At 70.0% G+C, this 56414-nt stretch carries 51 protein-coding genes and 2 tRNA genes (2 of these 53 running past the window's edge); 15 read left to right on the top strand and 38 right to left on the bottom strand.

Annotation, left to right across the window (positions count from 1 at the left end):
* Positions 1-1187 carry the start of an Rne/Rng family ribonuclease gene (locus EER34_RS11110; protein WP_127474813.1) on the bottom strand. 1204 nt of this gene lie to the left of the window's left edge, so only the first 1187 of its 2391 coding nucleotides appear in the window; the start codon lies at positions 1185-1187; the stop codon falls past the left edge of the window.
* Positions 1188-1493: 306 nt separating this feature from the next.
* Between EER34_RS11110 and EER34_RS11105 the strand changes: the two genes are divergently transcribed.
* Positions 1494-2102, top strand: a complete 609-nt coding sequence (locus EER34_RS11105) for a vitamin K epoxide reductase family protein (protein ID WP_127474811.1) — start codon at positions 1494-1496, stop codon at positions 2100-2102.
* Positions 2103-2192: 90 nt separating this feature from the next.
* Here EER34_RS11105 and ndk read toward each other — a convergent pair whose 3' ends face one another.
* From ndk to EER34_RS11065, 8 genes are all read right to left on the bottom strand, one after another.
* Positions 2193-2609 (bottom strand): nucleoside-diphosphate kinase, encoded by a 417-nt coding sequence (gene ndk / locus EER34_RS11100; protein ID WP_127474809.1) that lies wholly within the window; start codon positions 2607-2609, stop codon positions 2193-2195.
* A 1-nt stretch (position 2610) separates the two neighbouring features.
* Positions 2611-3036 (bottom strand): DUF4233 domain-containing protein, encoded by a 426-nt coding sequence (locus tag EER34_RS11095; RefSeq protein ID WP_127474807.1) that lies wholly within the window; start codon positions 3034-3036, stop codon positions 2611-2613.
* Entirely contained in the window at positions 3033-4391 is a 1359-nt protein-coding gene (locus EER34_RS11090; protein ID WP_127474805.1) for a bifunctional folylpolyglutamate synthase/dihydrofolate synthase, read from the bottom strand. Before EER34_RS11090 ends, EER34_RS11095 begins: the two co-directional genes overlap by 4 nt.
* Positions 4388-7753 (bottom strand): isoleucine--tRNA ligase, encoded by a 3366-nt coding sequence (ileS, locus tag EER34_RS11085; RefSeq protein WP_127474803.1) that lies wholly within the window; start codon positions 7751-7753, stop codon positions 4388-4390. Before ileS ends, EER34_RS11090 begins: the two co-directional genes overlap by 4 nt.
* 202 nt (positions 7754-7955) lie before the next feature.
* Positions 7956-9503: a dipeptide ABC transporter ATP-binding protein gene (locus tag EER34_RS11080; protein WP_127474801.1), complete on the bottom strand. Its 1548-nt coding sequence runs from the start codon at positions 9501-9503 to the stop codon at positions 7956-7958.
* Positions 9500-10312, bottom strand: a complete 813-nt coding sequence (locus EER34_RS11075) for an ABC transporter permease (RefSeq protein ID WP_127474799.1) — start codon at positions 10310-10312, stop codon at positions 9500-9502. The genes EER34_RS11080 and EER34_RS11075 overlap by 4 nt, the downstream gene beginning before the upstream one ends.
* Positions 10309-11286 carry an ABC transporter permease gene (locus EER34_RS11070; protein WP_127474797.1) on the bottom strand — a complete coding sequence of 326 codons (978 nt, stop codon included), beginning with the start codon at positions 11284-11286 and terminating at the stop codon, positions 10309-10311. The genes EER34_RS11075 and EER34_RS11070 overlap by 4 nt, the downstream gene beginning before the upstream one ends.
* A 31-nt stretch (positions 11287-11317) precedes the next feature.
* Positions 11318-12925, bottom strand: coding sequence for an ABC transporter substrate-binding protein (locus EER34_RS11065; protein ID WP_127474795.1), 1608 nt, complete (start codon positions 12923-12925; stop codon positions 11318-11320).
* Positions 12926-13072: 147 nt separating this feature from the next.
* On the opposite strand from EER34_RS11065, the gene EER34_RS11060 reads away from it, so the two are divergent.
* The 3 genes from EER34_RS11060 (at position 13073) to EER34_RS11050 (ending at position 16658) form a co-directional block, all read left to right on the top strand.
* Positions 13073-13732: a pentapeptide repeat-containing protein gene (locus tag EER34_RS11060; RefSeq protein WP_127474793.1), complete on the top strand. Its 660-nt coding sequence runs from the start codon at positions 13073-13075 to the stop codon at positions 13730-13732.
* A gap of 96 nt (positions 13733-13828) precedes the next feature.
* The gene (gene valS / locus EER34_RS11055) at positions 13829-16408 is read left to right on the top strand and encodes a valine--tRNA ligase (RefSeq protein WP_127474791.1); all 2580 of its coding nucleotides are present in this window, start codon (positions 13829-13831) and stop codon (positions 16406-16408) included.
* A 1-nt stretch (position 16409) separates the two neighbouring features.
* Complete coding sequence (locus tag EER34_RS11050; RefSeq protein WP_127474789.1) at positions 16410-16658, top strand: hypothetical protein; 249 nt, start codon at positions 16410-16412, stop codon at positions 16656-16658.
* 9 nt (positions 16659-16667) lie between these two features.
* Here EER34_RS11050 and EER34_RS11045 read toward each other — a convergent pair whose 3' ends face one another.
* The 3 genes from EER34_RS11045 to EER34_RS11035 are packed head-to-tail and all read right to left on the bottom strand — an operon-like array spanning position 16668 to position 18885.
* Positions 16668-18044 (bottom strand): MFS transporter, encoded by a 1377-nt coding sequence (locus EER34_RS11045; RefSeq protein WP_127474787.1) that lies wholly within the window; start codon positions 18042-18044, stop codon positions 16668-16670.
* Positions 18041-18250 carry a hypothetical protein gene (locus EER34_RS11040; RefSeq protein ID WP_127474785.1) on the bottom strand — a complete coding sequence of 70 codons (210 nt, stop codon included), beginning with the start codon at positions 18248-18250 and terminating at the stop codon, positions 18041-18043. Before EER34_RS11040 ends, EER34_RS11045 begins: the two co-directional genes overlap by 4 nt.
* Positions 18247-18885 (bottom strand): ArsR/SmtB family transcription factor, encoded by a 639-nt coding sequence (locus EER34_RS11035; protein ID WP_127474783.1) that lies wholly within the window; start codon positions 18883-18885, stop codon positions 18247-18249. Before EER34_RS11035 ends, EER34_RS11040 begins: the two co-directional genes overlap by 4 nt.
* A gap of 119 nt (positions 18886-19004) precedes the next feature.
* On the opposite strand from EER34_RS11035, the gene EER34_RS11030 reads away from it, so the two are divergent.
* Entirely contained in the window at positions 19005-21056 is a 2052-nt protein-coding gene (locus EER34_RS11030; RefSeq protein WP_127474781.1) for a M3 family metallopeptidase, read from the top strand.
* Between the two features lie 7 nt (positions 21057-21063).
* On the opposite strand, the gene EER34_RS11025 is transcribed toward EER34_RS11030, so the two are convergent.
* The 9 genes from EER34_RS11025 to EER34_RS10985 all read right to left on the bottom strand — a co-directional run bounded on the left by EER34_RS11025 (position 21064) and on the right by EER34_RS10985 (position 28433).
* Positions 21064-21813 (bottom strand): alpha/beta hydrolase, encoded by a 750-nt coding sequence (locus EER34_RS11025; RefSeq protein ID WP_240642287.1) that lies wholly within the window; start codon positions 21811-21813, stop codon positions 21064-21066.
* Positions 21810-22925, bottom strand: coding sequence for an epoxide hydrolase family protein (locus tag EER34_RS11020; protein ID WP_127474779.1), 1116 nt, complete (start codon positions 22923-22925; stop codon positions 21810-21812). The genes EER34_RS11025 and EER34_RS11020 overlap by 4 nt, the downstream gene beginning before the upstream one ends.
* 39 nt (positions 22926-22964) lie before the next feature.
* Entirely contained in the window at positions 22965-24233 is a 1269-nt protein-coding gene (gene clpX / locus EER34_RS11015; protein WP_127474777.1) for an ATP-dependent Clp protease ATP-binding subunit ClpX, read from the bottom strand.
* 166 nt (positions 24234-24399) lie between these two features.
* Positions 24400-25116, bottom strand: coding sequence for an ATP-dependent Clp protease proteolytic subunit (locus EER34_RS11010; protein WP_240642286.1), 717 nt, complete (start codon positions 25114-25116; stop codon positions 24400-24402).
* 32 nt (positions 25117-25148) lie between these two features.
* Positions 25149-25733 (bottom strand): ATP-dependent Clp protease proteolytic subunit, encoded by a 585-nt coding sequence (locus EER34_RS11005; RefSeq protein WP_127474775.1) that lies wholly within the window; start codon positions 25731-25733, stop codon positions 25149-25151.
* An 81-nt stretch (positions 25734-25814) separates the two neighbouring features.
* Complete coding sequence (locus tag EER34_RS11000; RefSeq protein WP_127474773.1) at positions 25815-26306, bottom strand: tetratricopeptide repeat protein; 492 nt, start codon at positions 26304-26306, stop codon at positions 25815-25817.
* A 70-nt stretch (positions 26307-26376) separates the two neighbouring features.
* On the bottom strand, positions 26377-27798 hold the full coding sequence (gene tig, locus EER34_RS10995) for a trigger factor (protein WP_127474771.1): 1422 nt from the start codon (positions 27796-27798) through the stop codon (positions 26377-26379).
* Between the two features lie 81 nt (positions 27799-27879).
* A tRNA-Pro gene (locus tag EER34_RS10990) sits at positions 27880-27953 on the bottom strand.
* 102 nt (positions 27954-28055) lie between these two features.
* The gene (locus EER34_RS10985; RefSeq protein ID WP_127474769.1) at positions 28056-28433 is read right to left on the bottom strand and encodes a nuclear transport factor 2 family protein; all 378 of its coding nucleotides are present in this window, start codon (positions 28431-28433) and stop codon (positions 28056-28058) included.
* Positions 28434-28532: 99 nt separating this feature from the next.
* Between EER34_RS10985 and EER34_RS10980 the strand changes: the two genes are divergently transcribed.
* Positions 28533-28606: transfer RNA gene (locus tag EER34_RS10980), tRNA-Gly, on the top strand.
* Between the two features lie 139 nt (positions 28607-28745).
* Positions 28746-30176 carry an LCP family protein gene (locus tag EER34_RS10975; protein WP_420845974.1) on the top strand — a complete coding sequence of 477 codons (1431 nt, stop codon included), beginning with the start codon at positions 28746-28748 and terminating at the stop codon, positions 30174-30176.
* Positions 30177-30249: 73 nt separating this feature from the next.
* On the opposite strand, the gene EER34_RS10970 is transcribed toward EER34_RS10975, so the two are convergent.
* Positions 30250-31296: a DMT family transporter gene (locus EER34_RS10970; RefSeq protein ID WP_240642284.1), complete on the bottom strand. Its 1047-nt coding sequence runs from the start codon at positions 31294-31296 to the stop codon at positions 30250-30252.
* Between the two features lie 125 nt (positions 31297-31421).
* Between EER34_RS10970 and EER34_RS10965 the strand changes: the two genes are divergently transcribed.
* Positions 31422-32339 (top strand): alpha/beta fold hydrolase, encoded by a 918-nt coding sequence (locus tag EER34_RS10965; protein WP_127474765.1) that lies wholly within the window; start codon positions 31422-31424, stop codon positions 32337-32339.
* A gap of 30 nt (positions 32340-32369) precedes the next feature.
* Here the strand turns inward: EER34_RS10965 and EER34_RS10960 are convergent, their stop codons facing one another.
* Together EER34_RS10960 and EER34_RS10955 are read right to left on the bottom strand one after the other, a co-directional pair.
* Positions 32370-32906 carry a gamma carbonic anhydrase family protein gene (locus tag EER34_RS10960; protein WP_127474763.1) on the bottom strand — a complete coding sequence of 179 codons (537 nt, stop codon included), beginning with the start codon at positions 32904-32906 and terminating at the stop codon, positions 32370-32372.
* Between the two features lie 22 nt (positions 32907-32928).
* Positions 32929-35073, bottom strand: coding sequence for an acyltransferase family protein (locus EER34_RS10955; RefSeq protein WP_127474761.1), 2145 nt, complete (start codon positions 35071-35073; stop codon positions 32929-32931).
* A gap of 173 nt (positions 35074-35246) precedes the next feature.
* Between EER34_RS10955 and EER34_RS10950 the strand changes: the two genes are divergently transcribed.
* Positions 35247-35732, top strand: coding sequence for a Dps family protein (locus EER34_RS10950; RefSeq protein ID WP_127474760.1), 486 nt, complete (start codon positions 35247-35249; stop codon positions 35730-35732).
* A 53-nt stretch (positions 35733-35785) separates the two neighbouring features.
* Here the strand turns inward: EER34_RS10950 and EER34_RS10945 are convergent, their stop codons facing one another.
* From EER34_RS10945 to EER34_RS10910, 8 genes are all read right to left on the bottom strand, one after another.
* Positions 35786-36454, bottom strand: a complete 669-nt coding sequence (locus EER34_RS10945) for a response regulator transcription factor (RefSeq protein ID WP_127474758.1) — start codon at positions 36452-36454, stop codon at positions 35786-35788.
* 20 nt (positions 36455-36474) lie between these two features.
* Positions 36475-37854 (bottom strand): sensor histidine kinase, encoded by a 1380-nt coding sequence (locus EER34_RS10940; protein WP_127474756.1) that lies wholly within the window; start codon positions 37852-37854, stop codon positions 36475-36477.
* Positions 37835-39400 carry a multicopper oxidase family protein gene (locus tag EER34_RS10935; RefSeq protein WP_127474754.1) on the bottom strand — a complete coding sequence of 522 codons (1566 nt, stop codon included), beginning with the start codon at positions 39398-39400 and terminating at the stop codon, positions 37835-37837. The genes EER34_RS10940 and EER34_RS10935 overlap by 20 nt, the downstream gene beginning before the upstream one ends.
* A gap of 93 nt (positions 39401-39493) precedes the next feature.
* Entirely contained in the window at positions 39494-40999 is a 1506-nt protein-coding gene (locus tag EER34_RS10930; RefSeq protein ID WP_127474752.1) for an amidohydrolase, read from the bottom strand.
* Positions 40996-41637: an FMN-binding negative transcriptional regulator gene (locus EER34_RS10925; RefSeq protein WP_127474750.1), complete on the bottom strand. Its 642-nt coding sequence runs from the start codon at positions 41635-41637 to the stop codon at positions 40996-40998. Before EER34_RS10925 ends, EER34_RS10930 begins: the two co-directional genes overlap by 4 nt.
* Positions 41638-41657: 20 nt before the next feature.
* Positions 41658-42659 carry an Fpg/Nei family DNA glycosylase gene (locus EER34_RS10920; RefSeq protein ID WP_127474748.1) on the bottom strand — a complete coding sequence of 334 codons (1002 nt, stop codon included), beginning with the start codon at positions 42657-42659 and terminating at the stop codon, positions 41658-41660.
* A gap of 7 nt (positions 42660-42666) precedes the next feature.
* The gene (locus tag EER34_RS10915; protein WP_127474746.1) at positions 42667-43212 is read right to left on the bottom strand and encodes a ribose-5-phosphate isomerase; all 546 of its coding nucleotides are present in this window, start codon (positions 43210-43212) and stop codon (positions 42667-42669) included.
* A gap of 54 nt (positions 43213-43266) precedes the next feature.
* A complete protein-coding gene (locus EER34_RS10910; protein ID WP_127474744.1) occupies positions 43267-44493 on the bottom strand; it encodes a ferrochelatase in 1227 nt (408 codons plus the stop codon).
* Between the two features lie 155 nt (positions 44494-44648).
* On the opposite strand from EER34_RS10910, the gene pepN reads away from it, so the two are divergent.
* From pepN to EER34_RS10890, 4 genes are all read left to right on the top strand, one after another.
* Entirely contained in the window at positions 44649-47195 is a 2547-nt protein-coding gene (gene pepN, locus EER34_RS10905) for an aminopeptidase N (RefSeq protein ID WP_127474742.1), read from the top strand.
* A 66-nt stretch (positions 47196-47261) separates the two neighbouring features.
* A complete protein-coding gene (locus EER34_RS10900) occupies positions 47262-48356 on the top strand; it encodes a mechanosensitive ion channel family protein (protein WP_127474740.1) in 1095 nt (364 codons plus the stop codon).
* Between the two features lie 29 nt (positions 48357-48385).
* Positions 48386-48871, top strand: coding sequence for a globin (locus EER34_RS10895; RefSeq protein ID WP_127475634.1), 486 nt, complete (start codon positions 48386-48388; stop codon positions 48869-48871).
* Between the two features lie 34 nt (positions 48872-48905).
* On the top strand, positions 48906-50576 hold the full coding sequence (locus tag EER34_RS10890) for an FAD-binding dehydrogenase (protein WP_127474738.1): 1671 nt from the start codon (positions 48906-48908) through the stop codon (positions 50574-50576).
* A gap of 45 nt (positions 50577-50621) precedes the next feature.
* Here the strand turns inward: EER34_RS10890 and EER34_RS10885 are convergent, their stop codons facing one another.
* Positions 50622-51299: a DUF8185 domain-containing protein gene (locus EER34_RS10885; protein ID WP_127474736.1), complete on the bottom strand. Its 678-nt coding sequence runs from the start codon at positions 51297-51299 to the stop codon at positions 50622-50624.
* A 102-nt stretch (positions 51300-51401) separates the two neighbouring features.
* On the opposite strand from EER34_RS10885, the gene EER34_RS10880 reads away from it, so the two are divergent.
* The gene (locus EER34_RS10880) at positions 51402-52262 is read left to right on the top strand and encodes an acyl-CoA thioesterase (protein ID WP_127475633.1); all 861 of its coding nucleotides are present in this window, start codon (positions 51402-51404) and stop codon (positions 52260-52262) included.
* Between the two features lie 6 nt (positions 52263-52268).
* Here the strand turns inward: EER34_RS10880 and EER34_RS10875 are convergent, their stop codons facing one another.
* The 4 genes from EER34_RS10875 to EER34_RS10860 form a co-directional block, all read right to left on the bottom strand.
* Positions 52269-52784 (bottom strand): acyl-CoA thioesterase, encoded by a 516-nt coding sequence (locus EER34_RS10875; protein ID WP_240642283.1) that lies wholly within the window; start codon positions 52782-52784, stop codon positions 52269-52271.
* On the bottom strand, positions 52777-54456 hold the full coding sequence (gene ettA, locus EER34_RS10870; RefSeq protein WP_127474732.1) for an energy-dependent translational throttle protein EttA: 1680 nt from the start codon (positions 54454-54456) through the stop codon (positions 52777-52779). Before ettA ends, EER34_RS10875 begins: the two co-directional genes overlap by 8 nt.
* Positions 54457-54581: 125 nt before the next feature.
* A complete protein-coding gene (locus EER34_RS17650) occupies positions 54582-55136 on the bottom strand; it encodes a DUF6993 domain-containing protein (RefSeq protein WP_240642282.1) in 555 nt (184 codons plus the stop codon).
* 43 nt (positions 55137-55179) lie between these two features.
* Positions 55180-55725, bottom strand: a complete 546-nt coding sequence (locus EER34_RS10860) for a single-stranded DNA-binding protein (RefSeq protein ID WP_127474730.1) — start codon at positions 55723-55725, stop codon at positions 55180-55182.
* A 229-nt stretch (positions 55726-55954) separates the two neighbouring features.
* On the opposite strand from EER34_RS10860, the gene EER34_RS10855 reads away from it, so the two are divergent.
* Positions 55955-56218, top strand: a complete 264-nt coding sequence (locus EER34_RS10855) for a hypothetical protein (RefSeq protein WP_127474728.1) — start codon at positions 55955-55957, stop codon at positions 56216-56218.
* A gap of 2 nt (positions 56219-56220) precedes the next feature.
* Here the strand turns inward: EER34_RS10855 and yczR are convergent, their stop codons facing one another.
* Positions 56221-56414, bottom strand: partial view of a MocR-like transcription factor YczR gene (gene yczR, locus EER34_RS10850; protein WP_127474726.1) — the 3' portion only. It continues 1231 nt past the right edge of the window; 194 of the gene's 1425 nt are visible here — the last part of the coding sequence; its start codon lies off the right edge, out of view; its stop codon occupies positions 56221-56223.

Below are 56414 nucleotides of genomic sequence, written 5' to 3'. Positions count from 1 at the left end.
TCCTTGAGGATCTTCTTGAGCCGCGCACGCTCGGTGTCGGGGAGCTTGCGGGAGATGCCGTTCATGGCGCCGCCCGGCACGTAGACCAGGTAGCGGCCCGGGAGCGAGATCTGGCTCGTGAGCCGGGCGCCCTTGTGGCCGACCGGATCCTTGGTGACCTGCACGAGGACCTTGTCGCCGGACTTCAGCGCGAGCTCGATGCGGCGCGGCTGGTTGCCCGTCTCGACGGCGTCCCAGTCGACCTCGCCGGAGTACAGCACGGCATTGCGGCCGCGGCCGATGTCGACGAAGGCGGCCTCCATGCTCGGAAGGACGTTCTGCACACGGCCGAGGTAGACGTTGCCGATGAGCGAGGCGTCCTGGTTGCGGGCGACATAGTGCTCGACGAGCACGTTGTCCTCGAGCACGGCGATCTGGATGCGGCCGTTCTTCGAGCGGACGATCATGACGCGGTCGACGGCCTCGCGGCGGGCGAGGAACTCGGCCTCGGTGACCACGGCACGGCGGCGCCCGGCCTCGCGGCCGTCGCGACGACGCTGCTTCTTGGCCTCGAGACGCGTCGAGCCCTTGATGCGCTGAGGCTCGGTGATGAGCTCGACGGCGCGCTGCCGCGGCTGCGACGGCTCCGCCGGAGCGGATGCCTCGTCGCGGCCCTCTCCCCCGCGGCGCCGGCTGCGGCGACGCGAGGAGCCGGACCCGGATGCCTGCTCGGGCTCGGCCTCGCGCTCGTCCTCGACGGGCGCCGGCAGCACGATGACCTCGGGCGCGTAGAAGTGGAGCTCCGTCGACACGGCGGAGACGAAGACCTCGGGCAGCAGCCCGAGAGCGACGGCGGTGACCGGCTTGTCGGGCTCGGGCTCGGACGGCGTCACCGGCTCGGGAGTCGTGGAGACATCGTCGGATCCGTCGACCGACACGGGGTCGACCGCGTCGACCGGCTCCGCGACGGGTGTGTCCTCACCGGGTCCCGACTGCTCGTCGTCGGTGGGCTGCGAGGGCTGCTCCGGCTCCACCGCGTCGGGAGCTGCTCCCTCTTCGGTCGCCTCGACGGACTCGAGCACGGCGTCGGTCTCGACCTCGGCAGGGGTCGGCACCTCCACCGCGGCGTCGTCCGCCACAGTGTCGTCCGCTAGCGGGGCATCCGATTCGTCGCGGGGGTTGAATTCTGAATCTGTTCCATCGGCCATCACTGGCTTACTCCCTGCGGGTCGGCACCGCGCGCCGCCCGGCGTAATCTCTTGCGGTGCCGCACCTGCGGTGCCGCGAACTCACTCGGTCTGCAGCGGGATCCCGGCTCATGCGGCGGGAGCTCGCGCTGCCAAGGGCATTCGTCGCCCTGAAGTCTTCTGGTGATGCGCGTCGCGGCGCGGCCGCAGCACATCGACAGCCATTATCGCACTTTCCCCCGCCGATTGCTCGCCGGCGCCACGCCGGGCATTTGCCACGGCCCGCTCCCAGGCATCCTCGGCCCCGCCGATGTCATAATCCGAGGCATGCCGCTGCAGCAGACGCACACCCGCCCGAAGGCTCTGGCCGTCTGGCTCATCATCGCCGGCGTGATCGGCTGGTGGGCGGCCTTCCAGCTCACGGTCGAGAAGTTCCACCTGCTCGCCGATCCCGATGCCATCGCGTCGTGCGACCTCAGTCCGCTGGTGCAGTGCACCGAGAACCTCGACTCGTGGCAGGGCAGCGTGTTCGGCTTCCCGAACCCCATCCTCGGCCTCACCGGGTGGGTCGCACCGATCGTCGTCGGCGTCGCCATCCTCGCTGGTGCTCGGTTCGCCCGCTGGTTCTGGTGGCTCTTCGAGGTCGGGATGCTGTTCGCGTTCTGCTTCGTGATCTGGCTGATCAGCCAGAGCATCTTCGAGCTCGGCACACTGTGCCCGTGGTGCATGGTGACGTGGGTCGTGACCATCCCGACGTTCTACGCGGTGACCCTGCACCTCCTGCGCTCGGGCATCGTCCCCGTGCCCTCGGGCGTCCGGAAGGCGGCCGAGACGCTCATGGGATGGGTGCCGCTCCTCGCCGTGGTCAGCTACGCCATCGTCGCGATCATCGCCCAGGTCCAGCTGGACGCGCTCCAGCGGATCTTCCAGGGCTGACCGCGCGGCGCCGAGAACCAGGAAGGACGGATGCCGCGGCATCCGTCCTTCTCGGCTCCTCGCCGTGCTCGGGGCCGGCGAGATCGCGAATCAGCCGAACCAGATGCCGAGCTCGCGCGCGGCGGACTCGGGGCTGTCGGAACCATGGACGAGGTTCTGCTGCACCTTGAGGCCCCAATCGCGCCCGAAGTCGCCGCGGATCGTGCCCGGCGCCGCAGTGGTGGGGTCGGTCGTGCCGGCGAGCGAGCGGAAGCCCTCGATCACGCGGTTGCCGGCGAGGCGGATCGCCACCGACGGACCGGACATCATGAACTCGAGGAGCGGCTCGTAGAACGGCTTGCCCTCGTGCTCGGCGTAGTGCTTCTCGAGCGTGCCGCGGTCGGGCTCGACCAGGCGGATGTCGACGAGCGAGTAGCCCTTCGCCTCGACGCGGGCGAGGATCGCGCCCGTCAGGCCGCGGGCCACGCCGTCGGGCTTGACGAGGATGAGCGTCTCTTCGGTGGCCATGTCAGTCTCCGTTCGCCGTACCGGCTTGTTCAGGGGGGTTCGCCGCGAGCTGGGCATTGCGCCGATCGAGCTGGGCTCCCTTGATCGTCGCATATCCGTACATGCCGCCGAAAATGAGAGCGACGATGAGGAGTGCAGGCACGAAGATCGCGCCCAGCGCGACGACCACCTGCAGGGCCCAGCCGAAGGCGATGCCCCACGGGTAACGGACGAACCGGCCGGTGAGGATCATCAGTACGGCGACCACGGAGCCGGCGACGACTCCCCACCAGGGCTCGATGGGCTCGGGGAGCGCCTTCAGGCCATAGATCACGAGTCCGCCGAGGAACGCGATGATCGACTCGAACGCGAGCACGATGGACGCGAGGGACTCTGCCGCTCCGCGCCGGCGTGGAGCGCGCCGCTCGGGTGCCTCCGCCTCGGTCATGCGTCGTACCCGCTCTTCCAGTCCTCGGCCTCCGCCAGAGCGAGCGCCTGGCCGGCGAGCACCACGGAGCCCGCGATCACGACGGCGCGCCGGTCGGATTCCGCGCCCCACGCCCGAGCCGCCTCCGCGGCCTGGGCGAGGTCGTCGTGGACGGTCACGGTGAGTCCCGCCGCCTCCGCAAGGTCTGCGAGGCCGTTGGCGTCGCGCGCACGATCGGAGACCGGGGTCGTGGCGAACACGTGCGCGGCGACCGGCGCGAGCGCGGCGACGATCCCCTCGGCGTCCTTGTCGGAGAACACGCCGAGCACGACGCCCCATTCGTCGAAGGCGAACGACTCCTTCAGCGCCGTCACGAGAGCACGTGCGCCGTGGGGGTTGTGCGCGGCGTCGACCAGGACGGTCGGCGCGATGCCCACGAGCTGCAGGCGCCCCGGAGCAGTGGCCCGGGCCAGCCCCTCCGTGAGGATGTCGCCGGCGATCGCCTGCGACGCCCCGCCGATGAGCGACTCGACGGCGGCGATCGCCAGGGCCGCGTTGAAGCCCTGGTGCCCGCCGTACAGCGGGAGGTACTCCTCGTCGTAGGCGGCGGCGAGACCGCGGACCGAGATCTGCTGCCCGCCGACCGCCAGACGCTGCTCGGCGAGGCCGAAGTCCTGGCCCTCGAAAGCGATCGTCGCGCCGCGGGCGGCGGCCGCGTCTCGCAGCACCGCCTCGGCCGCGGCATCCTGTCTCGCCGACACCACGGCGGCGCCGTCCTTGATGATCCCGGACTTCACGGCGGCGATCTCGGCGATCGTGCTTCCCAGGCGATCGGCGTGGTCGATGTCGATGGGCGTGAACACCGCGACGTCGCCGTCTGCCGTGTTCGTGGAGTCCCACGACCCGCCCATGCCGACCTCGAGCACGAGGACGTCGATGGGCGCGTCGGCGAACGCGACGAACGCGAGCACCGTGAGCAGCTCGAAGAACGTGAGCGGGGCGTCGCCTGCTGCGGCGAGCTCGGCGTCGACAAGCCCGACGAAGGGCTCGATCTCGTCCCACGCATCGGCGACGGCGCCATCGGCGATCGGTTCGCCGTCGACCATGATCCGCTCCGTGAAGCGCTCGAGGTGCGGGCTGGTGAACAGACCCGTGCGCAGCCCGTGGGCGCGCACGAGGCTCTCGATGATGCGGCTCGTCGAGGTCTTGCCGTTGGTCCCCGTCACGTGCACGACGCGATAGGTCTTCTGCGGATCGTCGAGGAGCTCGAGCACGCGCCGGGTGCGCTCCACGCGGGGCTGCACCCACCGCTCGCCCTGCCGCTCGAGCAGAGCCGCGTACACGGCGTCGGCCCGGGCCACGTCGCGATCGGTCATGCGGATGCCTCCACCTTCGTCACGGCGACGGTGAACGCGCCCCGGTTGGCGTACGTCCCGGCGGCGAACTCGGCCGTGTGGTCGGCGCCGTCGGTCGAGAGCGCTCGAGCCACGGCGACCTCGTGCTCGACGGCGAGCGTCTCGCCCGCGATGTCGGCCGCGGCGAACGCCGACTCGACGGCGGCGCCGTCTGCGGCATCCGCGAACGACAGCCCGAGCCGGATGCGGTCGCTGACGTCGAAGCCGGCGCCCTTTCGGGTGTCCTGCACCGCGCGGATCACATCGCGCGCGAGACCCTCCGCCTCGAGCTCCGGCGTCGTGGCCGTGTCGAGCAGCACGAAGCCGCCGTCCGACAGCAGTGCGATCGCCGTGCCCTCGGCGACGCCGCCCGCCTCGAGGGTGAGCTCGAACTCGCCCTCCTGCAGCGCGACGCCGTCGACCACCACGACGCCGTCGACCTCTTCCCAGAGCCCGGCGCGCGCACCTCCGATGACGTGCTGCACCTGCTTGCCCAGACGGGGCCCCGCCGCACGGGCGTTGACCGTGAGCCGCTTGCTGATGCCGTAGCGCTCGGCGACGTCGGCGCTCAGCTCCACGAACTCGACGGCCTTCACGTTGAGCTCGTCTCGGAGGATCCCATCGAACTGCGCGAGGGACGCGGCATCCGGCACCACCACCGTCAGCAGCGCGAGCGGCAGGCGCACGCGCTTGCCCTCCTTCTTGCGCAGCGCGTTGGCGACGCTCGACACCTGACGGACGGCGTCCATGGCCGCGCGGATGTCGTCGGCGGCAGGGAATGCGGCATCGTCGGGCCAGTCCTGCAGGTGCACGCTGCGGCCGCCGGTGAGCCCCTGCCACACGCGCTCGGACACGAGCGGGATGAGCGGCGCCGCGACGCGGGTCAGCGTCTCGAGCACCGTGTACAGGGTGTCGAACGCCTCGCGGCTCTTCGGGTCGTCGGAGACGCCGACCCAGAAGCGGTCGCGCGAGCGGCGGATGTACCAGTTCGTCAGCGCCTCGGCGAAGTCGCGGAGACGCTCGGCCGCCGTCGTCGAGTCGAGACCGTCGAGGTCTTCGGCGACACCCCGGACGAGGTCGCCGGTGAGAGCGAGGATGTAGCGGTCGAGGACGTCGGTCGAGTCGGTGCGCCAGGACGCCTCGTACCCGCTGTCCTCGGGACCGCCGGCGGCGTTCGCGTAGGTCGAGAAGAAGTACCAGGCGTTCCACAGCGGGAGCATGAACTCGCGCACGCCGGCGCGGATGCCCTCCTCCGTGACGACCAGGTTGCCGCCGCGGAGCACCGACGACGACATCAGGAACCAGCGCATGGCGTCGGAGCCGTCGCGGTCGAACACCTCCGACACGTTCGGGTAGTTGCCGAGCGACTTCGACATCTTCTGCCCGTCGCTGCCGAGCACGGTGCCGTGGCAGGACACGCCGATGAACGCGGGGCGGTCGAAGAGCGCCGTCGACAGGGCGTGCATCACGTAGAACCACCCGCGCGTCTGCGGGATGTACTCGACGATGAAATCCGCGGGCGAGTGCGACTCGAACCAGTCGAGGTTCTCGAAGGGGTAGTGCACCTGGGCGAACGGCATCGAGCCCGAGTCGAACCACACGTCGAGGACGTCCTCGATGCGGCGCATCGTGCTCTTTCCGGTCGGGTCGTCGGGGTTCGGCCGCGTGAGGTCGTCGATGTAGGGGCGGTGCAGGTCGACCTCGCCCGCGGCGTTGCGCGGGAGGCGGCCGAAGTCCCGCTCGAGATCCTCGAGCGAGCCGTACACGTCGACGCGCGGATACTCGGGGTCGTCGCTCTTCCACACCGGGATCGGCGAGCCCCAGTACCGGTTGCGGCTGATCGACCAGTCGCGCGCGCCCGCGAGCCACTTGCCGAACTGGCCGTGCTTGACGTTCTCGGGCACCCACGTGATCTGCTCGTTGTTCGCGAGCATGTCGTCCTTGAACTCGGTGACCCGCACGAACCAGCTCGAGACGGCCTTGTAGATCAGCGGGTTCCGGCAGCGCCAGCAGTGCGGGTACGAGTGCTCGTAGCTCGCGAGGCGCAGGAGGCGCCCGGCCTGGCGCAACAGTCGCACGAGCGGCGTGTTGGCGTCCATCCACAGCTCGCCCGCGACATCCGTCACCTGCGGCAGGAAGCGCCCGCCGTCGTCGAGGCTCATGATGAGCGGGATGCCGGCCGCCTCCGTCACCCGCTGGTCGTCCTCGCCGTAGGCCGGCGCCTGATGCACGATGCCGGTGCCGTCGCCGGTGGTGACGTAGTCGTCGACGAGGATCCGCCACGACGTGCCGGTGCCCCAGGTCTCGGCATCCGCGTAGTAGTCGAAGAGGCGGTCGTACGCGACGTCCTCCAGCTCGGAGCCGAGGACGGTCTGCACGACGGCCTCGCGGGCGGCCTCGGCCGACTCGTAGCCGAGGTCCTTCGCGTACCCCGCGAGCAGCTCCTCGGCAAGGAGGTAGCGGTGCGCCGTCGCCTCGACCGGGTCGTCAGCCTGGCCGTCGGGGGCGTGGTGCACGTCCGCCGCGCCGTTCGGGCCGCCAGGGACCACGACGTACGTGATGCCGGGACCGACGGCGAGGGCGAGGTTGGTCGGCAGCGTCCAGGGGGTCGTCGTCCACGCGAGCGCGCGGACCCCCGTGAGCCCGAGCGCCTCGGCTTTGAGACCGACGAGCGGGAAGGTCACGGTGACCGACGGGTCCTGCCGCATCTTGTAGACGTCGTCGTCCATGCGCAGCTCATGGCTCGACAGCGGGGTCTCGTCACGCCAGCAGTAGGGCAGCACCCGGTACCCCTCGTACGCGAGTCCCTTGTCGTGGAGCGTCTTGAACGCCCACAGGACCGACTCCATGTAGGAGGTGTCGAGCGTCTTGTAGCCGCGCTCGAAGTCGACCCACCGCGCCTGTCGGGTGACGTAGTCCTGCCACTCCTCGGTGTAGGCGAGCACCGACTCGCGCGCCTTCGCGTTGAACGCGGCGAGCCCCATCTCCTCGATCTGGGTCTTCTCGGTGATGCCGAGCTGCTTCATGGCCTCGAGCTCGGCCGGGAGGCCGTGCGTGTCCCAGCCGAAGACGCGGTCGACCTTCTTGCCCCGCATCGTCTGGAAGCGCGGGAAGAGGTCCTTCGCGTAGCCGGTCAGCAGGTGTCCGTAATGGGGCAGTCCGTTGGCGAAGGGCGGACCGTCGTAGAAGACCCACTCCTCGGCGCCCTCGCGCTGCTCGATGGAGGCGTGGAACGTGTCGTCGGCCCTCCAGAACGCGAGTGTGTCGCGCTCGATCTCGGGGAAGCGCGGGCTCGGCACGACGGAGTCGGCGGCGGGTCCGAACGAGGACTTCGGGTAGGTCATGTCACTCCAGCAGGTTGCGATGCTTCCTGCGAGGACGACTCTTCCGAGCCGCGGTACCACCCCGCGTGACCACTCGCCGTCGCGGTGGCCCTCTCTCACTGCGGCTGTGACGGGCCTGACCCGCTCGGTTCTAGTGAGGACCGGGGTCCTGTTCTTCCGAGAGCTCCCCGGTGATGGCCGGATCGGTGCTGTTGCCTCGAGTCTACGCGGGTCGGGCGCCCCCCGCACGCGGCGGATCGGTACGGGCTGCCGCGAGCAGCTCCTGGGTGAACGGATGCCGGGGGTCGGCGAACACTCCGGCGGTGGTGCCCTGCTCGACCGCGACGCCTTCCCGCATCACCAGGACGTCGTCGGCGATCGCGGCGACGACGTCGAGGTCGTGCGAGACGAAGACGAACGTGAGGCCGCGCTCGCGCTGAAGCCGCAGCAGGAGCGCCAGCACCCGTTCCCGCACGAGCGGGTCCAGGGCCGACACCGGCTCGTCGAGCACGAGCACGTCCGGCGCCGCCGCCAGGGCACGCGCGATGGCCACCCGCTGCCGCTGACCGCCCGACAGCTCCGACGGACGCCGGCGGGCGAGCGCCGCGTCGAGATCGACCTCGCCCAGGAGCGCGACGACCTTCGCGGACCGCTCGCCGCGCGGAACGCCGCCGGCCTCCAGCGCCTCGCGGAGCGACCGGTCCACGCTCCATCGGGGGTCGAGCGCGCCGAGCGGATTCTGATGCACGAGCTGGATCCGGCGCTGGGTCGCCGTCGTCGGCACGGCCCCGTCGAGCAGCACGTCGCCCGCGTCCGGTCGCTCCACGCCCACGATCATTCGGGCCACTGTGGTCTTGCCCGAGCCCGATTCGCCGACGATCCCGATCGTGCGACCGCGGCGCACCGTGAACGACACGTCCGACACCGCGGGGCGGTCGAACGCCTTCGACAGGCCCCGCACCGCGAGTCGCACCGGCGCGGCGTCGTCCGCATGCGGGCGCGGCGCGTGACGCGCCGCGGCGACGAGCCGCTGCGCGTACGGATGCTGCGGCGCCGAGAAGACCCGGGCGACCGGTCCCGCCTCGACGACCCGCCCGTCCTGCATCACCAGGACCCGGTCGGCCACGGCGCGCACCGCGGCGAAGTCGTGGCTGATGAAGACCACCGCGACGCCGCCGTCCGCGATGCCCCGCAGCAGCTGCAGGATCCTCGCCTGGACCGTGGCGTCGAGCGCCGTGGTGGCCTCGTCGGCGACGAGGATGGCGGGGCGCGCGGCGAGTGCGGAGGCGATGAGCGCGCGCTGCCGCAGGCCCCCGGAGAGCTCGTGCGGATACTGGCGGGCGCGACGGGATGCCTCGGGCACCGCCACCTCGCGGAGGAGGGCGTCGACGCGCTCCCGGAGACGCGCGCGAGGCACGCGCCCCTCGTGGAGGCGGAGCGGCTCGGCGACCTCCGCTCCGATGCGGCGGAGGGGATCGAGCGAGACGAGCGCGTCCTGCGAGACGAGGGCGATGCGCGAGCCGCGGAGGCGCCGCCAGCCGCGTTCGCTCAGCGTCCGCGCGTCGACCCCGTCGATGGACAGCTCCTCTGCGTGCACCTCCGCGCCCGTCGGCGGCAGCCCGAGCAGCGCTCGCGCGGTGAGCGACTTCCCCGCCCCGGACTCGCCGACGATAGCGACGCACTCCCCCGGCGCGACGTCGAGGTCGACCCCGTCGACCGCGCGTGAGTCGCCGAAGGCGATCGTCAGTCCTCTCACCCTCAGCCCGCTCATGCGTCACGGCCCTCCGCGCGTGCACGCAGGGTGCGTCCGAGCACCGTGGCGGCCACCACGGTGATGGTGATCGCTGCGCCGGGGAACACCGATATCCACCAGGCGAGTCCGAGGACGTTCCGACCGCCGGCGAGCATGAGCCCCCACTCCGGGGTCGGCTCGGCGGGACCGAGCCCGAGGAAGCTGAGGCCGGCGGCGGCGAGGATGCTCGACCCGATGCCGATCGTCGCCAGCACGCTGAGCGCCCCCACCACGCCCGGGACCACGTGGCGCGTGAAGGCGACCGGCGCCGGCACTCCGAGGATGCGTGCCGCCTCCACGTGCTCCGCCGTGCGAAGCGTGCGCGTCTGGGCCCGTGCGAGGCGGATGTAGACCGGGATCGCGGCGATGGTGACGGCGATCGCCACGTTGACGGGCCCGGGTCCGAGCACGGCGACGACGACGAGGGCGACGAGGAACTCGGGGAACGCGAGCAGGATGTCGGTCGCCCGCATCGCCGCGGCGTCGACGATGCGCGGGGCGGCCCCCGACAGCGATCCGATGGTCAGGCCGATGACGAACGCGAGAGCGGTCGCCAGGAGCCCGATGCCGACGGATCGGCCGGTGCCGTAGACGACCCGCGAGTACACGTCGCGTCCGCTCTGGTCCGTGCCGAACCAGTGCTCCGCGCTCGGTGGAAGAAGGGCGGCACGCACGTCGGTCTGCAGCGGGTCGTAGTGCGCGAACGCCTGCGGTGCGAGCGCGAGCGCCGCGATGATCGCGAGGACCGCGATCGCGCAGCCGAGCGCGATGCGCCGCGGCGCGGTCATGCGGGCACCTTCTCGCGGACCGTCGCTGCGCCGGGCGCCCGGCGCAGCCTCGGGTCGAGCAGCGGATAGGTCAGCTCGACGATCAGATTCACCACGACGAACACGAGCGCGCTGAGCAGGATGATGCCGGTGATGACCGGCAGATCGCGATCGGAGATGGCCGTGAGGGTGACCCGGCCGAGGCCCGGTCGGGCGAAGACGGTCTCGACGAGCACCGCTCCGCCGAGCAGCGAGCCGACCAGGTACGCCGCGAGAGTCAGGGCGCCGGTCGCGCCGTGTCGGAGGGTGTGGTGCAGTGCCAGCCACGTCGGCCCCGCACCGCGGGCGCGCACGGTCGTCGTGAACGGCTGCCGCTCGGCGGTCTCGATGCCGTCGCGCAGCACCTGGCCGAGGAGCGCCGCGATGGGCAGCGCGAGCGTCACGGCCGGGAGGACGAGGGTCGCCGGGTCGCGCGAGCCCGAGACGGGGAACCAGCCGAGCCCGAAGGCGAAGACGCTGAGCAGGAGGAGACCGATCCAGAACACCGGCGATGAGAGGATCACGAGCTCTAGGGCCGCCACGATGCCGCGCGACGTACGACCCCGCGCGAGCAGGGCGACGGAGAGCGCGATCACGACGGCGAACAGCAGCGCCAGGGCGGACAGCTGAAGCGTGGCGCCCAGCTGCCGTCCGATGACCTCGGACACGGGCATCCGAAGCTGATACGACTCGCCGAGATCGCCTCGGAGGAGCTGGGCCAGGTAGGCGACGTATTGCTCCAGCGGCGGCCGATCGAGCCCCAGCTCCGCTCGGATGCCGTCCTTCACCTCTTCGCTCACCTGCGCCTGGGGCCCGAGCATGACGTCCACCGGGTCGCCAGGGATCACCCGCAGCGCCAGAAAGGCCACGGTCGCCGCACCCCACAGCACGATGACGACGGATGCCGCGAGCCCGGCGCCACGCGCGACGATCCGCCGTGTGCTCGCTCGACGCATCGCCACCGTCCTCCCGCCCGAAGGCGCCGGGTCAGTCGATGCTGACGTCGTAGAAGAGCGGGCGCCCGTACAGATCGTAGGCGAGGCCCGAGACGGCCTCCCCGACTGCGGTGATGAGCGCGGGGCTGTAGAGCGGCACGATCGCGACGTGATCCGCGTTCCATTCCTGCACCGAGGAGTAGATGTCGGAGCGCGCATCCGCATCGGCCGTCGCGACCCCCTGCTCGAGGAGCGCATCGACCTCCGGGTCGCTCACCTGGGACGCGTTCTGGAACCCGTCGGTGTGCAGGTGGCTGCGCAGCAGGTCGGGGTCGACGCCCGAGAAGCCCCAGTCCGTCAGATCGAACGTCTTCGGTCCGTACTGCTCGTTGTAGGCGCCCGGCTCGAGCACCTCGCGGACGAGTTCGAAGCCGACGGCCTTGAGGTCGGACTGGATCGCGTTCGCCATCGCGGCGCGATCGTCGGGCACCGGCGTCCAGGCGATCCATCGTGCCGAGAGACGCTCTCCACCCTTCGTGCGGAAGCCCTCCGAGTCGCGCTCGGTCCAGCCCGCGGCGTCGAGAAGATCGTTCGCCACATCGGGGTCGAACGCCCACGTGCCCTCGAGCGACGAGTCGTAGGTCGGCGTCGTCGAGCCGAGGATCGACCATGCGCGCGGGAACTGTCCGAAGAAGATCTCCTCGACGGCGGTGTCGATGTCGATCGCGCGGGAGAACGCCTCACGCACCCGCTGATCGGCGAAGACGCCGTACTTCTCATTGAGGTAGAGCGAGTAGGGCAGGCCGGGATACTCGATGGAGTCGACCGTGAGCGGGTCGGACAGGTCGGCGGCCAGGTTCGGCGGAAGGTTGCTGGCGAGGTCCGCCTCGCCGCTCTCGACGACGCCCACGCGCACGGAGGCCTCGGGCAGGATGTCGACGCGCAGCGTCTCGAATGCCGGAGCACCCGAGCCGTTCGGTCCCCACTCGTAGTCGTCGTTGCGGGTGTAGACGATCTCCTGATCGGGCGTGTAGTCGGTCAGCTCGAACGGACCGGTTCCCACGGTGATCCCGGGTCCGCCGGCCTTGAGCTCGTCGGCGGACGACTCCAGCACGGCGGGCGAGTAGAACCCGAGCAGCGCGGTGCTGGCGGCTTGGAGGAACGGCGAGTAGGGCTGCGTGAACGACACGCGCACGGTGTGCTCGTCGACGACCTCCGTACCGGCGTAGAAATCGCCGCCGAGCATGCTGGCAGCCTGTGCCGACGCCGTCTCGGGGTCGGCGATGCGGTCGAAGTTCGCCTTGACCGCGGCCGCGTCGAAAGGCTCGCCGTCGTGGAAGGTGACGTCGTCGCGCAGGGTGAAGACGTAGGCGGCGCCGTCGTCCTCGATCTCCCACTCCTCCGCCAGCCACGGCGAGAACGTCCCGTCCGCCTCCTGGAACACGAGCGAGTCGAGCACGGCACGCTGGACCATGGCCGAGACGTCGAGCTGGCTCGTCTGCGGGTCCATGTGACCGGCGGAGAGGTTCGCCCCCTCGATCGCCCACACCACCTCGGTCCCCGACTCGGAGGTCGCCGGCGCGCATCCGCTCACGGCGAGGGCGGCGACGACGGAAAGGGCGGCGACCGGAACGAGACGGCGCAGGGAGTTGGCGGGCATGCAGAACCTCGGAGAAGTGCGATGGGGAAGCTTCTAGGCTATCCCGTTTCTGGACGCAGTCGATCAACGCCCATCCCGCCTGCGGCATTCCCGCCGTGTCGGCCCCTGCCCAGCCGGGACGTCGGGCCCGGACGATACGGTCGTCGGATGGCCCGCCGACCGCAGCATCCCCAGCCGCCGCGTCTCGGCGCACCCGATCTTCCGCGCGCGTTGACCGACGTCGAGGGGCTCGACGCCGGCGCGGACTGCTTCCAGGTCCGGATCACCGCGCTGGCAGAAGCGACGGATGCCGCGCACAGCGCGCTGACCGAGTGCTCGGTGTCCCCGGCATCCGTAGACCGCCTCGACCTCAGCGGAGCGACCCTCGTCGACGTGGCGATCGACGAGCTGCGCGCGACGACGGTGACCGCTCGCGATGCGCGGCTCCGCAGGGTGCGCATCACGGGTGGACGCCTCGGCACCCTCGACCTGGCGACCGCCGGTGTCGACGAAGTCGAGCTGCGCGGCATCCGCATCGACTATCTCTCGCTCGGCGCGGCGAAGATCGAAGACCTCCTCATCGCCGACTGCACCATCACGACACTCGACATGCCGCAGGCGATCGCGAAGCGAGTGCGCTTCGAGAACACGCGCGCCGACGAGGTCGACACACGCGGAATGCGCGCCGACAGCCTCGACCTCCGCGGACTCGAAGCCGCGTCGTACCTCGATGTGTCGTCCTTGCGCGGAGCGACGCTCAGTCCCCCGCAGGTGGAGCAGCTCTCGTCGGCGTTCGCCGTCGCACTCGGCATCGACGTACAGGACTGACGCCGCGGAGGGGTCCGGTCGAGCCGGTAGAATCGTCGGACATCCCACACTCAGGCACGCTCACACAGTGCCGTACATATCGATCGAGGAGACCCTATGGCCGATGCGCAGATTCCCGACAAGCCCGCCCTCGAGGGCCTCGAGAGCAAGTGGGATGCCGCCTGGACCGAGCAGGGCACGTACCTGTTCGACCGTCTCCGCGCCGCCGAGGTCGGCCGCGCCGGCATCTTCTCGGTCGATACTCCCCCGCCGACCGCGTCGGGCAGTCTCCACATCGGCCACGTGTTCAGCTACACGCACACCGACGTCAAGGTGCGCTTCGAGCGCATGCGCGGCAAGACGGTCTTCTACCCGATGGGCTGGGACGACAACGGCCTGCCGACGGAGCGCCGCGTGCAGAACTACTACGGCGTGCGCTGCGACCCGACGCTGTCGTACGACGCGGACTTCGCGCCTCCGTACGAGGGCGGCGACAACAAGAGCAGCCGCGCCGCCGATCAGGTGCCGGTGAGCCGCCGCAACTTCATCGAGCTCTGCGAGAAGCTCACCGTCGAGGACGAGAAGCACTTCGAGGCGCTCTGGCGCGCCCTGGGTCTCAGCGTCGACTGGACCCAGACCTACCGCACGATCTCGGACGAGACCATGCGCACCAGCCAGCTCGCGTTCCTGCGCAACCTCGAGCGCGACGAGGCATACCAGGCCATGGCGCCCACGCTGTGGGACATCGACTTCCGATCGGCGATCGCACAGGCCGAGCTCGAGGACCGCGACCAGCCCGCCGCCTACCACCGCGTCGCGTTCCACAAGGCCGACGGCTCGGGCGACGTGCACATCGAGACCACGCGTCCCGAGCTGCTCCCGGCGTGCGTGGCGCTCGTGGCGCACCCGGACGACGAGCGCTACCAGCCGCTGTTCGGCACCACCGTGCGCACGCCGCTGTTCGACGTCGAGGTTCCGGTGCTCGCCCACCCCCTCGCGCAGCAGGACAAGGGCTCGGGCATCGCCATGATCTGCACCTTCGGCGACGTGACCGACATCATCTGGTGGCGTGAGCTCGATCTGCCCAACCGCACGATCCTCGGGCAGGACGGTCGCGTGATCGACGAGGCTCCCGACGTGATCGTGACGGATGCCGCGAAGGCTGCCTACGCCGAACTGGCCGGCAAGACGGTGTTCAGCGCCAAGAAGCGCGTCGTCGAGCTGCTTCAGGAATCCGGCGAGATGGAAGGCGACCCGAAGCCCTTCACGCACGCCGTGAAGTTCTTCGAGAAGGGCGACCGTCCGCTCGAGATCGTCTCCACCCGCCAGTGGTACCTCCGCAACGGCGCCCGCGACGAAGCGCTGCGCGAGAAGCTCATCGCGCTCGGTCGCGAGGTGTCGTGGCATCCCGACTTCATGCGCGTGCGCTACGAGAACTGGACCAACGGACTGACCGGCGACTGGCTCGTCTCCCGCCAGCGCTTCTTCGGCGTGCCGATCCCGGTCTGGTACGGCCTCGACGAGAACGGCGACCGCGACTACGCGCGGGTGCTCACCCCCGACGTCGCGGCGCTCCCGGTCGACCCGACGACCGACGTCCCCGCGGGCTACACCGCGGACCAGCGCGGCGTGCCCGGCGGCTTCGACGGCGAGAAGGACATCTTCGACACGTGGGCGACCTCGTCGCTCACGCCGCAGCTCGCCGGCGGCTGGGAGCGCGATCCGGAGCTCTGGAACCTCGTCGCCCCCTTCGACGTCCGTCCGCAGGGCCAGGACATCATCCGCACCTGGCTGTTCTCGACGATGCTCCGCAGCGCCCTCGAGGACGGCCGCGCGCCGTGGACGGATGCCGCGATCTCGGGCTTCATCGTCGACCCCGACCGCAAGAAGATGTCGAAGTCGAAGGGCAACGTCGTCACGCCCGCCGACATCCTCGCCCAGCACGGCTCGGACGCCGTCCGCTACTGGGCGGCGTCCAGCCGCCTCGGCACGGACGCGGCGTTCGACCCGCAGAACCCGACCCAGATCAAGATCGGCCGGCGCCTCGCGATCAAGGTGCTCAACGCGGCCAAGTTCGTGCTGTCGTTCCCCGTTCCCGAGGGCGCGCAGATCACGCACGCACTGGATGCCTCGATGCTCGCGACGCTGGACGGCGTCGTTCGCGACGCCACGAAGGCGCTGGAGACGTACGATCACGCCCGCGCTCTCGAGGTCGCCGAGTCGTTCTTCTGGACCTTCTGCGACGACTATCTCGAACTCGTCAAGGAGCGCGCGTACGACCAGACCGACGTCGGGCAGGCTTCCGCAGCCCTGGCCCTGCGGACCGCCCTGTCGACCCTGCTGCGCCTCTTCGCCCCGGTGATCTCGTTCGCGACCGAGGAGTCCTGGTCGTGGTTCAACGACGGCTCGGTGCACGCCGCCCCCTGGCCGGAGCCGCTGGATATCGACGGCGACCCCGGCGTGCTGACCGTCGTGGGAGAGGCGCTCATCGGCATCCGCCGCGCCAAGACCGAGGCCAAGGCCTCGCAGAAGACGCACGTGACGCGCGCGACGATCGCCGGACCCGCGGCATCCATCGCGGCCGTGCGACTCGCCGAGGGCGACCTGAAGGCCGTCGGTCGCATCGCCGAGATCGTGTACGCCGATGCGGACGACCTCGCGGTCACCGACATCGAGCTCGCACCGCAGGAGATCTGACATGCAGCTCGGAACGCGCTGGACGTCCGGAGACGAGGCGCCGAAAGCCGTACCCGAGGCGCTGAGGCGCGGCATCCGCTCCGTCGACGAGGCGATTCCCGGCGACGAGCTGGGCCAGCCGCGCCCGCGGTGGACACTCACATGGCTCGAGGGCAAGCCGATCGCCGAACTCGACACGGGCGTGATCGTGTCGCTCGACGACGATGGCGAGCCGGTCGTCCGGCACGATCCCGCGGACGGGTTCGCATAGCGATCTGCGTCACTCCTCGGGTGCGTCGTGCTTCGACGCCTCGAGCAGCAGCCGTGCGCCGAGGAGCGCGGTCACGAGCGTCACGGCGCCGGCGATGACGAACGGCAGCCGCAGGTCGTAGCGGGCGACGAGACCGCCGAGCAGCGTCGCGAACGGGAAGAGCCCCCATGTGAACGTGCGGATGATGCCGAGCACGCGACCGAACAGATGGCCCGGAACGATCGCCTGGCGAAGCGCACCCCACGGCACGTTCCACACCGAGACCGCGCACGCCATGAGGCCGTAGGCGATCACCCCCGTGACGACTTCGGGGGCAGCCCAGACGCCGACGAGGGATGCCGCGGCCACGATGTTCGCACCGAGCATCACGCGGCCACGGCCGAACCGGGTGACGAGTGACGACGCGATCAGCGAGCCCGCGAGCGCGCCGAGACCGATGCCCGCGGTGACGAGTCCGATCGCCGCAGGGGCGACGGCGAGCTCGTCGAGGAAGTAGAGGATCGTCGGTGCCTGTGCGAACGAGAACGCCGATCCGACGATCGACGTGAAGACCACCATCGAGCGCAGGAACCGGTGGTTCCAGAGGTACGAGATCGCCTCGCGCGCCGTCGTCGAGCCGACCGGCGAAGCGGCGACAGCGGCGGCCTCCGCGGCCATCTCAGCAGGAGTCTCCGCAGCGGCGAGGGGCTCTCCGGCCGCGACTGCCGCGGCCGGCTCGGGCGCGTCCTGACGCTGCGCCGCCGGTGCATCGCGAAGCGGACGGGCCGCGGACAGGGGCAGCATCACCGCGAGGACGATCGGGATGAGGTATCCCGCGGCGCCCACCCACAGGGGAAGCGCCAGCGAGACCGCGAACAGCACGCCGCCGATCGGCGTGGCGATGAAGTTGTCGATGGTGATCTGCGCGGCCTGAAGGAACCCGTTGGCACGGTCGAGCGAGCGGCGCCCGACGAGCGAGGGGATGATGGCGTTGGTGGCGTTGTCGAAGAGCGTCTCGCCCAGGCCGAAGACGAGGGTCGCAGCGAACAGCCACCAGATGTCGAGGCTGCCCGTTACGGTCAGCACCGCGAGTCCGACAGCCGCGAGGCCGCGCAGCGCATTCGCGACCGCCATGATCCGGCGGCGGTCGTAGCGGTCGACGATCATGCCCGCCGGCAGCCCGAAGACGAGCCAGGGAACGAAGGCGAGGGCACCGAGGGCCGCGATGGCGAGCGGATCACGCGTGAGCGTGGTCGCGATCAGCGGCACGGCCACCCGGCCGACTCCGTCGGCGAGGTTGCTGAATGCCGCGGCCGTCCACAGCTTCCCGAAGTCACGGCCGAGAGGGGGCCGACCCTTGCGCCCGGCCCCCTCCGCCGCGTCCACGGCGTCGATCGTGTCGGTCATCGTGGAAGCATCCCGACGGAGCCCATCGCGAGTGCGTCGGAGCGTGCCTCACCGGCGGCGGACTGCGCGGCGACAGGACGGACGGCCGCGGCGCGACGCTCCAGGCGCGTGGCCACGAAGCGATCGATGCCGGCGGCGGTCGTAAGAAGCATCCGCTCGAAGCCGGTGGTGCGGACGACGGCGCGAGGTGCGGTGAGAGCGGTCATGACTGTCCTCCTAGCTGGGGAAGCGGGAACAGGTCGGCCCGGATGGTGACGGGCCGGACGTCCTCGCCGGTCTGATTGCGGTAGTTGTCCACGGCCTCGTCGATCAGGGCCATGATCTTGAGAGCGAGCTCCTTGCTCTGCTCGGGTGTGAGTCGCGCCGTGGCCGTGGAGATCAAGGTCCCCTCCTGCCAGATCTCGTCCTCGCCGCCGATGCCCCGGTTGACGAAGTCGAGCAGCTGCTCGTTGCGGTTGCGCAGGAACTCGGTCATGACGACCTGAGTCGCGGCGCGGCCGGCGGGCGTGGTCATGGCGTCGGGATTGGCGAACGACACGCCGCCGATGGGGCGCTCCCACCAGCGCTCGCGCCCCGTGCCGCGATCCTCGGCCTCACGGATGAGGTCGTGCTTGGCGAGCGCCCGCAGATGGTAGCTGGTGGATCCGCTGGACTCCCCCAGTCGCTCGGCGAGCGAGCTCGCCGTCTGCGGTCCGTACTGGCTGAGGATGTCGTAGATCTTGACGCGCAACGGGTGCGCGAGCGCCCGCAGCGCGCCCGAGTCGAGGACGCGGTCCTCGTTGTGACGCTGCTCTGCGCGGGCGAGCGCATCCGCCTGATCGTCGGTCTCGTTCTCTGCCATGGCACTAGATTAGCTATGCAAAGACTTCTTTGCAAGCACTTCTTTGCAACGATGTGTTTGCAAACTCTTGTTTGCAAACACATCTCGGCATTCCCGTCTGCGTGACTAGGCTGGACGCCATGCCGAACGACAACCCGCTGCTGTCCCCCGCACCTCTCCCCTACGGCCTCCCCGACTACACCGTCATCCGCCCCGAGCACTACCTCCCGGCTTTCCGCGCCGCGTTCGACGAGCACTCCCGAGAGATCTCGAACATCACTCGCGTGAGGTCGATGCCGACGTTCGAGAACACCCTCGTGCCGCTCGAGGAGAGCGGGAAGCTGCTCGGCGACGTCGCCCGCACCTTCTACACCGTGTCCTCCGCCGACGCGACCCCCGAGATCCAGGCGATCGAAGAGGAGCTCGCCCCGCTGATGTCGGCGCACGAGGACTCGATCCAGCTCGACGCTCAGCTCTACTGGCGCATCAAGACCGTGCACGAGCAGCTCGACGGCCTCGACCTCGACCCCGAGCAGCGCTATCTCGTCGAGCGCCACTACCGCGAGATGTCGCACGCCGGCGCCGGACTCGACGACGACGCGAAGACGCGTCTCACCGCGCTCAACCAGCGCCTGTCGACCCTGACCACCGCGTTCGAGAAGAACCTCCTGAACGACACGAACGACCTGGCCATCGTGTTCGACACCGTCGAAGAGCTCGACGGGCTGACCGAAGGCGAGCTGTCGGCCGCCGCGCAGGCAGCGGCCGACCGTGGGCTCGACGGCTCCTGGGTCGTCACGCTCACGCTGTTCACCGGGCATCCGTATCTCGCGTCGCTCACGAACCGCGACAGCCGCAAGCGGATCCTGGATGCCTCGCGATCCCGCGGATCGCGCGGCAACGCGCACGACAACCGCTCCGTGCTGCTCGAGATCGTCCGGCTGCGAGCCGAGCGCGCCGCTCTCCTCGGCTACGACACGCACGCGGCGTACATCACGTCAGACGAGACCGCGGGCTCGCCCGAGGCCGTGCACGACCTTCTCCGCCGACTCGCCGTGCCCGCCGCGCGCAACGCGGAACGAGAGCAGGCCGCGCTGCAGGCGATCATCGACGCCGAAGCCCAGCCGTTCGCGCTCGAGGCCCACGACTGGGCGTTCTACACCGAGAAGGTGCGCGCGGCGGAGTACGACCTCGACCGCAGCGCGCTGCGCCCCTGGTTCGAGGCCGAGCGCGTACTGCAGGACGGGGTGTTCCGCGCCGCGACCGACCTCTACGGAGTCACCTTCACCGAGCGGTCCGACATCCCCGCCTACCACCCCGACGCCCGCGTGTTCGAGCTGCACAACGCGGACGGCTCTGAGCTCGGGCTGTTCATCCTCGACCTCTACACGCGCGACACCAAGCGCGGCGGGGCATGGATGAACTCCATCGTGTCGCAGTCGCTGCTCCGTGCCACGCGCCCGATCGTCGTCAACAATCTGAACGTGCCCAAGCCGGCGCCCGGAAAGCCGACGCTGCTCACACTCGACGAGGTCACGACGCTGTTCCACGAGTTCGGGCACGCGCTGCACGGTCTGTTCGCGACCGTCACGTATCCGCACTTCGCCGGAACCAACGTCTTCCGCGACTTCGTCGAGTTCCCCAGCCAGGTCAACGAGATGTGGATCTACTGGCCCGAGATCCTCGATGCCTACGCCCGCCACGTCGACACCGGCGAGTCTCTGCCCGCCGACGTCGTCGAGAAGCTGCACGCCTCGGAGGCGTTCAACCAGGGGTTCGCCACGAGCGAGTACCTCGCGGCGTCGTGGCTCGATCAGGCGTGGCACTCCCTCACCGAGGCGCAGGCGGCCGGCGACATCGACGTGGCGGCGTTCGAGGCATCCGCCCTCGCCGAGATCGGGCTCGACAACCCCGCCGTGCCCACGCGCTACTCGTCGACGTACTTCGCGCACGTCTTCTCCGGCGGCTACAGCGCCGGGTACTACTCCTATATCTGGAGCGAGGTGCTCGACGCCGACACCGTCGAGTGGTTCCGCGAGAACGGCGGGCTGACCCGCGAGAACGGCGACCGCTTCCGCGGGCGACTGCTCGGCGTCGGCGGGTCGAAGGATCCTCTCGAGGCCTACCGCGACTTCCGCGGGAGGGATGCCGACATCCGTCCACTCCTCGAGCGTCGGGGCCTGGTCGCCTGAGGTCTGCCTACCGGGCTGCGCGCGACGCGATCGTGCGCAGCTCGGCGGCGAGGTCGTCCGGCCGCGACCACATCGGCCAGTGCCCGGTCTCGAGGTCGATGAGCTGAACGCTGTCGAACTGCGAGAGCTCCTGGAACCACGGATGCCCCGCCTCCGACATCTCTCGCACCTGTTCCGAGGAGTAGCTCGCACACACGAGCGTGACCGGCAGGCGGTGGCGGGCGTCGTCGCGCAACGTGAGCGGTTCACGCGTCGGCGCTGCCGGATGCGGCACCGCACGGTCGCGGAATCGCGCCAGGTCTTCCGCATCGAGGCCCGCGAGGCTCGAGCCGCCCTGCTCGAGCTCGTCCCACGGCGGCAGGTCGAGCGCGGCGATGTGGTCGGGAAGGTCGGGCGATGCGACGAACCCGTCGGGCATCGGCCCGCTGTCGACGAAGACGAGCTGCTCGATCTGCCCATGGGCGATATCGGCCGCGCCGGAGACGACTGCGCCGGCTCCGCTGTGCCCGACGAGGATGGCGCGGTCGTCGGCACGACGGACGGCGGCCACCACGGCGGCGATCTGGTCGTCGAGAGTGACCTGTACGGCCGCAGACGCCTCGGGCTCTACCCCGGGAAGGGTGACGGGGTCGACGACGAACCCGTCGTCGCGCAGCCGCTCGGTGACGGCATCCCATGCCCACCCGCCGAGCCAGAACCCCGGCACGAGGATGAACGTCACCGTCTCGGCCGGCGTGGACTCCTCGATCTCGATCACAATGCACCTATCTTTCTCGCGAACGCGCGGACGCGATCGGCCATGACCTCAGGAACCTCGGCGACCGCGAAGTGGCCGCCCTCGTCGAGGCGCTCGAATGTCCGCAGGTCTCGGTAGAACGAACGCGCGAGCGACTCGGGATAGTCGCCCTCGTGTCGCTGGATGAAGACCGCGGCCGGCACTTCCACCGGCGGGATCGCATCGGGCTGGTCGGCGCCTTCGTAGTACGGCCGGAACGACGTCGCGATGCTCTGGGTGACCCAGTAGATCATCGCCTCGGTGAGGATCCGCTCCCGCGCGATCCGCCGCTCGACCGCTGCCGGATCCCCCCGGGGAGTGTCGCTCCACTCGACGAGCTTCTCGGCCAGCCACGCGAGCAGTCCCGCGGGCGAGTCGTTGAGCGCCGTCGCCAGCGTGTCGGGCCGGGTCGCCTGCACGTGGCCGTAAGCGCCCTCGGGTCCGTGGTCGGCGGCGAGCCGTGCGAAGAAGGCCACCTCGTCGGGAGCAGTCAGCTGCCGACGCTCCTCCTGGGACGGGAAGTGCGCGTGCGTCGCGACGATGCCGATGATCCGATCGGGATGCTGGGACGCCAGCAGATCGTTGACGTTCGCCGAGACATCCTCGCCGTAGGTCATGTACCGCTCGTACCCGAGCACCTCGGTCATCAGCGCGTGCACGGTGTCTGCCAGTCGCTGCTCCGTCACGAGGCCGTCGGCGTACGGCGTCGAGAAGGCGAATCCCGGGAAGCTCGGCACGACGACGTCGAAGTCGGGCAGCAGGTCGGCGAAGTCGAGCTGCAGCGCGAACGTGTGCGGCCAGCCGTGCATGACCACGAGGGCAGGGGCGTCGGTGCGCTCGGAGCGCAGATGGGCGAAGTGGACGGTCGCGTCGCCGATCGCCGCGGTGAACTGCGGATGACTGTTGAGCCAGCGTTCCCGGTCGCGCCAGTCGAACGCGCGCCACGACGACACGAGTTCTGCGAGATACGAAGCGGTCATTCCCGAGGGAGGACGATGAGGCGAGTCGGGCAGGAGCCGCGTGCGGGCCAGCCGATCCGTCAGGTCCTGCAGGACCTCATCGGCGACGTCGAGCCGGAAGGATCTGACAGCCATACCCCGACGCTACGACCGGGGTCGGACACCCGGTCGAGGTCAGGCGCTCTTGCGCTTCTCTCGCAGCACCAACGTGGGCGGAGCGCCCTCTTCGACGGCGGCGCGCGTGATGATCACCTTGTCGACATCGTCAGTGGACGGGATCTCGAACATGATCGGACCGAGCACGTCTTCGAGGATCGCGCGGAGCCCGCGGGCGCCGGTCTTGCGCTCGACGGCGAGGTCGGAGATCGCCTCGAGCGCCTCGGTGTCGAACTCGAGGGTGGCGCCGTCGAGCTCGAACATGCGCTGGTACTGCTTGACCAGGGCGTTCTTCGGCTCGGTCAGGATCTCCATGAGCGCCTCGCGATCGAGCGGCGAAACGGACGCGACGACCGGCAGCCGGCCGATGAACTCGGGGATGAGACCGAACTTGTGGAGGTCTTCGGGCTGGACCTCGCTGAACAGGCTGAGGTCGTCGCCCTTGTTGTGCAGCGGGGCACCGAACCCGATGCCGTGCTTGCCCACGCGCGACGAGATGATGTCTTCGAGCCCTGCGAACGCGCCGGCGACGATGAACAGGACGTTCGTCGTGTCGATCTGGATGAACTCCTGGTGAGGGTGCTTGCGACCGCCCTGGGGCGGCACCGAGGCGACCGTGCCCTCGAGGATCTTCAGCAGCGCCTGCTGCACGCCCTCGCCCGACACATCGCGCGTGATCGAGGGATTCTCGGCCTTGCGAGCGATCTTGTCGACCTCGTCGATGTAGATGATGCCCGTCTCGGCGCGCTTCGTGTCGAAGTCCGCCGCCTGGAGCAGCTTGAGGAGGATGTTCTCGACGTCTTCGCCGACGTAGCCCGCCTCGGTCAGTGCCGTGGCGTCGGCCACCGCGAAGGGGACGTTGAGGCGCTTCGCGAGCGTCTGCGCGAGGTAGGTCTTGCCGCACCCGGTGGGCCCGAGCAGCAGGATGTTGCTCTTGGCGATCTCGATCTCGTCGGCGCGCTGCTCGGCGGACTGGATCGTGCCGTGCGCACGGACGCGTTTGTAGTGGTTGTACACCGCGACCGAGAGCGCCCGCTTCGCGGCGTGCTGTCCGACGACGTACTCCTCGAGGAAACCGAAGATCTCGCGCGGCTTCGGCAAATCGAAGTCGGTCACGACGCCCGAGGAGGACTCGGCCATGCGCTCTTCGATGATCTCGTTGCACAGCTCGACGCACTCGTCGCAGATGTAGACGCCGGGACCGGCGATCAGCTGCTGCACCTGCTTCTGACTCTTTCCGCAGAAGGAGCACTTGAACAGGTCGGCGCTTTCACCGATGCGTGCCATGAGGCTCCTCCTCGTTGCGTCGGGGGCAGCCCCCCGGCTGTTCTCCGAGCCTAATCGGTCGCGGCGACATGCGGCGGGATTGCGACACGCGTTGTGGACGACCCGCGTCCGCCGACAGCGAAGCCCCGTCCCGGGTATCCGGGGACGGGGCTTCGCGGCATCCGCTCTACTTGGTCAGTGCGGCGGGGGTGCGCTTGCGTGTCGTGAGGACCTGGTCGACGAGGCCGTAGGTGACCGCCTCCTCCGAGGAGAGGATCTTGTCTCGGTCGATGTCCTTGTTGACCTCTTCGGGCGTCTTGTTCGAGTGCTTCGACAGCGTCTGCTCGAGCCAGGTGCGCATGCGCATGATCTCCTGCGCCTGGATCTCGATGTCGGACGCCTGTCCGTGCCCCGCCTCGCCCATTGCGGGCTGGTGGATCAGGATGCGGGCGTTCGGCAGCGCGAGACGCTTGCCCGGAGCGCCGGCCGCGAGCAGCACGGCGGCGGCCGACGCCGCCTGACCGAGGACCACGGTCTGGATCTGCGGCGAGACGTACTGCATCGTGTCGTAGATCGCCGTCATGGCCGTGAAGGAGCCGCCGGGCGAGTTGATGTACATGATGATGTCGCGGTCGGGGTCCTGGCTCTCGAGGACGAGGAGCTGGGCCATGACGTCGTCCGCCGAGGCGTCGTCGACCTGGACGCCCAGGAAGATGACACGGTCCTCGAACAGCTTGTTGTACGGGTCCTGGCGCTTGTAGCCGTACGCCGTGCGCTCCTCGAACTGGGGCAGGACGTAGCGGCTGCCGGGCACCTGGAGCCCCTGGCGCGCGCCAGCGAGTCGGGGGTCTGGGGCGGAGCCCCAGTGGGCATTGCCGCTCGGTCCGAAGGTGGGGGTCTGCATTGCGGGCTCTCTCTCTTTCGCCTTCGGTGCGATCAGTTCGCGGTTCCGCCGCCGCCGATGACGTCGGCTGCGGACTCGCGGATGTGGTCGACGAAGCCGTACTCGAGGGCCTCGTCAGCGCGGAACCAGCGGTCGCGGTCGCCGTCGGCGTTGATCTGCTCGACGGTCTTGCCGGTCTGCGCGGCGGTGATCTCGGCCAGACGCTTCTTCATGTCGAGGATGAGCTGCGCCTGCGTCTGGATGTCGCTCGCGGTGCCGCCGAAGCCGCCGTGCGGCTGGTGGAGCAGCACGCGCGCGTTGGGCGTGATGTAGCGCTTGCCCTTGGTGCCGGCCGTGAGGAGGAGCTGCCCCATCGACGCCGCCATGCCGATGCCGACGGTCACGATGTCGTTCGGCACGAACTGCATCGTGTCGTAGATCGCCATTCCGGCCGTGATCGAGCCGCCGGGCGAGTTGATGTAGAGGAAGATGTCCTTCTCGGAGTCCTCGGCGGCCAGAAGGAGGATCTTCGCGCAGATCTCGTTGGCGTTGTCGTCCCGCACCTCCGACCCGAGCCAGATGATTCGGTCCTTCAGCAGCCTGTCGAAGACGCTCGTCGCGACAAGTGGTTCGGCCATTTGTACTCCCTGATTCCTTGGTCGTGAGAACGAATCTACCGGCGCGGCACGGGCGACCCGCCCGTGTTCGCCCTGGGCAGATCAAGCCTCCGGGTCGACGAGCTCGCGCGCGTAACCGGTGACCGAACGCGTGTAGAGCGGCAGGTGCGGCGCGAGCGCGGTGAGGGCGATGGATGCCGCGCGCACGGCGTCGCCCGAAGACACGAGCGCGAGTGCGTAGAAGGCGGCCGCGGCGTCGTGGAGGGGCGAGCGCGGATCGCGCTCGTACTCGGCGCGCAGGAGCGCGAGGGACTCGTCGAGCGCACCGAGGTTGCGGATCGTGCTCGCGAGCTGGATCACCGCCTGCGGGCGGAGCTCGTCGTCGAGTCCGGCGGCGAGAGCCGCGCGATACAGCGGCTCGGCCTCTCCCTCCATGCCGGCGGAGTCGCGCGCCCCTGCCCGCTCGAACAGCGCCCTCGCGTCCCCCTCGGGCAGCTCCGCCGCGAGGACGTCGATCGCAGCCACCCGCTGCAGGTCGTCCAGCGCGTCATCGGCCCACGCCGCAGCGAGCCGCGTGCTCCAGTCGTCGGTCATGTCCGTCCTCCTCGATGAAGAAGGGGACGAATGCCGCGGCATCCGTCCCCTGATCGCTGCCGAGCAGCGACTACTCCTTGTCGGCGGCGGCCTTCTTCTTGGCCGGGGCCTTCTTGGCGGGCTTCTTCTCGGCCTCTTCGGCCTCGATCACGGCGTCGGCGTCGGCTGCGGCATCCGCGATCTCCTGCGCCTCCTCGACGACCTCTTCTTCGTCCTCGACGGCGACGAAGCCGGTGAGGTCGACGGTCTTGCCGTTGGTGTCGACGACGGTGACCTTGCCGAGCGCGACCGCGAGGGCCTTGTTGCGCGCGACCTCGCCGATCATGGCGGGGAGCTGGTTGCCCTCCTGCAGCGCGTTCACGAAGTCCTGCGGCGCCATGCCGTACTGAGCGGCCGACTGCACGAGGTACTGGGTGAGCTCGTCCTGCGAAACCTGGACGTTGACCTTCTCGGCGATCGCGTCGAGCAGCATCTGCGTCTTGAACTGCTTCTCGCTGGCCTCGGCCACCTCGGCGCGGTGCACGTCGTCCTCGAGACGGCCTTCGCCCTCGAGGTGGTTGTGCACCTCGTCCTCGATGAGCTGCGGCGGCACGGGGATCTCGACCTGCTCGAGCAGCAGCTCGATCAGCTTGTCGCGCGCAGCCGAGCCCTGCGTGAACACGGACTGCTCGCCGACGCGGTCCTTGAGGCTGTCGCGCAGTTCGCCGATCGTGTCGAACTCGCTCGCGATCTGTGCGAAGTCGTCGTCGGCCTCGGGAAGCTCGCGCTCCTTGACGGCCTTGACGACGACCGCGACCTCAGCCTCTTCACCGGCGTGGTCGCCGCCCACGAGCTTCGAGCGGAACGTCGTGTCCTCGCCCGCGGTGAGGGAGTCGATGGCCTCGTCGATGCCTTCGAGGAGCTCGCCGGAGCCGACCTCGTACGACACGCCCTCGGCGCGGTCGATCTCGGCGCCGTCGATCGTGGCGACCAGGTCGAGCTCGACGAAATCGCCGGTGGCCGCGGGGCGGTCCACGGTGACGAGGGTGCCGAAACGGCTGCGGAGACGGTCGAGCTCGGCGTCGATGGCCGACTCGTCGACCTCGACCGCGTCGACCTCGACGGTGGTGCCTTCGAAGGCGGGCAGCTCGAACTCGGGGCGGACGTCGACCTCGACCTCGACCTTGAGGTCGCCCGAGAAGTCCTTCTCGGCCGGCCACTCGGTCACCTCGGCGCTGGGACGACCCAGCACGCGGAGCTCGTTGGCCTCGACGGCCTGGCGGTAGAACGTGTCGAGACCCTCGCTCACGGCGTGCTCGAGCACGGCGGTGCGCCCGATGCGCTGATCGATGATCGGCGCGGGGACCTTGCCCTTGCGGAAGCCGGGGATCTGCACGTCCTGCGCGATGTGCTCGTACGCGTGGGCGATGCTCGGCTTGAGCTCGTCGGGCGTGACCGTGATGTGCAGCTTCACCCGGGTCGGGCTGAGCTTCTCGACGGTGCTGTTCACCATGCTTGTTCGTTCTCCTCTATCGGACCGCGCGCGCATGCGCGGCTGAAGGTCTGGGTCGGAATTCTGTGAGGGGCCGTGATGTCGGGGCGACAGGATTTGAACCTGCGACCTCCCGCTCCCAAAGCGGGCGCTCTACCAAGCTGAGCTACGCCCCGGGCGGGTTCGCACGCACGCGTGCGCCGTTTCGGCCCCGAGAAGTCTAGCCGACGCACCCGGCCGTCGCCTGCGCGCACCCTCGGGAGCCCCTGCGGGACGCTCTAGATCCGCTCGACCCACTGGGCGCGCCAGTCGGGAGCCGGGAACGGCTTCGTCCAGTACGCGGTCTCCTTCGCGATGCGCCCGTCGCGCAGCTCGAAGATGAACACGGTCTGGTACGGATCGCCGTCGCCGTAGTCGAGATCGGCCTCGGCGACCCAGAGGTCGCCGTCGCCCGTGAGGCGACGGGGCGAGATCTTGGGAAGCTGCGGGAATGCGCCGTAGATCGCGCGCCTGTTGTCGGCGCCGACGATCCGCTCCCCCGATTGGGGCCACTCCATCACCGCGTCGTCATGGAACAGGTCGTCCATGCCGGCCACGTCGTTCGCGTTGAGCGTGGCGATCAGCGCCTCGACGACGTCCTTGCCCGTGCGTGCCATGATCGGCTCCTTACGTCAGCCGCGCGTCGGGGCTGACGTGGGGAGCGGGATGACGGCCACCATGTACTACGATTGGTCGGTGCCCGTCAGCGGGCGCACGGGGATGTAGCTCAATGGTAGAGCCTCAGTCTTCCAAACTGATGGTGCGGGTTCGATTCCCGTCATCCCCTCCACTGATTCGACCCACGGCGATCCATCGAGCCGATACGCCGTGCCGCTACCGGGATCCTCCGGACTCGGCGCCTAGCCTTGGCGCGTGACTGCGTCCACCGAGGGTTCCGAGGAGAAGAACCCGCGGCCCGAGGAGTCGCCGTGAGCACGATGGCCCCGCCACGCCCTACCGCTCGGTCGTCTGCTCCCGTCGCTCGGAAGCGGCCGATGCGGTATCCGGATGCCTCGTCCCGCGCCGTGATGACCCGCCGCGGGTGGTGGCTCGTCGTGCTGAACTTCCTCGTTCCCGGCTCGGCGCAGGTGCTCGCCGGCAATCGTCGGCTCGGACGCATCGGCGTCGTCTCGACGCTCGTGATGTGGACACTCGCGATCGCGGCCCTGCTGTCCGCGCTGCTGGGGCGGTCGGTGTTCCTCGCGATCGCGACGAACTGGTTCGTCCTGCTTCTCGCCCAGGGGCTCCTCATCGCCTATGCCGTGCTCTGGGTGGTGCTCACGATCGACACCCTCCGCCTCGTCCGCCTGGTGAGGACCGGCACACGTGCGCGCTTCGGCATCGCCGCGACATCCGTCGTCCTGCTCGTCGTCGCGAGCGGCACTGCGGTGCACGCGGCGAACGTCGCGGGCGCGACGCGCGACACCCTCGGGGCGATCTTCGGCGCGAGCGGTCCGACCGTCGAGCCGTCCGACGGGTACTACAACGTGCTCCTGCTCGGTGCCGACAGCGGCGGCAGCCGCGACTCGAGGCGGTTCGACAGCATCTCGGTCGTGTCGGTCAATGCCGAGACGGGGGCGACGACCATCACGGGGTTCCCTCGTGACATGCCCGGCTTCCCCTTCGCCGCGGGTCCCATGCAGGACCGGTATCCGAACGGGCACGAGGGCCACGCCGACGCGACGTGCGGCTGGGGAAGCGGCATCAACCAGCTGAACACCGAGGTCGAGGTCTGTCAGGACGGCAATCTTCTCTACCCCGACGCCGTCGAAAACGGCTCGGCACCGGGCATCGAGGCGACCAAGGACGCGGCGGAGGGGATTCTCGGCATCGAGATCCCGTACTACGTGACGATCGACATGCACGCCTTCGAGGCGCTCATAGATGCGCTGGGCGGCGTCGAGATCACCGTGAAGGAGCGTCTCGCGATCGGCGGACCGGGCTACACCGGCGAACCGTTCGAGGAATGGGTCGAAGGCTGGATCGAGCCCGGCACCCAGCGCATGGACGGCCACACGGCGCAGTGGTACGCGCGTTCCCGCCACACCACCAGCGACTTCGACCGCATGCGACGCCAGCGTGAGCTGCAGCAGGCGATCCTCGCGCAGTTCACCCCGCAGGTCGTGCTCACGCGGTTCCAGGAGGTCGCCGATGCCGGTGCCGATCTCGTGAGCACCGACGTGCCGCATTCGTTCATCCCCACGCTCCTCGACCTCGCGCTGAAGGCCAGGGAGCAGGAGGTGGCGACGATCGAGCTGACACCCGACGGCGGCATCGACGAGAGCCAGCCGGACTGGGCGTACATCAAGGAGCTCGTGCGGTCGACGCTGCATCCGCCGGCGCCCACTCCGGAGGGCTGAGGCGCAGGGTGCGCAGACCCGTCGTCGAGACCGTCCAGTGGGGCGCTCGGCGCAGACCGGAACGCGGGCGGGATCAGTGCCGATGACGGTGGTGGGCGTCCGGGTAGTGCTCGTGCGTGTGGGTGACCTGCGCGTGCTCGTGCTCGTGGCGGTGCCATGAGCCTGCCGGCACGGGCATCCCGTCCGCGTGCTCGTGCTCGTGGTGCAGGTCGTGCGTGTGCGAGTGGTCGTGTACGACAGCCGCGTGGGTGTGCTCGTGCTCGTGACGCTCGGTGAGATGCAGCCACACGCCGAGCGCCATGAGAGCGGCCGCGATCGCAAGCGGCCACGTGAGCGGCTCGCCGAGGAGCACCGCGATCAGCGCACCGAAGAACGGTGCGACCGAGAAGTACGCGCCGGCGCGCGCCGTGCCGATGTGTCGCATCGCCACGATGAAGAGCGCGAGCGAGACGCCGTACGCGAAGAGGCCGATCACCATCGCGCCGGCGACCACGCCCGCCACGGGCAGCGTGGCCCCGAGGAGGAATGCGAGCACGAGGTTGACGGGCCCGGCGACCGAGCCCTTCACGGCCGCGAGCCAGGTCGCGTCGTTGAGCGCGACCATGCGCGTGAGGTTGTTGTCGAGCCCCCAGCACAGGCAGGCGCCGAGGATCGCCAGCGCGGGCCACGGTGATCCGAACGCGGCATCGGCCGACACACCGAGCACCACCGCGCCGGCCACGATCGCGACCATGCCCAGGGCGATCCGCCGGTCGACGTTCTCGTGGAACACGAACCACGCGAGCGCGGCGGTGAACACGGCCTCGGCGTTCAGAAGCAGGGATGCCCCGGATGCCGGCATGTTCGCCAGCCCCACCATGAGCAGCACAGGCGCCGCCATTCCACCGAAGAACACGGCGCCGACGAGCGGCAGCACCTCGCGACGCTCGATGCGGACGCGCGGCGCGCGGCGCATCAGTCGCCACACCGTCAGGCCGAGCCCCGAGCCGGTGTAGAGGAGCCCGGCGAGCAGCCACGGGCTCACTTCTCCGAGCAGCAGCTTCGCAAACGGCGTCCCCGCACCGAACAGCACCGCCGAGGCGATCGCCGCCTGCACCCCGACGTGACGGAGACTCTTCACACTGACCAGTATCGCCCGTGCACGGAAGACGGTCGATATCACCCGTTTCGCACTATCGCCGCGGCCCACCGGGGGTGCAGAATTCGGCAGAGGAGCCGGTTCCGGCAGGACGTGAGGGAGCATCGATGAGCACGCCGACATCCCCGTCGGGAGCGCCGAAAGAGCGCAAGCTGCCGCGACGCCCCGCGTCGAGCCTCGCCGAGAAGTGGACTCGGATCGACGACGTCGACGTGTTCTACCGCGAGTCGCCGCGCCCCCCTGCGGACGCTCGAGTCATGGCGCACGTTCACGGATTCGGCCTCTCCGGCCGCTACCTGCTGCCGACGGCCGAGCGCCTCGCGGACGACTTCCACACGTACGTGCCCGACCTTCCGGGGTTCGGCCGAAGCGGCAAGCGGCGAGACATGCTCGACATCCCCGACCTGGCGCACGCCACCGCGGACTTCCTCGACGATCGGGGTGTCGAGAAGGCGACGCTCGTCGGGAATTCGATGGGATGCCCGGTCATCATCGAGTTCGCCCACCACTACCCCGAGCGCATCGATCGCGCGGTGCTGGTCTCCCCCGCCGGCGGGCTCTACAACCAGCCGCTGCGCCGGGCCATGGGGCAGCTGGGGAAGGATGCTCCACGCGAGCCCACCCGGATGGCGAAGGTCGCCGTGCCCGACTACGTGCGATTCGGCGTGCCCAGCACCATGCGCCTCTTCCGTGCCCTCACGCAGTACCCGTCGCTCAAGCGTCTGCTCGAGATGAAGATCCCCACGCTGGTGGTGCTCGGCGAACGCGATCCCCTGCTTCCCCACGCGCACCGGGTCGACGAGATCGCGAGCCAGACGGACAGCCACGTGCTCGTCGTCCTCCTCGAGGGGGCCGCCCACGCGATCAACTTCAGTCATCCCGACCAGCTGGCGCACCTCATCCGTCTCTTCATGGACGACAAGCCGATCGTCAACGATCCGGCCTGGCCCGGCCACGTGCGTCTGTATGAGGTGCATCGCGGCAAGCACCACCCGGCTCCGAAGGGCGACGCCCCCGCCCCTTGACCCGTGTTCGACGCGCGAGCCGGGACGTCGTTACGCGGGCGTCGCCGTCTCGTGGGCAGCGAGATGCGCACGATAGGTCTGCGCGTTGCGGAGGATCCCCTCGCGCTCCTCGGCGGTCAGCTCGCGACGCACCTTGGCGGGGACGCCGGCGACCAGCGATCCTGCCGGGACGAGCGTGCCCTCGAGCACGACGGCGCCCGCCGCGACGAGGCATCCGTCTCCGATGACCGCGCCGGAGAGGACGACGCTCCCCATGCCGATGAGCGAGCCGTCGCCGATCGTGCAGCCGTGGACGACCGCGTTGTGGCCGACCGACACATCGCGTCCGATCACGACCGGATGCCCGGCATCCACGTGCACCGACACGTTGTCCTGCAGGTTGCTGCCGTCACCGACCGTGATCGCGTCGCTGTCGCCGCGCAGCACCGCGTTGTACCAGACGCTTGCACCCTCGCCCAGGGTGACCGCGCCGATCACGCGGGCGCCCGATGCGACGAACGCGCTGGGGTCGATGTCGGGCGTGCGGCCGCCGACGGCGAGGACCGCGGCGTCTTCGGAGATCGTCATGGCACGACCCTATGCGACGCCGCTACTGGCCGTGCCGGCCCAGACGATCCCTGATCGCCGTGGCGTACCACGGCGCCAGCGTGTCGGCGAAGGTGACCGTGAGGTGGTCCTGGTCGCGGTAGATGTTCGCTCCGCCCACGACCGGCGCACACGTCTCCGACCCGCAGAACACGTCGGTGAAGTCGAGCAGCGTGACGGCTTCGCGCTCCTCCGCCGCGCCCCGCAGCGGGTCCTCGGCGACGAGCACGTCCGAGCGCAGCCCGTCGCACTCGGCGACGTCGCGGGTCCGCAGGCACTTGTTCGGGTCCGTCTCCCACACGGGGTTGTCGACGACGGTGATCACGGGCACGCCCTGGTCGAGCATCTCGTCCCACGCGTCGACGTATCCGGCGACCGCTGCCTCGTACTCCGAGCCGTAGCCCACCGACGAGTAGGGCGTCGTCGCGATCGCCGCAGTGAACACCGCATCGAGGTCGGCGTCGGCCATCGCCGAGGTCATGCCCTCGCGCCACTCGGTGCAGGCCTCCCCGAACGCGCCGGGGGTGGCCAGCGGGGTGTTGTTCCAGGGACACGCGCCCTTGAACCAGGTGACCAGCTGCCAGCCCTCCTCGTCGGCGATGCGCTGGAAGGTCGACAGCAGCTGGTAGGCGTGGCTGTCGCCGACGAGCGCGACGCGCGGAGCATCCGGATCATCCGACCCGAAGGTGCACGAGACCGGACGCGAGTCGGTCAGCTGCACGAAGCACTGCTCGTCGTGCGGTCGGTCGATTCCTGCGAAGCCGGGAGCCGGCAGGATCTCCGAGCCGAAGTCGGCCGTCGCGCAGGAGGGGTCGAGCACGGAGGCCGCACCGAAGCAGGGCGGCGGATCCTGCTGCAGCTGCTCGATGGCGCGCACGCCCGCGTTGTAGGCCGGCGCGTTGACGATCCACGCCGTCGAGGCGACCGCGGCGACGACGAGCATGGCCGCGAGCGAACTCCACAGGGTGACGCGCGCAGGACGCGATGTGAGGACCTTCCAGCTGCGGGCGGGGTCTTCGACGAAGCGCTTGGTCAGCCAGGCGAGCACGAAGCAGAGCACCAGCAGCGCGACGCGGTGGTAGATCGTCAGCCCCCAGAAGGGCACGGACGGCGCGATGATGATCAGCGGCCAGTGCCACAGGTAGAGCGAGTACGAGATGTCGCCGACGAACTGAGCAGGGCGGATCGCGAGGATCCGCGTCGGATACCACCAGCGCTCGGCGTGGGACGCCGAGATGACTGCAGCTGCACCCAGCGTGGGCAGCAGCGCCATGTAGCCGGGGAACGGCGTCTGACCGTCGAACGTGAAGATGACGTAGACGAGGAGCAGGATGCCGCCCCACCCGAGCACGAAGCTGCCGAGGGCGTTGCGCACCCGCAGCATCGGGATCAGCGCGATCATCGCGCCGACGCCGAACTGCCACATCCGCCCGAACGTGACGAAGTAGGCCGGTGCAGGATTCGTGATCGTGAAGACCACGCAGAACACGAACGAGATCACGGAGACGACCGCGAGGGTCGTGATGACGGCGCGACGTCGCGCTCCGCGGAACCACTTCACGCCGATCCATGCCGCGAGCAGCATGAGCAGCGGCCACATCACGTAGAACTGCTCCTCGAGCGACAGCGACCAGTAGTGCTGCACCGTGGCCGGGTCGCCGGAGTGGTTGAGGTAGTCGGCCGAGTTGAGCGCGAGGTACCAGTTCTCGACGTAGAACGTCGAGGCGAGGATCTCGCGGACCTCGTTCGGCAGCGCGGAGGTCGGCGTGAGGTACGGCGACATCGCGACGAGCGCGCAGAACAGCAGGACGAGGAGGGATGCCGGCAGCAGGCGTCGCGCCCGCCGCGCCCAGAACTGGCCGAGGCGGACGCCGCCGGTCGCCGTGAGCTCGCGCATCAGATGCCCGGTGATGAGGTACCCCGAGATGACGAAGAAGATGTCGACGCCGATGTAGCCGCCCGTGATGCGGCCTGGCCAGAAGTGGTAGAGCACGACGGCGAGGACGGCGATCGCGCGCAGACCCTGCACGTGGGGGATGAAGCGCGAGGGCTCCGCGTGCTCGGGCGAGCGGTCGCGGGGCTCACGGGTCACGGTGGTGGCGGGCTCGCGCAGGTTCTGCGGTCCGAGCTCGTGATCGGCGGAAGGCACCTATCGACGTTAGCCGGTGTCGGCGGACATTCCCGTACGACAGGTCCGGTGGTGACCACCGCCGGTTAGCGGAGCCTTGTCTTGCTTGCGGAATGACGGGGGCTGAGTAGCGTTGCACCCACTGGAGGACGAGCGCCGATCTCGGTGCCCCTCCCGAAGATGGAGGCGACGACATGACCAAGACGAACACGACCCCCGCTACCGCTGCCGACCCCACCGTGGCCGCTGCGAGCGCCCAGTTCCTCACCCCCATCGTGCTGGGGCTCCAGGCCCTCGCGGTCAACGGCAAGCAGGCCCACTGGAATGTGCGCGGCGCGAACTTCATCGCGATCCACGAGCTGCTCGACTCCGTGGTCGCCCACGCGCAGGCCGGTGCCGATGAGGCCGCCGAGCGCATCGTGGCCCTCGGGCTCCCGGTCGACGCTCGCGTCGGCACCGTGGCCGAGAAGACCAAGACGACCGAGGTGCCCGCCGGCTTCACTCAGTGGGATGCCCTCATCCGCAACGTGATCGCCGACATGGACGCCGTGATCGCCGACACCCAGGCCGCGATCGACGGACTCGACGAGTTCGACCTCTCCAGCCAGGACGTCGCGATCGGCATCAAGGAGTCGCTCGAGAAGGACCGCTGGTTCCTCTTCGCGCACCTCGCGGAGTGATCGGATCCGATCGACTCGGAATGCCCCCGGCGCCGCCGGGGGCATTCCTCGTTCTACGGCCGCTGCAGGAAGGCGAGGACCGCGAGAACGCGACGGTGCTCCGTGCCGGACTCCTCGAGGCCGAGCTTGGCGAAGATCGCGCTGATGTTCTTCTCGACGGCGCCGACCCCGATGAAGAGCCGCTCCGCGATGCTCGCGTTGCTGCGGCCCTCGGCCATGAGCGTCAGGACGTCGCGCTCGCGCGGCGTGAGGGTCGACAGCGGGTCGGGTCTGGCCGCGAGGAGCCCCTGCACGACCAGCGGATCGAGCACGGTGCCCCGCTCGCGGACCCGCCGCACGGCGTCGGTGAACTCCTCGAGAGACGTCACGCGGTCTTTCAGGAGGTAGCCCACGCCCCCGTCGCCGCCGGCGAGGAGCTCCCGCGCATACACGCCCTCCACGTACTGGCTGAGCACCAGGATGCCCACCTTCGGCAGCGCGGAACGGAGTGTCAGCGCCGCCCGGATGCCCTCGTCGCGGAACCCCGGAGGGAGCCGGACGTCGAGGATCGCGACATCCGCCTGCGCGTGCTGCACCCGCTCGACGATGTCGTCCGCGTCGCCCCATGCGCCGGCCGTGACGTACCCGGCCTCGTCGAACAGCCGCACGAGACCTTCACGCAGCAGCACCGAGTCCTCGATGAGCACCACGCGCACGGGCCGGGAGTCGCTGTCGCCTGCCATCACCTCAGCATATTGATCGATCACGGCAGGGTCGGGGCGAGCGGCACATGGGCGCCGACCGACGTCGGACCCCCTGCCGGGCTGTCGACGACGAGCATCCCGCGCAGGCCCGCAATGCGCTCGCGAAGACCCTCGAGGCCGTGACCCGGCGCGAACGCCGCCCCGCCGCGCCCGTTGTCGACGACCCAGACGTCGAGCGTCGACGGGACACCCGTGACCGATGGTCGCAGGGACGCCTTGAGCGTGACCGCCGAAGCACCGGAGTGCTTCACGACGTTGGTGAACAGCTCGGCGACGACGAAGTAGACGGTGCGGGCGACTTCCGGGCTCGTGACCGTGTCGATCGCGGGATCGATGTCGGTGTGGACGACCAGCGGCGTTCCGGCGGCGACCGCCGAGAGGGCGGCAGCGAGGCCCCGATCCTGCAGGAGGGGCGGCGCGACGCCGCTCGACAGCGCGCGCAGCTCGTCGAGGGCGGCCTTCGCGTGACCACGGGCCTCGCGGGCGAGCTCGGCCGCGGCATCCGCGTCACCCGCCTCCGCCCGGCGCTCGAGCGCCGCCAGATCGAGCTGAAGGCGCACCAGTCGCTGCTGCGGCCCGTCGTGGATGTCGCGCTCGAGGCGGCGCAGCGCGACGTCTTCGGCGTGGACTGCCGCGCCGCGTGCGGCTGCCTCGGCGCGCACCTCGGCCGCCAGGTCGTCGGAGCGCCAGCGGCCGAGCATCCCCTTCGCCACCGCGTGGTGGCCGAGAGCCAGTCCGCCCAGCACCCACGGCATGGTGAAGGTGAAGACGATGCCGGCGATCAGGTAGAGCGTGACCTCGACGCCCCACGACGGCGTGCTTCCGAACAGCCAGGGCAGAGCGTCGGAGACGTAGTGACCCCACTCGCCGCCGTCGCCGCGCGGGATGAAGGCCCCCCAGAACCAATAGGTCAGACCGCCGAGGCCGACGCTGATCCACGCGGTGCTGATGGCGAACGAGATCGTGCTGATGATCGGGCTCACGATCATGCCGTGCGTGAGGTACAGCCAATAGTGCGCGTTGCGGATCGGGCGGGTGAGGGTCATCCAGAACCCGCCCGTGCCCGGCTTGTCGCGGTTCCACTCCGGCCCCTGGATCTGGGGCAGCCCGGTGAGCCACAGCAGACCCCGGTCGGCGAGGCCGAAGCCGCGCGCGACGAACAGCGTGCCCACGATGATCGGCAGACCCACCACGACGACGAGGAGTCCGACTCCCGTCCAGAAGAGCGACGCGAGGACGCTCACCGAGATCATCGCGAGCACGAAGACGGCGATGAGGTAGACCGCGCTCCCCGGCGTCCGGGTCCACGCACGGCCGTACGACGACCAGAAGCCCGCGGGGGCGTCGGTCGCGACGGCGTCAGTGGTCATGGTTGTCATCGGTGTCTCCTTCGGGACGTCGCAGGTCGGGCTCTTGGCCCTGCTCGACGACCAGGAACTGTCCCATCATGCCCTGGTCCTCGTGCCACAGAAGGTGGCAGTGATACATGTACGGAGTGGTCGGATCGGCGTAGTCCTCGAAGCGCACGAGGATGCGGTATTCCCGCTGACCTTCGAGCGCGATCGTGTCCTTCCACCCCGACAGCCGCGCCGGCGGCTCGGCGCCGTCCACGCTCAGCACACGGAATTGCGTGTCGTGCACGTGGAAGGAGTGCGGCAGCGGATTCTCGTTGCGGATCGTCCATACCTCGCTCGTGTCGACGGTGGCCACGAAATCCGCGCGGCCGAGGTCCATCTGCCGATCGTTGATGCTGTGCCCCGACATGACGAACGAGCGCTGGGCCGCGGCATCCTCCTCCTCCGCCGCCGGGAGGTCGGCGAGGGTCGTCGGCAGCGCGGGCGACGGGGCGAGGGATGCCGCGCCCCGCAGCTCCAGGACGTCGAAGCTCGCGCTGCCCGCGTTCAGAGCGGGGTCGGGAGCCTGCGAGCGCAGAACGATCCGCTCTCCCGGTGCGACCGCGACGACGATCTCGGCGCGCTCCCCCGGCGACAGCGGCACGCTCGTCGACGGCACCGGCTCGGCGAGCAGGCCGCCGTCGGAGCCGATGAGCGCGAACTCCCGCCCATCGGCGAACGTGAAGTCGTACATGCGCGCGCTCGATCCGTTGAGGAGGCGCAGTCGCACCAGCTCGGTCGTGACGTCGAAGTAGGGGCCGACCGTGCCGTTGACGAGGATCGTGTCGCCGAGGACGCCGTCGAACTGCATGCCCGATCCGCCCTCGAACGCGCCGTCGGCGCCGAACGAGCGGTCCTGCACGATGACCGGTACGTCGTCGACCCCGTAGTCCCGGGGAAGCGCCAGGGCCGTCTCGTCGTCGTCCTGCACGAGGAACATGCCTGCCAGGCCGGCGTCGACCTGCTCGCGCGTGCGTCCGTGCAGATGCGGGTGATACCAGAGCGATGCCGCGGGCTGGTCGATCGTCCACTCGGGATCCCAGGTCGCGCCCGGCGCGATCGGCGAGTGCGGGCCGCCGTCCATCGCGGCCGGCAGGTGCATGCCGTGCCAGTGGACGGTCGTGCTCTCGTCCAGACTGTTCGTGACGTCCACGCGGACCCGTTCGCCGCGCGCCGCGACCAGGGTCGGGCCGAGATACGACCCGTTGTAGCCGAGCGTCGGCGTCTCGGTCTGCGGAAGGAACGACGTGCGGTCCTCGCGTGCCTCGAGCTCGAACACGCGCACGCCGTCCTCGACGTGCGACGGCGCGAGCTCGGGAACGCGCAGCGGCTGTTCGAAGCTCAGGCTTCCGGCGGCCGGCGGCGTCGCGCGCACGCTGTTCGCGACCACCCAGGTCACGCCGACGGCGATCACGAGCACGATCACGACGAGCGGGATGGCGATCAAGGTGGCGACGAGGCCGCGACGACGTCGGCGTCGCGGGGCGACGGCCGGCGGGGGCGGTGGCGGTGAGGGCACAGCGGAAACCATGCCTCCAGCCTCCCGAGAGCGAGCCGGATGCGGCATCCGACCCCCTCCCGAACCGGCACGGGGGCTGTCCCCCGTGTGCGGGGTGCGGGTCGCCTACGCGGCGTGTGTGAGCCGTCCGGCGAGGATCGTGGCGGAGACGGTCATGCCGCGGAGCTCGTCGTGGGATGCCGCGAGGGGATCATGCGCGCAGATCGCCAGGTCGGCGCGGACCCCGGGCTCGACGCGGGCGGTCTCGGCCGAGCCACCATGGGTCGACGCGGCGAGAGCGACCGCCGGCGCGAGGCTCTGATGGGCTTGCCACGGCTCGCGACCGTCGCGCGTGCGGAAGACCGCCGCCGCCATCGCCGCCCACGGATCGAGCGGGGAGACCGGCGCGTCCGAGCCGAAGAGGAGGTTCGCGCCCGTGTCGGCGAGCGAACGCAGCGGGTACGGCTGCGCGGTCTGCGCGGCCCAGATGGTGTCCGTCATATCGCGGTCGTCGATCGCGTGCTCGGGCTGCACGCTCGCCCCCACGCCGAGGCGTCCGAACCGCGGGATGTCGGCGTGCGCGACGAGCTGAGCGTGCTCGATCGTCCCCCACGCGCCCGTGGCGGCGAAGGCGTCGAGGGCGTGCGAGTTCGCCACATCGCCGATCGCGTGGATCGCCGAGGCGATGCCGGCGCCCGTCGCCCGTGTCATCAGGTCGACGAGCGTGGCGAGATCGACCGTGAGCATGCCGTGGTTGTGAGAATCGCCGGGGTAGGCGTGCGACGTGGCGGCCGTGCGGGTGCCGAGCGAGCCGTCGGTGATGACTTTGAGCGATCCGACGCGGGCGAGGTCGGATGCCGCGCCCCGCGCGACGTCGCCCGTCTGGAGCCCCTCGGCGACGGCCCGGTCGAGGAACTCCGGGTAGATGCCGAACTCCACTCGGAGCGCGTCGAAGCCCGCGGAGGTGCGCCGGGCCCAGGCTTCCTCGTTCCAAGCCATGTCGAGGTCGACCAGCCCCACGACGCCACGGGAGGCAGCATCCCGAGCCATCGCCTCGACGAGCGGATCGGCGATGTCGGCGGCGACGGCGTTGAGCCGCCGAGAGATCTCGAACGCCGGGTCTTCGCGGAGGATCCCGACGCGATCGGGCTCGAACCCCTCCCGGCGCAGAGCGGCCGTGTTGAGCCACACGCTGTGCACATCGGCGTTGATGAGGTACGTCGGCACATCGCCGGTGGCCGCGTCGAGCAGCTCGAGCGAGGGCTCGTCCGACCACAGGGCGTCGCGGAACCCGGTGCCGACCCGCCTGCCGTCTGCGAGCGGAGCCGCGGCCCCCATGATCGCGGCTGCCTGGGCCGCCGAGGTTGCGGCGCCGAGCGGCTCGCGCTGCGCCGCGAGCGCCCATTGAACGACGTGGACGTGGTGGTCCCAGAGCCCCGGGGTCAGCCATCCGCCGGCGGCGTCGAGCACAAGGCCCGTCCTGGGAAGTGCCCCCGCGGGCGCGATGTCGACGACGAAGCCGTCCGCGAGGTGGACGTCGACCGGCTGGTCCTCGAAGGGGTCGGTGCGCTCCGAGCCGGTCAGACGGGCGTTCGCGATGACGGCGGGCGTCTCGCCTCGGGCCGGGCTCATCGAGCAGCCTTCCGGGCGTCATGGGCGCGCTGCATCTCGCCGGCGAGCCGCGGATCGGCGTACGGGCTCGCTCCGTCCTCGAGCTCGGCGATGATCGTCTCGATGACCTCGTCCGGCCGATTCTGGCTGAGCTTGCGCTTGGCGACCACCCGCGTCGGGGTGAGGCGGAAGCCGACCGTGCCCCTCTCGAGCTTCGACACGTACGCGGGGTCGTTCGGGCGCTCCCAGAGCAGGCGGGGCTCAGGCATCCCGCCCTCGAAGCGCGCGACGAGCCGGTCGAGCACCTCGAGGTTCTCCTCCGGGGTGAGGATCTCGGGGATCCCGCTCAGGTGCGCGGACACGAAGTTCCAGGTCGGGACATTCGGGCCGTCGCCGTACCAGCCGGGCGAGATGTAGCCGTGCGGGCCCTGCACGACGACCAGGAGCTCATGCTCTCCGAGCCCGTGGATCATGTCGTCGGGCTTGCCGACGTGACCGACGATCGTGAGGTCGTCACGGGTCTCGTCGAGGAGGACGGCGTAGTGGGATGCCACCAGCCCGGCGTCGGTCTGGCTCACCAGGGTGACCCAGGGGTTCGAGTCGACGAGACGGCGCAGCTCGGTGACATCCGTCATCGCGAAGCTCGGGTTCTGACGCATGGCTCCAGCCTAGGGTCGGCTCAGGCCTGACAGCTCGGGCACCAGTAGAGCTTGCGCGTGGCCATCTCCTCGACGACGATCGACGTCCCGCAGACCCGGCACGGAAGGCCTGCCCGGTGGTAGACCCAGTGCCGGTCGTCGCGGCTCGCCATCGCCCGCCGGTACGACTCGGGCTCCAGGTCGTCCATCGTCATCATCTGCCCGGTCTCGACGCCGATAGCCAGCAGCCGCACCCAGTCGCGCCACAGGTCGCGCACGACTCCCTCGGGCACGTTGCGGCCCGGCGTGTGCGGGTTCTGGCGGGCACGGAAGAGCAGCTCGGCACGGTAGACGTTCCCGATGCCGCTCACCACCGACTGGTCCATCAGGAGCTGCCCGATCGCGGTGGGCTTGCGACGGACCGCGGCGGTGAAGCGCTCCTCACCGTCACCGACGTCGTCGACCAGCGGATCCGGGCCGAGCTTCGCGATGGTCGCGGCGACCTCGTCGGGTGTCTGCAGCTCGCACGCCGTCGGCCCGCGCAGATCGGCGGCGGTGACCTCGGTGAGGAGCCGAAGCCGCACCTGGCCGACGACGGGCGGCGGCCACTCGTCGCCGTCCTCGGCGAGGCTTCTGGTCTGCTCCGACATGCGCACGTGGACGCGGGTCCTGCGGGGGGCGCCGATCGAGGTCAGCGAGTTCTCCCCCGCGCTGTCGAGGATCGGTGCGGCCGCCAGATCGGTGCCGCGCTGATTCGTCTGCCCCATGCGCCCGTTCGCCGAGGCGATCGTGGGATCGACGAGGATCTCGCCCGCGAAGTCCCACGCCCCGTACATGCCGAGATGGATGCGCAGCCAGATATCGTCGTCGAACTCCAGGAACATCTGCTTGCCCACCGCACGGACGGCCGTGACGGTGCGACCGTCGATGACGGCGGCGCCGTCGACGAAACGTCCCTGCGGGCTCGACGCCCGCACGGTCCGCCCGACGAAGTTGCGGTCGAACTGGCGCGCGATGCGATGGACGGAGTGGCCCTCGGGCATCGGTCGGTCAGCCCGCCTCGGGGTCGAAGGAGCTGTCGTCGGCGGCGAGCACGTCGGGAAGTCCCGGCGTCGCGCGCGGGTCGGGCTCGAGTGCACCGTCGGCCTCGTATGCGGCCAGCTGGGCGATGCGCCGTGCGTGGCGCTCCTCCCCCGAGAACGGGGTCGCGATGAACGTGTCGATGAACGACACCGCCTCGTCGAACGTGTGCTGGCGCGCGCCGATCGCGATGACGTTGGCGTCGTTGTGCTCACGGGCGAGTTCGGCGGTGGCGATGCTCCACGCGAGCGCGGCGCGCACGCCGGCGACCTTGTTCGCGGCGATCTGCTCGCCGTTGCCGGAGCCGCCGAACACCACTCCCAGCGTCTCGATGCCGGACTCCTGATCGCGCACGACCGCCTGGGCTGCGCGGATGCAGAATGCCGGGTAGTCGTCGAGCGGGTCGTACTCGATCGGACCGTGGTCGACGACCTCGTGGCCGGCCGCGGCCAGATGGTGCTGCAGTTGGGTGGAGAACTCGAGGCCGGCGTGGTCGGTCGCGATGTGGATGCGCATGGGCTCAATCCTAGGGAGCGGCGCGAGAGCGCCTCGGGCAGATTGCGGAGTTCGTCAGGGGGCGATCCCGGCCGCGGCGGGCTTGAATTCCGCGCGGACGTTCTCGCAGCACGCGGGACGGCAGACGTCGAACCACGGCCCCAGGTCGGTCAGGTGCGGGCGCTCCGCGGCGGGAGTGCCGTGCAGGCGCTCCTCGACGAGGTCGACGAGCCCGGCGACGAAGACCGGGTCGACGCCCGGGGTCGGCGTGCGCACCGAACGGAGCCCGGCCTCGGCCGCGGCATCCGTCGCCTCGGTGTCGAGGTCCCAGAGGACCTCCATGTGGTCACTCATGAAGCCGAGCGGCACGATGGCCACTGCCTCGATGCCCGCTCCGGGCAGATCGGCGATCACATCGTTCACATCGGGTTCGAGCCACGGCTGGCTCGGCGGACCCGAGCGCGACTGGTAGACCAGCTCCCACCCGATCCGGGCCGCCGAGGGGATCTCGGCGGCCACAGCGGCAATGACGACCTCGGCGACGGCGAGGTGCTGCGCCGCGTACGCGCCGCCCTCGCCGAAGTCGCGGTGCGCCGGATCGCCCTCGCGCGGGCCCGAGCGCTGCGCATCGGCCGTCGGGATGCTGTGGGTCGAGAAGAGGACGCGGATCGACTCCGGCGGAAGACCGTCCGACAGGAATCCGGCGATCGCGTCGCGCACTCCGTCGATGAACGGCTGCACGAACCCCGGGTGGTCGAAGAACTGCCGCACCTTGTCGATGGTCACGGTGCGGGCGAGGCCGGTCGCCTCGAGCACGCGCGCGAAGTCCTCGCGGTACTGCCGGCAGCTCGAGAACGACGAGTACGCGCTGGTCGCGAGGGCGAGCAGATTCGCGTGACCGGATGCCGCAGCATCCTGCACCGCCTCCTCCAGGTACGGCGCCCAGTTGCGGTTGCCCCAGTACACTGGCAGGTCGACGCCGCGTGCGGCCAGCTCGGCCTCGAGCGCGGCCTTGAGCGCGCGGTTCTGCGCGTTGATCGGGCTGACGCCGTCGAAGTGGCGATAGTGGTGCGCGACCTCCTCGAGACGCTCGTCAGGGATGCCGCGACCGCGCGTGACGTTGCGAAGGAACGGGATGACGTCGTCCTGCCCCTCCGGTCCTCCGAATCCGGCGAGGAGTATCCCGTCATAGGCGACCGGCACCTCCACGTGCGGGGCACCGGATGCCGCCGCCGGCGATGCGAACGGCACCACGGTGTCGGCGGTCGAGGTCTGGGACAGGTTCTGCGCTCCCGAAGTCACCCATCCATCCTTTCACCCCCTGCGTGAGCGCAGCGCGACAGGCTGATTCCACAGGCGCCGCCGCGGCGCGGCCTCTGGAATAGGCTGGGACGGTTGCCGCCGGCGCCAGCAGCGCCCATCCGCGGCATCCCACCCTCACCCACGGGAGCATTGCAGTGCCTGGAGAGAACCTCACCCGCATCGAGGCGCAGGAGCGCCGCGCGATCGTCGACACCCACTCGTACGAGGTCGTGCTCGACCTGACGAAGGGCGCCGAGGTCTTCGCGTCGCGCACCGTCGTGCGCTTCTCGGCCACCGAGGGCGCCGAGACCTTCATCGACCTGATCGCGCGCGACGTGCGCGAGATCACGCTCAACGGCCGGGCGATCGACGCCGCGACGGCGTTCGCCGATTCGCGCATCGCGCTCACCGGACTCGCCGCCGAGAACGAGCTCGTCATCGACGCCGACTGCCTGTACACGAACACGGGCGAGGGGCTGCACCGCTTCGTCGACCCCGTCGACGGCGAGGTCTACCTCTACTCGCAGTTCGAGGTGCCCGACTCACGCCGCATGTTCGCGGTGTTCGAGCAGCCCGACCTCAAGGCCACCTTCCAGTTCACCGTCACGGCGCCCGAGCCCTGGAAGGTCGTCTCGAACTCGCCGACCCCCGAGCCGAAGAGGCACGGCGACGGCAGCGCCACGTGGGCCTTCGAGGCCACCCCGCGCATCTCGTCGTACATCACGGCGCTCATCGCCGGACCCTACGAGGCGACGTTCTCGGAGCTCACCAGCGCATCGGGCCGCGTCATCCCGCTCGGCGTCTACGGCCGCAAGAGCCTGTGGCAGCACCTCGACGCCGACTACATCTTCGAGAAGACCCGTCAGGGCTTCACGTACTTCGAGGACAAGTTCGACTACGCGTACCCCTTCGCCAAGTACGACCAGCTGTTCGTGCCGGAGTTCAACGCCGGTGCCATGGAGAACGCCGGAGCGGTCACCTTCACCGAGACGTACGTCTTCCGGTCGAAGGTGACGGATGCCGTCAAGGAGCGTCGCGTCGTCACGATCCTCCACGAGCTGGCCCACATGTGGTTCGGCGATCTCGTGACCATGAAGTGGTGGAACGACCTCTGGCTGAACGAGTCGTTCGCCGAGTGGGCGTCGACCATCGCGACCGCCGAGGCCACCGAGTGGACCGAGGCGTGGACCACGTTCAACGCGATGGAGAAGACCTGGGCATACCGCCAGGACCAGCTCCCCTCGACGCACCCCGTCGTCGCGCAGATCAACGACCTGGAAGACGTCCAGGTCAACTTCGACGGAATCACCTACGCGAAGGGCGGCTCGGTCCTCAAGCAGCTCGCCGCATGGGTGGGCATCGAGCAGTTCTTCGCCGGTGTCGCCGCGTACTTCAAGAAGCACGAGTGGTCGAACACCGAGCTGTCCGACCTGCTCTCCGAGCTCGAGACCACGAGCGGCCGCGAGCTGTCGACGTGGTCGAAGAAGTGGCTCGAGACCGCCGGCGTCAACACGCTCTCGCCCGAGATCGTCACCGACGTCGACGGCGCGATCACGCGCTTCGCGATCGTCCAGACGGCCCCTGCCGACTACCCGACGATCCGCCCGCACCGCCTCGGCGTCGGGTTCTACAACGTCGAGGGCGACGCTCTCGTGCGCGTGCACCATGTCGAGCTCGACGTCGACGGCGACCTCACCGAAGTGCCCGAGCTCAAGGGTCTCAAGCGCCCCGATCTCGTCCTGCTCAACGACGAGGATCTCGCCTACGCCAAGATCCGTCTCGACGACCGCTCGCTGCAGACCGCGATCGACCACCTCGGCAAGATCAGCGACCCGCTCGCCCGTTCGCTGGTGTGGGGCGCCGCCTGGGACCAGACGCGCGATGCCGAGGCATCCGCTTCCGACTACGTCGACCTGGTCCTTCGCAACATCGGCTCCGAGACGGAGTCGACGACCGTCCGCACCACGCTCGCGCAGCTGCAGCTCGCCGCGAACGCGTACGTCGCCCCCGAGAAGCGCTCCGCCACGCGCGAGAAGGTCGCCGACGCGCTGTGGGCCCTCGCGCTGGCCGCGGAGGCCGGCAGCGACAGCCAGCTCCAGTTCGTGACCGCGTTCGCGAGCGCGGCCTCCACCGGCGCGCAGACCGAGAAGGTCCGTCAGGTCCGCGACGGCGAGGTCTCGTTCGATGGTCTCGAGATCGACACCGACCTGTCATGGCAGCTGCTCGTGGCGCTCGCCGCGGGCGGAGCGGTCACCGTCTCCGACATCGACGCGGCGCTCGCCGACGACAACACGGCCAAGGGCGGCGAGTTCGCCGCGCAGGCGAAGGCCGCGCTCCCCACCGCGGAGGCGAAGGCGGCCGCGTGGTCGTCCCTCGTCGACAGCGACGACCTGCCGAACACGATCGTCCGCACCACCGCGCTCGGGTTCACGCACCCGGCGAGCGTCGACCTGCTCGGCGCCTACGTGGCACCGTACTTCGACATGCTGCTCCCGGTGTGGGAGTCGCGCAGCTACAAGATCGCCGAGTACCTGATCTTCGGGCTGTACCCGGCGCCGCTCGCGAACGTCGCGCTGCGCGACGCGACGCGCGCCTGGCTCGACGCCAACGCGAGCGCCGCGCCGGCCCTCCGCCGGCTCGTCGCCGAGAACCTGGCCGGAGTCGAGCGTGCGCTCGCGGTCCAGGAGCGCGACGCGCAGTAGAGCCGATCGGATGCCTCGGCCGCGCACTCAGGTGCGGCCGAGGCATCCGTCGTTAGGATCGTGGCGATGATTCGCTTCCCCCTCGACGGCACCACCACCCCCTCCGAGCCAGGGATCTGGCAACAGGTCGGGTCCTGGTTCGTCGCCGCCGGCCTCAACCTCGCAGCGGTGGCAGGCATCCTCGTCGGCGCTGTGCTGCTCGTGTGGATCCTCCGCATCGTGATCCGTCACGTCGTGAACCGCATCGTCAACGGCGCGAAGTCCAAGGCCAACGTCGATGACACCCAGGCGCTCGAGCGCTCCCCGCTCGCGTCGGTGCGACTGGTTCAGCGCACGCGCACGCTCGGCTCGATCCTCCAGAACATCGTGAACGTCACGATCGTGGTCGTCTCGCTGATGCTCATCATCAACGTGCTGGCCCCGAACGCGCTCGGCTCGCTGACGCTCCTCACCGCCGCCGTGGGTGCCGGGCTCGGCTTCGGCGCGCAGAACATCGTCAAAGACGTCCTGAACGGCATCTTCATCGTCGCCGAGGACCAGATCGGGATCGGCGACGTCGTCGACCTCGGACTCGCCTCGGGCATCGTCGAGTACGTGAGCGTCCGCGTCACGCATGTCCGAGACGTCAACGGCACGCTCTGGTACGTCCGAAACGGCGAGATCCTCCGCATCGGCAACCTGTCCCAGGGCTGGTCCCGCGTGATCATCGATCTCGCGGTCGCCGTCGACGCCGACATCGACGCCGTCGAGAAGGCCCTGCTCGACACGGCCAAGGGCCTGGCGAAGGACCCCAAGTGGCGCACGCGCATCCTGGAGCAGCCGGAGGTGTGGGGTCTCGAGTCGATCTCGGGAGACGCGCTCGTCATCCGCCTCGTCATGAAGACCCGGGCGAACGCCAAGGACGACGTCGCCCGCGAGCTCCGCATGCGCCTCAAGCACGCCATCGACGAACTGGGGATCACGCTCCCGTCGCTCACCACCATCATGCCCACGGGCATCGAGGGTGCCCAGCGCGTGCGCGGGGCCAACCCGCCCAAGACCAAGCCGCAGGCCGTGGTACCCGCACCTGAGGCCGCCTCGCGCCCGGTGTGGAAGCCGAAGCGCAGCGGCAAGGCCGCCCCCGCGGAGTCTGCCGACGACGACACGAAGGGCACGCCGTGACCGATGCCGCCGGCGCTGCGGGGACGCCGATGAACGATCCCGCCCCTGCTCCGCTGAGCTTCTACGACGAGATCGGCGGGCACGCCACGTTCGTCCGGCTCGTCGACGCGTTCTATCGCGGTGTGGCCGACGACGCCGTCCTGCGCCCGATGTACCCCGAGGAGGACCTCGGGCCGGCCAAGGAGCGGCTGACTCTCTTCCTGGAGCAGTACTGGGGAGGTCCGACGACATACAGCGAGCAGCGTGGCCACCCGCGGCTGCGCATGAGGCATGCGCCCTTCCACGTCAACCCCGATGCCCGCGACCGTTGGCTCGCGCACATGCGCGCCGCCGTCGACGAGCTCGATCTGCCCCCGCTGCACGAGGCCACGCTGTGGGACTACCTCGCGCGGGCGGCCCAGGCGATGGTGAACACGTTCGAGCCGACCGGCATAGGACCATCCGCAGGCGGGCGGGATGCCGCATCCCTTCCTCTCACCGCCCAGCCGCCGTCTCGCGGCGACACCGCCCTCTGACACCCGACCAGTACCCCGACGAAGGAGTCGACACATGCCCGCAGCCCCCGCCACCCACACCGCCGACATCCTCGTGATCGGATGGGGGCTCGCCGGGCTCGTCGCCGCGAGCGAGGCCGTCGCGGCCGGCAAGCGGGTGGTGATCGTCGACCAGGAGCCTCGCTCCAATCTCGGCGGACAGGCGTGGTGGTCGTTCGGCGGGCTGTTCTTCGTCGACTCGCCCGAGCAGCGCCGCATGGGCATCAAGGACTCGCTCGAGCTCGCCCGCCAGGACTGGTTCGGCACCGCAGGCTTCGACCGCGATGAGGATGCCTGGCCCCGGCGCTGGGCCGAGGCATACCTCCAGTTCGCCCACGAGGAGAAGCGCAGCTGGCTGCGCGAGAAGGGCGTGGGCTTCTTCCCCATCGTCGGCTGGGCGGAGCGAGGCGGATACACCGCGATGGGACCCGGAAACTCCGTGCCGCGCTTCCACATCACGTGGGGCACCGGCCCCGGGATCGTCGCGCCGTTCCAGGCGGCCGTCGAGGCCGGTGAGGCGCAGGGGCGCATCACGATCCTCCCCCGCCACAAGGTGACGGCGCTCACCGTGGTCGACGGCGTCGTGACCGGCGCCGCGGGCGACGTGCTCGCGCCCTCCGGCGCTGCGCGCGGCATCGCGTCGTCCCGCGAGGTCGTCGGCTCGTTCTCCATCGCTGCGGGGGCGACGATCGTGTCGTCGGGCGGCATCGGCGGCAACCACGACCTGGTTCGCAAGGCCTGGCCCGCGCGCCTGGGCACCGCGCCGGACACGATGATCACCGGCGTGCCCGCGTATGTCGACGGGTCGATGCACTCGGTGTCGGCGGCCGCCGGCGCGAACCTCATCAACGGCGACCGCATGTGGCACTACGTCGAAGGCATCCAGAACTGGGATCCGGTGTGGCCCGATCACGGCATCCGGATCCTGCCCGGCCCGTCGTCGGTGTGGCTCGACGCCACCGGGCACCGGCTTCCCGTGCCCCTCTTCCCCGGGTTCGACACGCTCGGAACGCTCGCCCATCTGCGCACGACCGGTCATGACCACTCGTGGTTCGTGCTGTCGCAGCAGATCATCGAGAAGGAGTTCACCCTCTCGGGGAGCGAGCAGAACCCCGACCTGACCGGCAAGGACGTCAGGCTCCTCGCGAAGTCGCGGCTGGGCAAGGGTGGGGCCGGCCCCGTGCAGGCGTTCATGGACAAGGGCGTCGACTTCGTCGTGCGCGACACGCTGGACGAGCTCATCGCGGGCATGAAGGCGCTTCCCGGCGGCGAGGCGCTCGACGGCGACCGCGTTCGACTCGAAGTCGAGGCGCGCGACCGCGAGATCGACAACGACTTCACCAAGGACGCACAGATCGCGATGCTGCGCTCGGCCCGGTCGTATCGCGGAGACAAGCTCATCCGCACCGCGAACCCGCACCGCATCCTCGACCCGAAGTCGGGCCCGCTCATCGCCGTGAAGCTCCACGTGCTCACCCGGAAGTCGCTGGGCGGCATCGAGACCGACCTGTCGAGCCGCGCGCTCGGCGCCGACGGCGAGCCCATCCCCGGCCTGTACGCAGCGGGCGAGGCCAGCGGCTTCGGCGGCGGCGGCGTGCACGGCTATCGTGCGCTCGAGGGGACGTTCGTGGGCGGATGCCTCTTCTCGGGACGCACCGCGGGACGCGCCGCCGCGCTGGCGGTGTGACGGAGCGGGATGCTGCGGCTCGGCGAGCCGGCGGAACTCCGAGCCTCAGCGCTCGCCCGCGCCGGTGCGCCGCACAGGCGTCAGGCCCATGGCCACCGGCCCGCGCACGACGACGTGGCCGCGCTGGAGGCTGACCCGGGTCCACGGCCCGCTCGAGAACACGCGTGCGGTCTCGGCCCCGCTGATGAAGCCCATGCTCAGCGCGGCGAACGCCGCACCCAGCGGCAGTCCGCCGAGCTCGTCGTCGGGTGCTCCCCACACCGATGCCCGGACGGCCCGCACGACGTCCTCACCGGCATCCGTCGGCACCGCTTCGGCGACACGTGCGATGCCCCCCTGCGCCTTCGCGGCGAGGAGAGACGCATCGACGCCCGCGCGCTCGGTCCAGCCGGCGCGCGGTGGGGCGATGCCGGCCCACGCCGGCGACAGCGCGGTGTCGGGGAGCTGGACGGCGTTCGCATCGTCGGCAGCGGCGGAGAGCGCGGATGCCTCGACCACCAGGTCGCAGACCAGCTCGGGGTCCGCCGCGAGCGTCCGCATCGCGAGGACCGTCGGCGTGGCGTCGCCCATCCCGCGGGGCGCGAGCGCCGCCGCCGTCACGACGAGGACTCCCCCGGACGCCTGGAGACGGACGGCCTCGTCGGTGAACCGGTCGGCCCGCCCCGCGAAGGTGAGGACGTCGGCGGCGGACTCGGCGTCGGCGAGGAGCAGTCGGGGAGGCATCGCCCCTAAGCTACCAAGCGGAACGACGGGTGGCGGGTGCCCCCGGAAGGGAGACCCGTGGAACAGGCCGACTGGGAGCCCGATCCCGACCCCGTCGCATCGATGCTTTCGGTGCTCGACCTGGCGGGGTCGGATGCCCGCACCACCGAGGACATCTTCACGGGCGTCTCCCAGTCGATGCCGCTGGGCCGCGTCTACGGGGGTCAGGTGCTCGCCCAGTCGATGGTCGCGGCGGCCCGGACGACGCCGGAGGGCCGGAACGTCCATTCGATGCACGGGTACTTCCTGCGCCCCGGCGACTCCGCGAAGGGCATCACCTTCGCCGTCGACCGCATCCACGACGGCCGCTCCTTCTCGACTCGCCGCACGCAGGCCTTCCAGGAAGGCGTGCCCATCTTCTCCATGATCGCGTCGTTCCAGGACGAGGACCCGGGCATCGAGCACCACGCCCCGATGCCCGAGGGTCTGCCCGCCCCCGAGGATCTCCCCGACGTCGAGTCCCACCTCCGTGGTCTCCACCCCATGTCGAAGCGACTGTTCACCGACCGTCCGGTCGACCTCCGTCACGTCCCCTCGCCCATCTACCTGTCGGTCGAGGGCGACCGCGCCCCCAGCCAGGCGGTGTGGATGAAGGTCAGGCGCGCGATCCCCGACTCCCCCGACATCCACCGAGCCGCTCTCGCGTACCTCAGCGACCTCACGATCCAGGAGTCGATCCTCCGTGCGCACGGTGTGCCGTGGGCGACGCGAGGCCTGAAGGTGGCGAGCCTCGACCACGCGATGTGGTGGCACCGCTTCGGGCGAGCCGACGAATGGATGCTGTACGTCCAGGAGTCGCCGAGCGCGCGCGGCGGGCGCGGCCTCGCGACCGGGCGCATCTACGCGCAGGACGGGACGCTCCTCGCGAGCGTCGCGCAGGAGATCATGGTGCGGGTGCCCGAGGCGCCCGCAGATGCGCCCTGACCCGCCTCAGCGGCGGTGCGCGTACCCGATGGGCTCACCGAGGTACGGCGACCAGACCGTGCGCTCCTCGGGCGTGAGCCGCAGCGGGCGGCCGGTCTCGGCATCCACTTTGACCACCACCGTGGTCGCTCGCGCGTAGACGGTCTGCACGCCGTCGGCCGCGGTCTCGATCGGGCTGCGGACCTCGTAGCAGACCTCGACGCTCGAGCCGCCGAGCTTCGCGAACCACATCTGCACGTCGAGCGGATGCCGCTGGTACGGCACCGGCGCGAGGTATTCGATCTCCTGCCGGGCGATGAGGGTCAGCACGCCGCTGAAGATGCTCGAGTCGAGCACCGCCGTGTCGGGTGCGTCCTCACCGGGCTCGGGAAGCCAGAAGGCGCGCACGCGCGCCTCCTCGAGCAGCTTGAGCATCGAGGTGTTGTTGACGTGGTTGAAGGCGTCGAGATCGCCCCATCGCAGGTGGATGGGGATGTGAAGGCGCCGCGGGACCGCGGCGCCTTCCACGCGGTCGTCAGTCACGCGTGAGCTTGCGGTAGGTCGACCGGTGCGGCTTGGCGGCATCGACGCCGAGGCGCGCGATCTTGTTCTCCTCGTAGGCCTCGAAGTTGCCCTCGTACCAGTACCACTGGTCGGGGTTCTCGTCGGTGCCCTCGTACGCGAGGATGTGGGTCGCGATGCGGTCGAGGAACCACCGGTCGTGCGTGATCACCACCGCGCAGCCGGGGAACTCGAGCAGTGCGTTCTCGAGCGACTGCAGCGTCTCGACGTCCAGGTCGTTGGTCGGCTCGTCGAGCAGCAGCAGGTTGCCGCCCTCCTTGAGCGTCAGAGCAAGGTTCAGTCGGTTGCGCTCACCGCCCGAGAGGACACCGGCCTTCTTCTGCTGATCGGGCCCCTTGAAGCCGAACTTGGAGACGTAGGCCCGAGAGGGAATCTCGATCTTGCCGACTGTGATGATGTCGAGGCCGTCCGACACGACCTCCCACAGCGTCTTGTTCGGGTCGATGTTCGACCGGGACTGGTCGACGTAGCTGATCTTGACCGTCTCGCCGATCTTGAGCTGGCCGCCGTCGAGCGGCTCGAGGCCCACGATGGTCTTGAAGAGCGTGGTCTTGCCGACGCCGTTCGGGCCGATCACACCGACGATGCCGTTCGGCGGCAGCGTGAAGCTGAGGTTGTCGATGAGCGACCGTCCGTCGAAGCCCTTCTGCAGGTTCTTCGCATCGATCACGATGCCGCCGAGGCGCGGACCCGGCGGGATCTGGATCTCGTCGAAGTCGAGCTTGCGCGTGCGGTCGGCCTCGGCCGCCATCTCCTCGTAGCGCGCGAGGCGGGCCTTGGACTTCACCTGGCGGCCCTTCGCATTCGAGCGGACCCACTCGAGCTCGTCGGCGAGTCGCTTGGCGAGCTTCGCGTCCTTCTTGCCCTGCACGGCGAGGCGCTCGCCCTTCTTCTCGAGATAGGTCGAGTAGTTGCCCTCGTAGCCGATGAGGCGGCCGCGGTCGACCTCGGCGATCCACTCCGCGACGTTGTCGAGGAAGTACCGGTCGTGCGTGATGGCGATCACCGCGCCGGTGTACTTCTGGAGGTGCTGCTCGAGCCAGAGCACGCTCTCGGCATCGAGGTGGTTCGTGGGCTCGTCGAGCAGCAGCAGGTCGGGCTTCTGCAGGAGCAGCTTCGCGAGGGCGACCCGGCGCTTCTCACCGCCGGAGAGGTTCGCGACAGGCGAATCGCCCGGCGGAGTGCGCAGCGCGTCCATCGCCTGCTCGAGCTGGGAGTCGAGATCCCACGCGTCTGCCGCGTCGATCTCCTCCTGCAGCGTGCCCATCTCGGCCAGCAGCGCGTCGAAGTCGGCATCGGGGTCGGACATCAGTCCGGAGATCTCGTTGAATCGATCGACCTTCGCCTTGATGGCGACACCCTCCTCGATGTTCTCGAGGACGGTCTTCGACTCGTCGAGCACCGGCTCCTGCATCAGGATGCCTACGGTGAAGCCGGGCGACAGCTTGGCCTCGCCGTTGGACGGCGTGTCGAGGCCGGCCATGATCTTGAGGATCGTCGACTTGCCGGCGCCGTTCGGGCCGACCATGCCGATCTTCGCCCCGGGGAGGAACGCCATCGTGACGTCATCCAGGATGAGCTTCTCGCCCACGGCCTTGCGGGCGCGGACCATCGAGTAGATGTATTCAGCCATGTTGTAAGAACGCTCTCCTAAGCCTGACGACGTCAGCGTCCCAGCCTACCGGCCGCAGGATGAGGGGTCGGCCTGAACCGTCTCCGCGGGAGGAGTGTTCCGACGCCGGCAGCCTCGGTCCTCGGTCACCAGTCGATGGGACGGGTGGCCCCGACGAGGCAGCGGCCCTCGTCCAGCACCGGCACGACGACGGCGACGGGATCGCCGGTCGCCGGCCCCACCTGTCCGACGAGGCATTCATCGCCCCAGCGGACCGAGAACTGGATGCTCTCCGCCGGGTTGCCGACGGTCGAGGTGTCGGCGGTCACCTGCATGGCGGCCTTGTCGAATCCGGCCGCGACAAGTGCGTCGACGTACGCTCGGCCGGCGGCGCGGTCGGCGGAGGCCCAGACGGCCTCCGTGATCGCGGCGAATACCGCCAGGTTGTCGGCCGCCGTGCCCTCCGGGACCAGGACCGGATCCGAGCCCTCGGTGGCCGATGGGCTCGACGACGGCGTCGGACCGTCGCTCGCGACCGGCGAGGTGGTCGTTGCGGTCGCCGAAGGCGACCCCGTCGGCGACACCGGGCCGGCGCATCCCGCCAGCACTCCGAGGCCCACGAGGACGAGCGAGATCGCGGTCACCCGCAAGGCGGCCGCGGCGATCGGCGGCGACGCGATTCGCTCGGGGTGTCGGGCCACGGGGAGAGTCTAGGGCCCGACATCCCGAGCACCCGCCGTGAACTCAGAACGGCGGTTCTGCGCCGGTCAGCGCGAGCGCGCGATCGGCGTCGTCCGTCGGCGTCCACGTCGCCTCGTCGCCTCTCGAGGCACCCGGTGCGGCCCAGTCCTCGGCGGGGGATCCCACCGAGTCGGTGCCGCTGTCGCTCGGGTCGGCGGTCTCCCACGTCGGATCCTTCTCGGCCGCCGTCGAGGGAGCGTCCTTCGTGAACGTCGTCGTGCCCCACAGCAGGTCGTGGCCGATCGCCTCGGCGTCGATCTCGACCGCGGTGCCGCGCTTGGTGCCGTTGTCCCAGTCGCGAACGCGGAGCCTCCCCGTGAGAATCACCCGATCGCCCTTGCGCAGGGAGTGGAAGGCGTGGTCGGCGAGGCTGCGGAACGCGGAGACGGAGTACCAGTTCGTCGCCGAGTCGACCCACGCGTTCGATGCGCGGTCGAATCGGCGCTGGCCGCTCGCGACGCGAAAAGTGGTGATGGTCACGCCGGCCGGAGTGCGCTTGTGCTCGGGCTCGGTCGCGACGTTGCCCGTGATGGTGATGGTGTCGTTCATTCCACGTCCTCTCTCACGACCGGAGACCGTCTCCGGCCCCGCCGGCGCCCGAGTGCCCGTCGAGCGCCGGCGGTGGAATCAGGATGCCGGGGTGCCACCGTCGACGATGCGCGGGCGGCGCGGGCCGGGGAGAACCACACGCGTGCCTCAGCTGGGGAGGAACCGCGACCCCGCCGGCCTGGCATCCGATGTCGGTGGTCGCACATATGTTCGAAGGGAAGGGAGTCCCATGAGTCTCGACACAGACGGCACACGAATCGAAGCCCCCGACCTTCCACCGGGCACACCGGTCCGGCTCGCCGGCGCGGCGCCCTCGCTTTGGCGGGTGATCGATCGGGGCGGTCGCGTGATCGGCCACCTCCAGGCGCTCGACGTGAGCGGCGGCATCCGCTATCGCGCACGACGGTTCCACGCCGCCTCGCGCGCGTTCCTCGACCTCGGCGAGTTCTGGTCCGTCGGTGACGCCATAGACTGCCTGCGCTTCGCGCGGTGATCTCAGACGACCGATTCCAACTGGTCGACGATCGAGACGGGCGCTCCCGCCTTGACATGTCGCCACGACTCGGCGAGAGAGCCCACCGCGCGCACGAGCTCGTCGGGCGGCGCTGTGAACGGGAGTCGCAGGTGGCGGTCGTGACCGCCCTCGACGGAGAAGCGGGGACCCGCGGAGAGAAGCACTCCCCTCGACC

The sequence above is a fragment of the Microbacterium sulfonylureivorans genome (genome assembly GCF_003999995.1).
Taxonomy (GTDB): Bacteria; Actinomycetota; Actinomycetes; order Actinomycetales; family Microbacteriaceae; genus Microbacterium; species Microbacterium sulfonylureivorans.
The sequence above is the reverse complement of the archived record's forward strand: the minus strand, read 5'-3'. Positions and strand labels throughout refer to the sequence as shown.

Excerpts from the sequence above, each read along its gene's own strand:
- EER34_RS11105 (WP_127474811.1), top strand. The coding sequence starts at position 1,494 with ATGCCGCTGCAGCAGACGCACACCCGCCCGAAGGCTCTGGCCGTCTGG.
- ndk (WP_127474809.1), bottom strand. The coding sequence starts at position 2,609 with ATGGCCACCGAAGAGACGCTCATCCTCGTCAAGCCCGACGGCGTGGCC.
- EER34_RS11095 (WP_127474807.1), bottom strand. The coding sequence starts at position 3,036 with ATGACCGAGGCGGAGGCACCCGAGCGGCGCGCTCCACGCCGGCGCGGA.
- EER34_RS11090 (WP_127474805.1), bottom strand. The coding sequence starts at position 4,391 with ATGACCGATCGCGACGTGGCCCGGGCCGACGCCGTGTACGCGGCTCTG.
- ileS (WP_127474803.1), bottom strand. The coding sequence starts at position 7,753 with ATGACCTACCCGAAGTCCTCGTTCGGACCCGCCGCCGACTCCGTCGTG.
- EER34_RS11080 (WP_127474801.1), bottom strand. The coding sequence starts at position 9,503 with ATGAGCGGGCTGAGGGTGAGAGGACTGACGATCGCCTTCGGCGACTCA.
- EER34_RS11075 (WP_127474799.1), bottom strand. The coding sequence starts at position 10,312 with ATGACCGCGCCGCGGCGCATCGCGCTCGGCTGCGCGATCGCGGTCCTC.
- EER34_RS11070 (WP_127474797.1), bottom strand. The coding sequence starts at position 11,286 with ATGCGTCGAGCGAGCACACGGCGGATCGTCGCGCGTGGCGCCGGGCTC.
- EER34_RS11065 (WP_127474795.1), bottom strand. The coding sequence starts at position 12,925 with ATGCCCGCCAACTCCCTGCGCCGTCTCGTTCCGGTCGCCGCCCTTTCC.
- EER34_RS11060 (WP_127474793.1), top strand. The coding sequence starts at position 13,073 with ATGGCCCGCCGACCGCAGCATCCCCAGCCGCCGCGTCTCGGCGCACCC.
- valS (WP_127474791.1), top strand. The coding sequence starts at position 13,829 with ATGGCCGATGCGCAGATTCCCGACAAGCCCGCCCTCGAGGGCCTCGAG.
- EER34_RS11050 (WP_127474789.1), top strand. The coding sequence starts at position 16,410 with ATGCAGCTCGGAACGCGCTGGACGTCCGGAGACGAGGCGCCGAAAGCC.
- EER34_RS11045 (WP_127474787.1), bottom strand. The coding sequence starts at position 18,044 with ATGACCGACACGATCGACGCCGTGGACGCGGCGGAGGGGGCCGGGCGC.
- EER34_RS11040 (WP_127474785.1), bottom strand. The coding sequence starts at position 18,250 with ATGACCGCTCTCACCGCACCTCGCGCCGTCGTCCGCACCACCGGCTTC.
- EER34_RS11035 (WP_127474783.1), bottom strand. The coding sequence starts at position 18,885 with ATGGCAGAGAACGAGACCGACGATCAGGCGGATGCGCTCGCCCGCGCA.
- EER34_RS11030 (WP_127474781.1), top strand. The coding sequence starts at position 19,005 with ATGCCGAACGACAACCCGCTGCTGTCCCCCGCACCTCTCCCCTACGGC.
- EER34_RS11020 (WP_127474779.1), bottom strand. The coding sequence starts at position 22,925 with ATGGCTGTCAGATCCTTCCGGCTCGACGTCGCCGATGAGGTCCTGCAG.
- clpX (WP_127474777.1), bottom strand. The coding sequence starts at position 24,233 with ATGGCACGCATCGGTGAAAGCGCCGACCTGTTCAAGTGCTCCTTCTGC.
- EER34_RS11010 (WP_240642286.1), bottom strand. The coding sequence starts at position 25,116 with ATGCAGACCCCCACCTTCGGACCGAGCGGCAATGCCCACTGGGGCTCC.
- EER34_RS11005 (WP_127474775.1), bottom strand. The coding sequence starts at position 25,733 with ATGGCCGAACCACTTGTCGCGACGAGCGTCTTCGACAGGCTGCTGAAG.
- EER34_RS11000 (WP_127474773.1), bottom strand. The coding sequence starts at position 26,306 with ATGACCGACGACTGGAGCACGCGGCTCGCTGCGGCGTGGGCCGATGAC.
- tig (WP_127474771.1), bottom strand. The coding sequence starts at position 27,798 with ATGGTGAACAGCACCGTCGAGAAGCTCAGCCCGACCCGGGTGAAGCTG.
- EER34_RS10985 (WP_127474769.1), bottom strand. The coding sequence starts at position 28,433 with ATGGCACGCACGGGCAAGGACGTCGTCGAGGCGCTGATCGCCACGCTC.
- EER34_RS10965 (WP_127474765.1), top strand. The coding sequence starts at position 31,422 with ATGAGCACGCCGACATCCCCGTCGGGAGCGCCGAAAGAGCGCAAGCTG.
- EER34_RS10960 (WP_127474763.1), bottom strand. The coding sequence starts at position 32,906 with ATGACGATCTCCGAAGACGCCGCGGTCCTCGCCGTCGGCGGCCGCACG.
- EER34_RS10950 (WP_127474760.1), top strand. The coding sequence starts at position 35,247 with ATGACCAAGACGAACACGACCCCCGCTACCGCTGCCGACCCCACCGTG.
- EER34_RS10945 (WP_127474758.1), bottom strand. The coding sequence starts at position 36,454 with ATGGCAGGCGACAGCGACTCCCGGCCCGTGCGCGTGGTGCTCATCGAG.
- EER34_RS10940 (WP_127474756.1), bottom strand. The coding sequence starts at position 37,854 with ATGACAACCATGACCACTGACGCCGTCGCGACCGACGCCCCCGCGGGC.
- EER34_RS10935 (WP_127474754.1), bottom strand. The coding sequence starts at position 39,400 with ATGGTTTCCGCTGTGCCCTCACCGCCACCGCCCCCGCCGGCCGTCGCC.
- EER34_RS10930 (WP_127474752.1), bottom strand. The coding sequence starts at position 40,999 with ATGAGCCCGGCCCGAGGCGAGACGCCCGCCGTCATCGCGAACGCCCGT.
- EER34_RS10925 (WP_127474750.1), bottom strand. The coding sequence starts at position 41,637 with ATGCGTCAGAACCCGAGCTTCGCGATGACGGATGTCACCGAGCTGCGC.
- EER34_RS10920 (WP_127474748.1), bottom strand. The coding sequence starts at position 42,659 with ATGCCCGAGGGCCACTCCGTCCATCGCATCGCGCGCCAGTTCGACCGC.
- EER34_RS10915 (WP_127474746.1), bottom strand. The coding sequence starts at position 43,212 with ATGCGCATCCACATCGCGACCGACCACGCCGGCCTCGAGTTCTCCACC.
- EER34_RS10900 (WP_127474740.1), top strand. The coding sequence starts at position 47,262 with ATGATTCGCTTCCCCCTCGACGGCACCACCACCCCCTCCGAGCCAGGG.
- EER34_RS10895 (WP_127475634.1), top strand. The coding sequence starts at position 48,386 with ATGAACGATCCCGCCCCTGCTCCGCTGAGCTTCTACGACGAGATCGGC.
- EER34_RS10890 (WP_127474738.1), top strand. The coding sequence starts at position 48,906 with ATGCCCGCAGCCCCCGCCACCCACACCGCCGACATCCTCGTGATCGGA.
- EER34_RS10885 (WP_127474736.1), bottom strand. The coding sequence starts at position 51,299 with ATGCCTCCCCGACTGCTCCTCGCCGACGCCGAGTCCGCCGCCGACGTC.
- EER34_RS10880 (WP_127475633.1), top strand. The coding sequence starts at position 51,402 with ATGCTTTCGGTGCTCGACCTGGCGGGGTCGGATGCCCGCACCACCGAG.
- ettA (WP_127474732.1), bottom strand. The coding sequence starts at position 54,456 with ATGGCTGAATACATCTACTCGATGGTCCGCGCCCGCAAGGCCGTGGGC.
- EER34_RS10860 (WP_127474730.1), bottom strand. The coding sequence starts at position 55,725 with ATGAACGACACCATCACCATCACGGGCAACGTCGCGACCGAGCCCGAG.
- EER34_RS10855 (WP_127474728.1), top strand. The coding sequence starts at position 55,955 with ATGAGTCTCGACACAGACGGCACACGAATCGAAGCCCCCGACCTTCCA.